At 34.8% G+C, this 57,671-nt stretch carries 42 protein-coding genes and 2 pseudogenes; 20 read left to right on the top strand and 24 right to left on the bottom strand.

Features of this window, described 5'->3' with window-relative positions; translation table 11 throughout:
- Positions 1–217: 217 nt before the first annotated feature.
- The 21 genes and pseudogenes from WQ54_RS10855 to WQ54_RS10770 form a co-directional block, all read right to left on the bottom strand.
- Complete coding sequence (locus tag WQ54_RS10855) at positions 218–1,420, bottom strand: glycoside hydrolase family 88 protein (RefSeq protein ID WP_046516199.1); 1,203 nt, start codon at positions 1,418–1,420, stop codon at positions 218–220.
- Positions 1,421–1,544: 124 nt separating this feature from the next.
- A complete protein-coding gene (locus WQ54_RS10850; protein ID WP_046516196.1) occupies positions 1,545–1,733 on the bottom strand; it encodes an aspartyl-phosphate phosphatase Spo0E family protein in 189 nt (62 codons plus the stop codon).
- 40 nt (positions 1,734–1,773) lie between these two features.
- The gene (locus tag WQ54_RS10845; protein WP_046516194.1) at positions 1,774–3,222 is read right to left on the bottom strand and encodes a glycosyl hydrolase family 28 protein; all 1,449 of its coding nucleotides are present in this window, start codon (positions 3,220–3,222) and stop codon (positions 1,774–1,776) included.
- A 466-nt stretch (positions 3,223–3,688) separates the two neighbouring features.
- The gene (locus WQ54_RS31865) at positions 3,689–9,169 is read right to left on the bottom strand and encodes a LamG-like jellyroll fold domain-containing protein (RefSeq protein ID WP_197089581.1); all 5,481 of its coding nucleotides are present in this window, start codon (positions 9,167–9,169) and stop codon (positions 3,689–3,691) included.
- A gap of 1,137 nt (positions 9,170–10,306) precedes the next feature.
- A pseudogene (locus WQ54_RS10835) lies at positions 10,307–12,734 on the bottom strand (PAS domain S-box protein).
- A 418-nt stretch (positions 12,735–13,152) separates the two neighbouring features.
- The gene (locus WQ54_RS33525; protein ID WP_156177875.1) at positions 13,153–13,293 is read right to left on the bottom strand and encodes a hypothetical protein; all 141 of its coding nucleotides are present in this window, start codon (positions 13,291–13,293) and stop codon (positions 13,153–13,155) included.
- Between the two features lie 821 nt (positions 13,294–14,114).
- A complete protein-coding gene (locus WQ54_RS33520; RefSeq protein WP_156177873.1) occupies positions 14,115–14,285 on the bottom strand; it encodes a hypothetical protein in 171 nt (56 codons plus the stop codon).
- A gap of 541 nt (positions 14,286–14,826) precedes the next feature.
- Positions 14,827–15,366 (bottom strand): CBO0543 family protein, encoded by a 540-nt coding sequence (locus WQ54_RS10830; RefSeq protein ID WP_046516191.1) that lies wholly within the window; start codon positions 15,364–15,366, stop codon positions 14,827–14,829.
- Between the two features lie 470 nt (positions 15,367–15,836).
- The gene (locus WQ54_RS33515; RefSeq protein ID WP_156177871.1) at positions 15,837–16,007 is read right to left on the bottom strand and encodes a hypothetical protein; all 171 of its coding nucleotides are present in this window, start codon (positions 16,005–16,007) and stop codon (positions 15,837–15,839) included.
- A gap of 235 nt (positions 16,008–16,242) precedes the next feature.
- Positions 16,243–16,782, bottom strand: a complete 540-nt coding sequence (locus WQ54_RS10825) for a hypothetical protein (RefSeq protein WP_046516188.1) — start codon at positions 16,780–16,782, stop codon at positions 16,243–16,245.
- A gap of 15 nt (positions 16,783–16,797) precedes the next feature.
- Positions 16,798–17,835 (bottom strand): bifunctional lytic transglycosylase/C40 family peptidase, encoded by a 1,038-nt coding sequence (locus WQ54_RS10820; RefSeq protein WP_052737746.1) that lies wholly within the window; start codon positions 17,833–17,835, stop codon positions 16,798–16,800.
- A gap of 93 nt (positions 17,836–17,928) precedes the next feature.
- A complete protein-coding gene (locus WQ54_RS10815) occupies positions 17,929–19,941 on the bottom strand; it encodes a CD3337/EF1877 family mobilome membrane protein (RefSeq protein ID WP_046516186.1) in 2,013 nt (670 codons plus the stop codon).
- An 11-nt stretch (positions 19,942–19,952) separates the two neighbouring features.
- On the bottom strand, positions 19,953–20,402 hold the full coding sequence (locus WQ54_RS10810; protein ID WP_046516183.1) for a hypothetical protein: 450 nt from the start codon (positions 20,400–20,402) through the stop codon (positions 19,953–19,955).
- The gene (locus WQ54_RS10805; protein WP_046516180.1) at positions 20,402–22,852 is read right to left on the bottom strand and encodes an ATP-binding protein; all 2,451 of its coding nucleotides are present in this window, start codon (positions 22,850–22,852) and stop codon (positions 20,402–20,404) included. Before WQ54_RS10805 ends, WQ54_RS10810 begins: the two co-directional genes overlap by 1 nt.
- 11 nt (positions 22,853–22,863) lie before the next feature.
- On the bottom strand, positions 22,864–23,253 hold the full coding sequence (locus WQ54_RS10800; RefSeq protein ID WP_046516178.1) for a TcpE family conjugal transfer membrane protein: 390 nt from the start codon (positions 23,251–23,253) through the stop codon (positions 22,864–22,866).
- Complete coding sequence (locus WQ54_RS10795) at positions 23,250–23,480, bottom strand: TcpD family membrane protein (protein WP_156177869.1); 231 nt, start codon at positions 23,478–23,480, stop codon at positions 23,250–23,252. The genes WQ54_RS10800 and WQ54_RS10795 overlap by 4 nt, the downstream gene beginning before the upstream one ends.
- Positions 23,481–23,485: 5 nt before the next feature.
- Entirely contained in the window at positions 23,486–24,490 is a 1,005-nt protein-coding gene (locus WQ54_RS10790; RefSeq protein ID WP_046516173.1) for a conjugal transfer protein, read from the bottom strand.
- A complete protein-coding gene (locus tag WQ54_RS10785) occupies positions 24,487–26,466 on the bottom strand; it encodes a type IV secretion system DNA-binding domain-containing protein (RefSeq protein WP_046516171.1) in 1,980 nt (659 codons plus the stop codon). Before WQ54_RS10785 ends, WQ54_RS10790 begins: the two co-directional genes overlap by 4 nt.
- The gene (locus WQ54_RS10780; RefSeq protein WP_046516168.1) at positions 26,423–27,214 is read right to left on the bottom strand and encodes a hypothetical protein; all 792 of its coding nucleotides are present in this window, start codon (positions 27,212–27,214) and stop codon (positions 26,423–26,425) included. The genes WQ54_RS10785 and WQ54_RS10780 overlap by 44 nt, the downstream gene beginning before the upstream one ends.
- 1,082 nt (positions 27,215–28,296) lie before the next feature.
- Complete coding sequence (locus tag WQ54_RS10775; protein WP_084821978.1) at positions 28,297–29,850, bottom strand: primase C-terminal domain-containing protein; 1,554 nt, start codon at positions 29,848–29,850, stop codon at positions 28,297–28,299.
- 33 nt (positions 29,851–29,883) lie between these two features.
- A complete protein-coding gene (locus WQ54_RS10770; RefSeq protein ID WP_046516162.1) occupies positions 29,884–30,330 on the bottom strand; it encodes a hypothetical protein in 447 nt (148 codons plus the stop codon).
- Between the two features lie 805 nt (positions 30,331–31,135).
- On the opposite strand from WQ54_RS10770, the gene WQ54_RS10765 reads away from it, so the two are divergent.
- The 4 genes from WQ54_RS10765 (at position 31,136) to WQ54_RS10750 (ending at position 37,471) form a co-directional block, all read left to right on the top strand.
- Positions 31,136–32,992: a helix-turn-helix domain-containing protein gene (locus tag WQ54_RS10765; protein ID WP_046516159.1), complete on the top strand. Its 1,857-nt coding sequence runs from the start codon at positions 31,136–31,138 to the stop codon at positions 32,990–32,992.
- Between the two features lie 1,020 nt (positions 32,993–34,012).
- On the top strand, positions 34,013–34,435 hold the full coding sequence (locus WQ54_RS10760; protein ID WP_046516156.1) for a hypothetical protein: 423 nt from the start codon (positions 34,013–34,015) through the stop codon (positions 34,433–34,435).
- Entirely contained in the window at positions 34,428–35,879 is a 1,452-nt protein-coding gene (locus WQ54_RS10755; RefSeq protein ID WP_046516153.1) for a cell division protein FtsZ, read from the top strand. The genes WQ54_RS10760 and WQ54_RS10755 overlap by 8 nt, the downstream gene beginning before the upstream one ends.
- Before the next feature lie 896 nt (positions 35,880–36,775).
- Complete coding sequence (locus tag WQ54_RS10750) at positions 36,776–37,471, top strand: hypothetical protein (protein ID WP_046516151.1); 696 nt, start codon at positions 36,776–36,778, stop codon at positions 37,469–37,471.
- A gap of 102 nt (positions 37,472–37,573) precedes the next feature.
- Here WQ54_RS10750 and WQ54_RS10745 read toward each other — a convergent pair whose 3' ends face one another.
- Positions 37,574–38,200 carry a hypothetical protein gene (locus WQ54_RS10745; protein ID WP_231597498.1) on the bottom strand — a complete coding sequence of 209 codons (627 nt, stop codon included), beginning with the start codon at positions 38,198–38,200 and terminating at the stop codon, positions 37,574–37,576.
- Positions 38,201–39,474: 1,274 nt separating this feature from the next.
- Between WQ54_RS10745 and WQ54_RS10740 the strand changes: the two genes are divergently transcribed.
- From WQ54_RS10740 to WQ54_RS10705, 9 genes and pseudogenes are all read left to right on the top strand, one after another.
- Positions 39,475–40,503 carry a TRAP transporter substrate-binding protein gene (locus WQ54_RS10740; RefSeq protein ID WP_046516148.1) on the top strand — a complete coding sequence of 343 codons (1,029 nt, stop codon included), beginning with the start codon at positions 39,475–39,477 and terminating at the stop codon, positions 40,501–40,503.
- Between the two features lie 31 nt (positions 40,504–40,534).
- A complete protein-coding gene (locus tag WQ54_RS10735) occupies positions 40,535–41,110 on the top strand; it encodes a TRAP transporter small permease (protein WP_046516145.1) in 576 nt (191 codons plus the stop codon).
- Positions 41,107–42,384, top strand: coding sequence for a TRAP transporter large permease subunit (locus WQ54_RS10730; RefSeq protein WP_046516143.1), 1,278 nt, complete (start codon positions 41,107–41,109; stop codon positions 42,382–42,384). Before WQ54_RS10735 ends, WQ54_RS10730 begins: the two co-directional genes overlap by 4 nt.
- Before the next feature lie 63 nt (positions 42,385–42,447).
- Positions 42,448–43,497: a TRAP transporter substrate-binding protein gene (locus WQ54_RS10725; RefSeq protein ID WP_046516141.1), complete on the top strand. Its 1,050-nt coding sequence runs from the start codon at positions 42,448–42,450 to the stop codon at positions 43,495–43,497.
- 33 nt (positions 43,498–43,530) lie between these two features.
- A complete protein-coding gene (locus WQ54_RS10720; protein ID WP_046516138.1) occupies positions 43,531–44,781 on the top strand; it encodes a lactate racemase domain-containing protein in 1,251 nt (416 codons plus the stop codon).
- A gap of 377 nt (positions 44,782–45,158) precedes the next feature.
- Positions 45,159–45,926, top strand: coding sequence for an IclR family transcriptional regulator (locus tag WQ54_RS10715; protein WP_046516136.1), 768 nt, complete (start codon positions 45,159–45,161; stop codon positions 45,924–45,926).
- 311 nt (positions 45,927–46,237) lie between these two features.
- Entirely contained in the window at positions 46,238–47,197 is a 960-nt protein-coding gene (locus tag WQ54_RS10710; protein WP_046516133.1) for a C-terminal binding protein, read from the top strand.
- A 43-nt stretch (positions 47,198–47,240) separates the two neighbouring features.
- Positions 47,241–47,411 (top strand): annotated as a pseudogene (locus WQ54_RS35615) (hypothetical protein); the annotation flags it as partial.
- 509 nt (positions 47,412–47,920) lie between these two features.
- Positions 47,921–49,105: a helix-turn-helix domain-containing protein gene (locus WQ54_RS10705; RefSeq protein ID WP_046516131.1), complete on the top strand. Its 1,185-nt coding sequence runs from the start codon at positions 47,921–47,923 to the stop codon at positions 49,103–49,105.
- Positions 49,106–49,229: 124 nt separating this feature from the next.
- On the opposite strand, the gene WQ54_RS10700 is transcribed toward WQ54_RS10705, so the two are convergent.
- A complete protein-coding gene (locus WQ54_RS10700; protein ID WP_046516129.1) occupies positions 49,230–50,150 on the bottom strand; it encodes an RraA family protein in 921 nt (306 codons plus the stop codon).
- 565 nt (positions 50,151–50,715) lie between these two features.
- Here WQ54_RS10700 and WQ54_RS10695 point away from each other — a divergent pair.
- The 6 genes from WQ54_RS10695 (at position 50,716) to WQ54_RS10675 (ending at position 56,156) form a co-directional block, all read left to right on the top strand.
- Complete coding sequence (locus tag WQ54_RS10695) at positions 50,716–51,363, top strand: GntR family transcriptional regulator (protein WP_046516125.1); 648 nt, start codon at positions 50,716–50,718, stop codon at positions 51,361–51,363.
- Between the two features lie 75 nt (positions 51,364–51,438).
- Entirely contained in the window at positions 51,439–51,561 is a 123-nt protein-coding gene (locus WQ54_RS35240; RefSeq protein WP_269431562.1) for a hypothetical protein, read from the top strand.
- Positions 51,562–51,993: 432 nt separating this feature from the next.
- On the top strand, positions 51,994–52,902 hold the full coding sequence (locus tag WQ54_RS10690; RefSeq protein WP_046516218.1) for a carbohydrate ABC transporter permease: 909 nt from the start codon (positions 51,994–51,996) through the stop codon (positions 52,900–52,902).
- Positions 52,899–53,738 carry a carbohydrate ABC transporter permease gene (locus WQ54_RS10685; RefSeq protein ID WP_046516124.1) on the top strand — a complete coding sequence of 280 codons (840 nt, stop codon included), beginning with the start codon at positions 52,899–52,901 and terminating at the stop codon, positions 53,736–53,738. The genes WQ54_RS10690 and WQ54_RS10685 overlap by 4 nt, the downstream gene beginning before the upstream one ends.
- A gap of 40 nt (positions 53,739–53,778) precedes the next feature.
- Positions 53,779–55,071, top strand: coding sequence for a sugar ABC transporter substrate-binding protein (locus WQ54_RS10680; protein WP_046516119.1), 1,293 nt, complete (start codon positions 53,779–53,781; stop codon positions 55,069–55,071).
- An 86-nt stretch (positions 55,072–55,157) separates the two neighbouring features.
- Entirely contained in the window at positions 55,158–56,156 is a 999-nt protein-coding gene (locus WQ54_RS10675; protein WP_046516116.1) for a mannonate dehydratase, read from the top strand.
- Positions 56,157–56,282: 126 nt separating this feature from the next.
- Here WQ54_RS10675 and WQ54_RS31860 read toward each other — a convergent pair whose 3' ends face one another.
- Positions 56,283–56,504 carry a hypothetical protein gene (locus WQ54_RS31860; protein ID WP_052737745.1) on the bottom strand — a complete coding sequence of 74 codons (222 nt, stop codon included), beginning with the start codon at positions 56,502–56,504 and terminating at the stop codon, positions 56,283–56,285.
- A 729-nt stretch (positions 56,505–57,233) separates the two neighbouring features.
- On the opposite strand from WQ54_RS31860, the gene WQ54_RS10665 reads away from it, so the two are divergent.
- Positions 57,234–57,671 (top strand): reverse transcriptase domain-containing protein (locus WQ54_RS10665; protein WP_046516113.1); only part of this gene is annotated, 438 nt, incomplete at its 3' end.

Genomic DNA, 57,671 nt, shown 5'->3' with positions numbered 1-57,671 from the left:
TTCTAAATTCATCTTAATCAAAATTCCATATGAACACTTGTGCACGTTTATGGCGATTTGAATCATTTAATAGGTATCGCATGATCTCTTTATAATTCCTTCTCAAAACATCTTTTCGCAACGGTAAAGGAATTATGTCTTGGGTCGTACTGACTGGTTGCTTCACTGCTGGCAAACACTATTTTATTTGCATTATTATCTTGTTTTCATACTCTAGCTACCAATATAAATTCCATGATTTACTTAAGCGAACGAGTGCTTCGAAGTAATAATAATCTCCCCATAGGTTGCTTTCATCGATTCCTATTGCTCTCGGTTTATTATATACTCCATGACGGAGAAGACCATGTTGTTGATCTGATTCAATTGTTGTATAATTTTCTGATAATGATTTTAATATTATTAGTGCAGCATGTTCATATAACACTTTTTCTTCATCTAATAATGGTAAGTGCTTAATCATTTCCAACAAACCACATACAGAAATTGATGCTGCTGAACTATCACGTTCTTGCCCCGATCCCTCAGTAAAGATCAGGTCCCAATAACATACATGGTCCTTGGGCAATCGATTCAAGAAGTAATTTGCAAGTGTTTTACTCAACTCTAGTAAACTAGTATCCTTCGTATATATATAATTTAATGTAAACCCATAAATTCCCCATGCTTGTCCTCGTGACCAGCATGAATCATCACTGTATCCTTGATGGGTTTTACCTGCAATAGGCTCACCTGTTACAACATCCATAAAATAGGTATGGAAGGTTGAAGCATCATTACGGACTAAATATTTCTTTGCATTTTGAATATGATTTCTCGCTAATGTTGCATAACGTTTATCTCCAGTTTCTTCCGTTGCCCAATAAAGTAAAGGAAGATTTAAGTTACAGTCAATGATCATTCTTCCACTTTCTTCAGGATTATTTAAATCGCCCCACGCTTGGAGGATTCCCGCTTTTTCATGGTATCTCATTATTAGTAAATCTGCAGCTAATAATGCAGCTTCTTTTGCTTCTTGATTCCCTGTTAGTTTATATGCACTTACACATGATAAAGAATATAAAAAGCCTAAATCGTGTGTATTTGTTTTAATTTGTTTTTTAATCCGTTCTTTAAAGCGCTTTACTTGAATATCTGCTATCCTTTTATATTTTTGATCGTTTGTTATTTCAAAGGCTAACCATAGCATTCCTGTCCAAAAACCTTCCGTCCAATCTACATCATCTCCGCTGACCTTTAAATATTTTGAATCCTTTGTAGATGCAGAAGGAAAGTCTTCACCGAAGCGAGTCAAGTTTTGATCTATTTTTTTAAGAACGTGCTCTAATGCCTTCTCAACCCAGTCTTTTTTCGTTATTTCCTCAATATTGAAAAATCTATCGTGATTAATAATACGTTCTTTTTTTATAACGTTAGACATGGTTCAATAAATAGCTCCTTTTTAATTGTCTAGTTAAGTCTATATCGGTAACTTTCTATTTTCCCACTAAAAATTCCCTATTTCTGCTTAATCCAATCAAACTTAAATATCAGAAATAGACTATTTATTCGTCACATAAGAAAGATCTATATTTTTCAATAAAAAAATTACAAATAAATTTATTTTGGATATTTAATAAATTGTCTAGTTCCTGACTTACTTTTAGTGTTTTCTCTGATGAAATCCCATATTTTCTTGCACAATTCTCCATTTCTGTACGTTTCATCTCTATTATAAAGTTAAATAATTGCATTTTTAGCCCACCCCTTTTCCTAAACATCTATTTTGCAAAACTATTTATCTAGGTTTGAATCAAAAGTAATATGATGGGCATACTCATTTATATCAAAATAACTTTTAGCATTTCTTATAATCCGCCCATTAATTCTAAGATTACTAAATGAAACATCTTTAACAGAACGTCCAGAATCATACCCATAGATTCGAGATGGCTTTTCATTTCTGCCATTATACTCAATATTTTTAAATGTTATATTATGAATTCGATTGCCTGGTACAGGATTATATTTTTTATTAAAAACAACTCTAATATCTACTAATTGCCCTAGTTCAAAATCTTCTACGCGTATGTTTTCGAATTTGATGTTTTTAATGACATTCTTATCCCCGGCATTGATTGACATTGCTCCCCAATAATCTTCTTGTGGTTCATGATGTTCAAGGATATCAATATTTTCAAAATGAATATTCTCTATAGTATCTCCATTTCCCCCATGATCGCCGTGTGTCCCCATATTAATAGGGTGTGCAACATCGGCCCATAAAATGGAGTTCTTCACTTGCACGTTTTTCGTGTCACCAAAATAATTTCCGCGACTGCCGTAGACGGCAATACAGTCATCAGAATTTCGCATAAACACATCATTAATATGAATATCTGTACTGGACATCATATCAATCCCATCGGACCAGCCCCGAGTGCTAAACGATTTAAAATTGTTTATCTTAATGTCAGAAGATTGACCAATAAGAATACTGTAATGCGGCGGATCAACCACAACGATACCATCAATCGTAATGCTTTTTGAAAATTCGATCTGTATCCCTCTAAAGTAAGTTGTCTTTTCGATATCCGCCAAATAAATGATACCCCTCCCTCGAATAGTCACATCTTGTACGGAGTTACATACGAATGAACCTACAACAACCGTACCACCTGCTAAATAAATCGTTTTACCCGATGGCACAAGAAGCTGACTGCCAACCAAATAATGATAACCAGGAGCAAAATACACCGTATCAGGAATTTCATTATCAGAATTTGGCTCTGAAGCTAAGCGGACAATATCATCTGGAAGATGAATACCCGGTTCGATTACTACTGTATGTCTATTAGTCGGGTTAAGGTGATCCTTTTCCATTGGATTCGCAAATAAGTGAAAGTTATGAAAGCGCTCTCCATTAATTTCAATTGACAGCTTGCACGGATGATCCAACTTCAAATTAATAACATTTTGATAATGTTCGTATGAAACTTTATATGACAAAGGACGAATCGTAACATCTTTTACATCAACTGTATTGTTACAGGTTATTTCTACTTCGATATTTCCTTCCATATCAAATTGAGCCATTGAAGCCTTCCGAACATTATGCATGTCAACTTTCACTTCATAAACAGATAATGGTATCCATTCACCTCCTTCTTCACGAACTCTCACAAAAAAGTCATCGTTACAAACAGCTTCTTTTGGTGCAGGATATGTTTTTAAAATACTCATGAAATCACCTCATAATCTGTCTTAAAACGTTACTAAATTGCATTTACCTGCAGCTATCATACTTAAGTGACAACGCTAACAATTTATAAAAAAATAAAAATATGCATATCCATTTGACTTATTTTCTTGTCACCAATAAAGATTACACAACTCCTCTCCCTAAGAATAGCAATAGTAATTTCAATTGAAAATGCCACATTATAAACATCTATATCCATGATATTAGTTAAAATAGATTTATTAAAAAAAGTCTACTTAAATGTGGAGACGCAAACATTCAGGGGAATACATCCGATGAGCGCCAATTCTCAGCATAAGCTTCAGGTTAAGTTTAATAGTATGGTTGACGTTTGGATAAAAAAATGGCTAACTATTTGTTGTTAGCCCATCTAAATTACTCATTTTAAGTTTTGATTAAACAGATCCTCTCAAAGATTAACGATAATGGTTAAAAAACGGCCGTTCCTTAACCTTTCAATTGTTTTAATAAATTTATCAATATTTTTATGTTTTCTTCCGAGATTGATTTCCCACTTTGAGCTTTTAATTGATTTTCGAATGCATTTATTTGACCATTCATCGCCTCTTTATTATTCTTTTCTCCCCATACTTTAGCCTTTTGAAGCTTATCGATAAGGGATTGAGCAACTTCTTCCTTGGTTACAAAAGATTCAGTTAAACGACTTAAACTATCAAAATCAACATTGACTGTAAATTGAATTTCTTTCTTCGTTGTATTACCTGCTTTATCAGTCGCTGCAGCAGTTACTTTATTTATTCCTAATTCAAATTCATATGCTGGTCCCTCAACTTTTTGGCATTCCTCTGAAGCAACACCGGACAATTCATCCGTGATATTACAAGTGATCTTAATAATAGAGTCAACCGAATAGGTTTCTTGGTGACCAATAAATTCAATCACAGGTGCAGCGGTATCAAGGGTTATCGTCTGTTGATTTGACTTACTAATATTTCCGGCTTGATCTTTAAATTCAACAAAAACTGTTTTCTCCCCATTACCATGTGGCAGTGTTAATTGTTTTGATGTGTTAAATTCCTCCCAATCTGTCCACTCTTTTGCATTATAAGAATAACGCACCAAGATAACTTCGCTCATATCATCCGTAGCCTCAAGCGATAACGTTACATTTTGCATATTCGTAAACTCGGCACCTTTATTAATCGTAAACTGACCTTCTGGCGATGTTGAATCAACTGGTTTTTTCAAGTTTTTAATTGCTTCATCTAATGCTGCAGATGCATGATCAACAGCCTCTTGCGTCAGATTTCCTTCATAAACCGACTCTGCTTGCTCAATCGCCTGCAGAAGTTGTTCTTTTCTTTCATCCGGATAATCTCCTTGATTTAATGCTTTATTCGCCTCTTTCAATAAGAAATCAAGCAGCGTCGTATCCACATTTTCTATTGGATTGTTGTGATATACTTCCTTAATCTGATCGGCACTCAATGCATAATTGAAAATCGAAAATTCATCTAACATCCCGTTAAACAATGGATCAGGCCACATGCTTTTTCCAATATAGTTTATCGTTGGCTGGATATCGCTCGGTTTGATGGTCATACCGTTAGCAGATTTAACTTCCTTACCATTAACGTATAATTTCGCAGTGTTATTTCCAAGTGTGACTGCCACATGCACCCACTCATTTACTGGTAATGGTGATGTTTCAACAATTTGTTCCCCGCCGTCATTTTTGATTGCAAACCGAAGTGTGTTACTTCCTGATTTAGGTGTTAAAAATAAATACTCGCTTGTATTATTGCCAAAATCAAATATTCGCTGCCAATTACTACCGCCATTCCATTTTACCCAAGTGGCTACTGTTATTTCATCATAGTCTAAAAGAGGATGATTCTCAGGTAGTGTGATATAGCGATCATGTCCATTCAATTCAATGGCTTGACCGATTATCCCTTCCTTGTACACAGGTGTTCCAGATACGGTACCATTTGATAAACCGTTAGAACTTTCTGCATTTCCTTCGAAAGGATAAATGGTCCATACATTTTGAACGAGTAATGACTTTGCATCATAAAGTATTCTTGCAAGTTCTGTCTTAGAGTATTCCGGACGATCCAATTTATCCTTCACTAATTGGACTTGGTTCATGAACTGGTAATAACTTAATCTTGTATAATTTTCTTTGTGTAGATTTTCTGCTTCTTCTAATGCAACATCAAGGGAATCAATTACAATTACCTCTGAGTCATCAGTGGTATTTTTAACAGTTGGACCATTATCAGCCATAATAGTAAATTCAAGTTCTCCAACTGTATATTTTTCCTTATCCACTGTATATTCAGCTGACCATGTTCTGTTGTTTTCAGAAGTTACAATAAGCTCTTCATCACCAAAAAACACACGAGCATTTTTAAGTTCATATTCTGTTGTAAATGTTAAGGTTACTGTATCTCCTGGTAATGCAATGGATGAATCACTTGAATTATCGGATCTAATCGATACATTTTCTATTGGTACAAAATCCTTTGTAAATGATTCGCCGTGGAATCTTACTTCTGACATGTTGCCATACCAGTTGTTCGAATTATAAATGCGGATATAACGGAATTTTTCTGTGCTGTTGATTGTCAGAGTTTGCCACTCTTTTGTAGCAATAGCTGCATTCGATATAGTTGACCATGTTGTACCATCCTTAGAACCTTGGATCACCGCTCCCCCGATTCGACCAAAGTTTCCATCTTGCCTTGCAAGCAGTTCTACCTTCTTCAGCTGTGCATAACCGCCTTCTTTAAAATCGAAGCTAACCCATCCTCCGTATCCGCTTCCGTTGACGCGATAATCCGTAATCGATCCCGGGTTTCCATCAAATAATACACTCGCCGTCTTCGCAGCATCCTCCGGCGATCTTCCACTCGAATCGGTGATGTCGGTAGATTCTATGATATACCTTATCAGATCACTTTCATCGACAAGGTACAAGGAAGAGTTGTCAGTGGTAAACAATGTTTCCGCTGCTTCGACACCGTCTTTTGTTTTGTAATGAATACTAAATTTCACCGTTCCCTCAGGTGTATCAGGACCCATCACTGCTTCTGCTACCCAGTTAATGCCGTCATCCGACTTAACCTTAGCAGGATGACCTTGAATCATTGCATCGACATCCTTGATTATTTCAGTCGATGTGAATGATAATTTCACCGTATCGCCTATAGAAATCCGGTTTTGTTTGCTTTGGTCCGAGCTGATGGTAACCGACGAAAGTTTGTTGACCACTTCATGCCGTTCACCGAAAATTCTGAATTCTGACAGTTCGAACATTGGATTTCCCACCGGCGGCTCAATCATTTGTACTTTTAAAAAGCGGAACTGCTTATTCTTCAAATCATCCGAAACTGCAAGAGACTGCATATCCTCTGTAACGGTTGTCGTATCCGGTGTTAATCGCGTCCAGTTCTCTTTATCATTTGAACCGAAGATGGCAACACCGCCGATCCGTTCAGGGAAACTTGCTCTAACTTGCATTTGGAAGGAATCAGCAGAAACTCTATAGTTGGGACCTAAATCCATGTAATACGTTAAATTCTCGGCTAGATAATAACCTGCAAACGTATAATTGTCCCGATCTAAAAGATTAACTATTTGATTGCCAAATGTCGAAGAAACAAACATATGGCTGTAATCCATGCTTCCATCCTCTAATAAAGGAGTCAATTCCTTAAGATTCTGAACCGCTTTATTCAAGTCTTCTAGCTTCTGATAGAAAACGTTGTCTGATACACTTGAAATAATGTTCATAACATCTTCATACACCTGTTTGTACTGATTCAAAGTCTCCTCAATATACTTTGTATTTGCGTCATACGACGCAACGACGGCGCTTACAGCAGAGTGCCTGTCATCTGTCACTACAATTTGTACTTCCCTTGCCGTTACAGTGTTTCCGTCTGATGCGCTTACCACAATGGAATATGTTCCGGATTCAGTAGGTTTCCATGAAAATGCGCCAGTGCTTTCGTCGAAAACGGCCCCTTCTGGTTTATGGTCCATTTGATAAGTAACAACTTCTGATGCATCGTCATCTGTTGCAGAAAAGTCAAATTGAATAGCAGCTTCTGACCCTGCATAGCCAAACAAGTTTATTGAGTTATCCCCGGCATTAAACTTGGGAGGTGTCAACTGATTGCCCGCCCTGATGTTGACGTGGTCAATGTCGACGGAAGTTGCGGCATTTCCTTTTATCGTGAGATAAACGAGGTCACCGAAGCCCTGGAAATTGTTCATCGTGTAGGTTACGTATTTCCATTGCCCATCTGTATCCGGCAGCGTCAGTGTTCCGATACTATCCATTTTGGCTGTGCCATTGGTTCGAATTCGGAGACCGATCGTTTTTGAGTCGGTACCGGAACCAACAATCGCAATCTTACTGCCCTGTTCCGTTGCGTTGATCCTAACAAATGATGTATTCCCTTCTTGCAAGGTCTTGGAATTATCATCTAAACTTGTATACCGATTTTCTATTTCAATCAAATCTGGATTCGCAGATACTTTCGGAAGATATTCTTCGCCCTCAGCCTCTGCCTCTTTTGGAATATAAAGCCAATAATCGGCTCCACCGTCTACCCAATCCCACCAAAAAGGATGTCTCTTCTTAAACATCTCGGTAAAGTATGGAGCTTCTTTCTCCATATCCAAACCTTCTGAGTATTTATAGTAATAGTAAAGGCCGTATACATTTCCGCCAATTCTTCCTCTGTAAGCGCCTGACAACTCTTTATAAATGATAGTCGGACTTCCGTCAGCATCCGTATGAGCCGCCAGTGGTGTCCATGGCGTATCGTAACCTAACATATACCTGGCAAAATAATCTGCACCTTCCAGAATTCTTTTGTTCAGAAAATCGTACGTATTAACGGCATTATCAGCCGTAGATACCGTTCCCGTTACAGGATCAACTTTTGTTCCCTGAGCGAGCAACATCCGCGATAAATAGTCCACATTGATGACATCACCAGTAGAATGTGCCTGATCCCTGCCCATTTCTGCAATTTGAACCCTAGGGGTATCCAATTTTTCTCCTGTCAATATATTGGTGTCAACCAGTCTAAATAATTGCTTTATCGAGCCGTTTTGTCCCTGATCTACTGCTGTCTTGTTAACCGTAAACCATTCTACTCCCTCATTATAACGCTCACTGTTGTCAGTGAAGATATAACCCGACATAGCTCCTATCAATGGATACAAATGCTGATTCATGAAATAGTTATTGTCATATTGTAATGTGTTGATTACTGGATTAATCAGGTTATTTGTAAAGTCTTCTGTATCTTTGTCCGTCCACTCAAGTTTTGGATTTTGAGTGCTTGTATATCTCAAGATTTCCGCCGCTGAAACCATACGAAAAAGTGGAATGCCAGAATGAATATGTGCATCGGTATAATACGCGTATTTCTCAGGATCCATTTGCGACCAGATACGGATGATATGCATCGCATTGGTCCGGTATGTCTCGTCCCCGGTTATATTATACAAGATGGCCTGAGTATAGGCTTTTAATGCATCCGCGATAAATTGGGACTGAACACCCTTGCTATTAAAGGCGACTGTTCCCGGTTTCGTTGGATCCACACTGCTTTGATTGCTAGACGAAACTGTCTTGGAAGCAGCAGATGAATTCAGCATTTCATTGAAATAGGTAATCCATGGCTCTTTTTGAGCCCTCACCTGCTCTCTAATATTTTCAAGATGTTCTTTAGTAAGTCCGACACCGGGATGTTTGAAACCACTTGAACTAATAACCTCATTTATAGTCGGTTGATAATCTGTCATAAGTGATTGATTTGTTTCTTCCGCTTTAGATACTTTTGGTGATAAAGGTAAGATAGTTGCTATTAAACAAAAAGAAACAATTACACGGAAAACACAATTAAAAATATTTTGTAAGCAAAATTTTTTTCCAAACCTCATCAAATCCCTTCCCTCTCTTTTCATTCTGAAGAAAATCCTCTTCTATTTCTTAATTCTGTTCCTTGTATTTAATGACTGTGTTCCTAACCAAAGAATTGATGAGTAGTTTTTAATACCTCTTTACAATTTTCGCATCACCCCCCTTAAGATTTACAGTTAATATCTTGATTTTGAGATCCGTTTAAGGAATTAAAATATGAAAGCTTATTTAATAAGAGAGAAAACATCTAATAAATGATATCAAAGCTCATCTTTGATTTTTGCACTATGTTGATTAGAAAGGATATGTGAGACTCCTGCTTAGAAAACGGGTCACAAAGCGATCACCTTTTTGCTGCAATCAAACAAGCAAGTTTAACACAGTCATCTTAAAATAATAGATATCCTAATTACTTTCCCTACAAATCTTTAACCTTATCTACCAATTAAATTGTAAGGGGTTACATTTTTTGGTGTTCGCCTTTTACTTTTAACTCATAAATTAAGTAATTAAAGGATTAAAGTGTATCAAATATTATCTTTTAAACACTTTTTACATATGAATACCCAAGAATTATAATTGAACTTTCTTAATTATCTGATATTATTATATCAATCTAAATAATTCGAACCTATGTTAAGGTATTAACTTTTATATACCCATCTACAACTTTGTGGAATTGTTTAAAAGGGAGTAAAGAAATTAATAGACACACTGCAATAGTTCCCCACAATAAATGTGCAATTTTCATTTCTAAAGAGCTTTGGAGGATTGTCCCAAGAAAAAAAGCTTCAATCCCCATCTATCAAGGAATTGAAACTTCTAATTCAGATGATCCAAGAGGAATTCGCCCTTAATTGTTTGCTTTATGATAAACACTAAATAAAAGGGTATCAATAGCCGAAAATTGACTTATGGGACATTCCCTTTTGTAACCTAAAAAAACCCTCTATTCATAAAAAATATGTAATAGAAGGCTACTCTTTTTTCGGTTCTCCATATCATTCAAACTTTATTAAAATGCCTGTTTGTAACTATTTCACAAAACACATAACATAAACATTAAGATTAATAGGTTTAACTTGAACCCGATCCCTACTATTATTATACGAAAACACATTTCTACTCCCTACCATCTAAGAAAATGAACGAATTTCTTAATGAGGAAGAAGATTGATAGGAAGAATAATATCAACCGTTGTTCCTTTATCTACTTCACTTTCAATCGCTATGTTTCCTTGATGCGCTTCAATAATTTTATAACAGATCATTAACCCTAAGCCGATCCCTTTTTCTTTGATACTATAAAAAGGTTCTCCGAGATATGGGATACGTTCCTTCGGAATCCCACACCCTTGATCGATAAAGCGAATACGTATTTGATGATCATCAAGTTTATTGACTTGAATTAGAACTGCCCCCCCCCAGTGGCATTGCTTCAATTGCATTTTTTAAGATATTGATAAACACTTGTTTTAATTGGTTCCCTTCACAGGGGATCAAAGGTATACCAGATTCAAATTTCGTTCTAATTTGGACGTTATTCATCGTCGCTTGAGGTTGGAGTATGAGTGTAACCTGTTCTACTAACATATGTAGATCATTAGGATGGACCTGTACCGCTTGTGGCTTGGCCACCGCTATAAATTCATTGGTAATTCCCTCTATTCGATCCATCTCTGTTATCACAACATCTATATAACGCTGATTGTTCTTATTTTCCGTTGATTTTAGTAATTGCATAAATCCTTTCATAGTGGTTAAAGGATTGTTAACTTCATGGGCGATTGCTGTAGCTAATTGCCCTACAACAGCAAGTTTCTCCGATTTCCGTAATAATTCTTCCATTTTCAACCGTTCGGTGACATCTCGAGAAATAACCAGTAAAACTTCCTTTCCACTAAAATTAAAAACACAGACACTATACTCAAGATGCATTTTCCTTCCTGTTTCAAAAACATATTCGTCTTGTAAAGTAAACGAATTTTTTCCTTCTTTCATTTTATTCATAAACCTTTTGAACAGTGTAGAACTTTGATCAACAATTTCGGCACATGGTCTCAAGAGAAGTTCTTCCCTACTATATCCAAACCTTTTACACCCAACTGCGTTTACTTCAAGAAATCTAATTGGTAATCTATCCTCATTCAATTCTAATAAGTAAACCGCATCAGTTGCATGTTCGAATAACGTACGATATTTCATCTCACTTTCCCTTAATTGTTGATGCAATTGATGGAGTTCTCTCTCGGCCTGTTTTCTTTTAGAAATGTCTCTAATGATTGCTGAAAAGGCCAGCACATTTCCCTTCGAATCTCGAATAGATGATAAAGTCAAGCTTATCTCAATAACGCTTCCATCTTTTCGTTTTCTAACGGTTTCAAATCCAGTAATTGATTCTCCAGATATGACTTTTTGACAAAGTTTTTGAGCTTCATTCATCAGGCTATTAGGGATCGTAGGTAATTTCCCCCCTATGATTTCCTGTTCTGACCAACCAAATATCTCTTCAAAAGCTTTATTAACCTGTAATACACGTCCTTCTAAATCGATAATGGATATAGCAGCCGAGGTATGATTGATGAATGATTCCAGTCGTTCTTTGGTGGTCCATAATTCCTCTTCCATCTTTTTCAGCTCAGTTATATCTACAGCAGAGCCAACAACTTCAACGACTTTCCCTTTTCGTTTAATTGGTCTAAGAACGATAAAAATAAAGGTTTTATCATTTGGCCATGGTAGTTCAAATGTGACCTCTTGACCTTCCCAAGCACGTTGATAAATTTCCAATAGTCGGGGAACTAAATGCGAATCAACTAAATGTAAAGGAACCAGAGCTTTTAAATCTTTACCTACCACTTGTTCAGGGTCAATCTCATTTTGATAATATAATTGTCCATCGCACATAGTATGGATAAAACTTTCATTCACCTTTTTAAACTTAAAGATAGCCCCTTGTTGTTCACACACTGTATCTTTTAATTCTTGTTTTGATTCGGTTAATTTTTGATTCAAATGTGATAAGCTTTTCATCAAACGATATAGTTTATTATGAGCTTCGATGAGTAATAAACCGAGTAAAAGACCAACAAAAACAAAAAAGAAATATCTAATATGGAATGACATATGATCACTTACATCTGAAAAAACTTCTAGTATTAAACTATAAACAACAAAATGAATAGCTAGATAGAGAAAGGCTCTTTTTATCAAAGGGAGCTTTTTCATATAGTTTTTAAATAGGGTATATAGAAAAATCGTTCCTCCTAACATAACTACACCGACAATCCAGTGATCACTTATATAAATACGAGCAATGCAAATACTGATTGCTGTCATCCATCCAGCTCTATAACCAAAATAGACAAATGAAAGAATAAGAGGGACATATCGAAGATCATAAATAAAATCATTATATTTAACGGGGAAAGACATCAACAAAACTGCAACAATGCTAGCATAACATCCGCCAAATAGATAATTAGTTTTTAAGTTTCTATCTGCTATAAAAACTTGAAAGACTATGGCCGCACTTACAAAAAATGAAAAAATACAAAGATTAATGAAGAAATCATTGATAATCATTTAATAAATCCCTCTCTAGATGTTGTTTTCCACTTATTCTACTGATTGCTCTAACGTTTAGCAAAGGTTACAACTATTATTATTAATAGACTTAAGTATTAAATAAATTACAAATTACCTTTAAAATTTGTGATATCCTCCTTTTTTTTATAATAATGTAAACGATTACAATTGAGCAACAATCAATTATTGGAATCATGGTAAACGTTCATTCAGACAAGAGTTTACTATTTCTAATTAGAATAACTTTCCAGGAAGGTGTTTCTGCTCGTTCGGTTAGACGTTATACTGTAAAAAGCCGAAATTCTCGTTTACAACACCGAGAAATTCGGCTTAACTATTAGCGAGCGTCTAAATCTATCCATGATGATTATCAAATCAGAACAATAGAAGAATAAAAAAAGCAGGAACTCCGCCGTTAGGCTAGAGTTTCTACTTTTTTCTTTGGTTTTTTAAGTGGCAGTTGATTCAAGCCGAGTTCTCTCGCTTCTTTTTTTAAAATATAAACTCCCATCTTTGAAAGATTCGCAGATGACTTTACTTCAATTGGAAAACACATATGTACCCCCATCCTTGATGTGAAAAACCATATTGGGATGCTATTTCTGTCTTTAAGAAACAAATAGCAAACGATGATCAAGATACTACAAAAATGAGTTTAATTTCCTTTCTTCCTCCAGAATACAGATGATATACATCGTTTACACGATTCATTTACACACTTTTTACATTTTTACAATTACACTCATGATAAAATAAGTATAAAGTTTTACATTAAGGGGTTGGAAAAATGTCGAATGAAGTGGTTATATATCGAGAGAATGAGTATATAGTTTTACATAGATACGATTCGGGATATTGTGAGATAAGAAAAATAAATGATAAGAATTACTATAATGTTCAATTAGTCCATAATTCAGAACTGAAGACAAAAACGATACCTTATAGTGTAGCTTGATATGCTTTAATAACCTTCGTTTTTCAGCATAAAAATCATGTTTTTTTCTAGTTTTCTATAATACAATAAGGGGTATAGAGTAACCTTGAAAAATTATCCATAATGAATAGTTCTATACAAATCCAATTAACATAATGTCAATTTTAAAATGTTAGCCAAAGAGCCAGACATAGTATTATCAAGGGTTTGGCTATTTTTTATTTTTTAGGATTTTATACATCGTTGATTTATCAAAGTTTTTGGTTTCTAAAGAAGTCTGGTGTCTACATAAAAAAGTGGGGTTTTATGCAATAAACAATCTTCTTTTGAACTGCTCTTCACAGATCAGGACTCGCAATTGTAACACTTGTAAGTCCCTCCATTTTAGAGTACATAAAGAGGCAATCACAATAGTTTTTCCTTTTGGGATTGCCTCTAATTTATTATTTACTCTCCTTGATTTTCTTTAAATCATTAGGAGAAAGATTATATATCTTGATAAGCTGTTCTTCAGGAAAGCCTTCGTCAATGAGTACTTTAATTGCTTTCAGATAACCTTTTTCCTCTGCTTTTTCTACCACTTCTTTTTTAAATTCTTCAAACACAGCACCCAATCTTAACATCTCCCAAAGCTAATTTAATGTGTGTTCATTCATTTCTTTAACATGAAAGGCTAATAGGGATCCCAATACCCTAATACGATCGTCCATAGCAACATACTTCTCTAATTCTGTTACTGTAGTAAATGAGACTTTTGCTATTGTATTACATTGCTATCAATCAAAGAATTACTGTATAGATTATGAAATATTCGATACATGCCCTTATCATCATAAGCAACTACAACAGTGACTATAGTCTGAATGTTGCTTTTAATTGTTTCAAGGTATCTTTTTCTAGTCCGCCTTATAATCTCCACAAGCTTTCCTCCTGACCATAAATTAAATAAATACCCTGTCCTATAGGTTTATAAACAGGAATAATATGAAAATTTTTGGAGTGATAAATGAATATTCTGTATATTTTTAGTCAACATAAAATCTCTTATCGGCAATCAAAAAAGCCTTGGATTTAAAGAACCCAAGGCTTTTTTACTTTTTGTAAGGTATAATATGAAAAAATTTGTTAGTTTTAGCAAAAATGAAAAACATCTGTTTAAAGATGGTTAAGTTGCTTCGTTTTAATGAAATCCATGATGATCTTTACAAGAACTCCTATCACAAACAAAACAAGCAATGAGTAAAAGTAAGTCCAATTATGTAATTTATAGATGTCAAGATAAACAAAGATCGGCTGAACAATAAAAGAAATGAAAAGAGAAACAATAAAATCGACAATCAAAAAAAATTTCCATCTACTAAACATTTGATACATTAAAGCCATAATACTAGGAACAATAATAAATTCTACTGTAGCTACTGATGCAACAAACTGAACCAACTGATGGGGATGACTCCATAATTGAAAATATTCTCCTATATCATCAAAAATAGTATTGATTACATAACTGATCATAAATGCAAGTGTGATTAGTAAAATCCTTTGCCGATCTATTAATAAAAAAAATAATATGAGGAAGATAGCATTCATTATGAGGATAGCCCACCACTGGAAACTGAATAAATCATGGTTAATCCAATAGTCCATTTCCATTTGATGTAATGTACTGGTCATTCTTTCTATTTCTTTATCCATATAATACCTCCTATGCGGAAAGTATCTCCTGAAGCAATAGTATTAATACGCTCGTTTTTATCTGTAATCGTTGAACAATATCCAGTTTCGGATGAATACTCTATACAAATCTCCCTCTATAAATTGAGTAATATCAACGGTTTATAGGGGGAAATTGAAATACAAAAACGACCTAGGAATCTCCGCATACAGTTTCCTTGCTTCATTGAGAGGAGCTAATGGATTATTTTCGGTAGATAGACTTGCAGAATTATTCAACCCACGTATACCTTTCATTGTTGGTACAGTGTTCATACATTTTTCAGTAGCATTTATTTCGATCAATTAAAAAGAATGTAAATCATATTGTTTATGTAGAATCAGACCATTTAAATATATAAAAGGATCTACCAAATGGTACTGTTGAAATTACTCTTACCATGTAACTTGAAAGAGGCTATAGTTTTTTCTTTTGGGATAACCTTTAATTTTTATTTACTCTCTTTTACTTTTTTAAAATCATTAGGAGAAAGGTTATATATCTTGATAAGCTGTTCTTCAGAAAAGCCTTTGTTAATGAGTACTTTAATTGCTTTCAGATAACCTTTTTCCTCAGCTTTTTCTACTACTTCTTTTTTGAATTCTTCAAACGATGCATCCACACTTAACCCCTCACAAAGATTGTTTTATGTATTTTCTTTCAATTCATTAATTAAAAGGCATATAGTTCCGAATTGTATAAAACGTTCTTAACACTATCTCAATTGTTTAAGACATTTGGTTATTAATACACTCTTTTTAATCAATAGATTATATAAACAATGCTGATATTCCTAAGAACCCACTCTCGTACTCAATTGAGTAATCTAATTGTTTTTATAACAATGCTCCAAAAGGTTAACTTTCTGTTCTTCCAGTTAAATTCCCTACAAACTCAACATCATCAACTTTCCAGTCTATATCTTTAATATAAATGAGTGATGTTTTGACAATAACAGTCTCTGTATTAGCCACTCCGTTAAACTCCGTAGTAAGTTTAAACTCATTAAAGAATTCTGCTTCTGTCTTTGACGAAAGAAATTCGAAAGGTTTTAACCCTACAATTGATGATTTAACTGATTGCTCAGAATTTGGAAGCTCTGTTCCTGAAGGATGAGTCGCCTTATATCCTTGATCAGTCATAAAAGGCTTGATATTTTCATAGCGTTCAGAAGTCGTTTGATAGGTGAAAAATCTTTCAAGGAACTCTCGGTTAACTTTTAATGCGTCCGTATTCTGGATTGAAGATAAAGATTCAATTTTTTCTTCATAGTTTCTTTGATTAGCCCTAACCTCTTGTAACTGTGTCCGTAAGCTAAACACATACATGAGGATCAGAACAACTCCGACGAATCCAACCATTAACAAAATGTAGTTCTTCTTTTGATTTGGTTCCAAGACTGCTCACCTCCATTACTGAATCCTTCTGAAACCTAAAAATGGATAAAAGTCTTTCCATTCTTCAACAGATGAATAGGACGTACCATTACTGCTATTAGCATTAATAAACTTTCCTTCTCCTACATACATCCCCACGTGCGACGGCCCAGACTTATATGTGGAAAAGAACACTAAATCACCTGGCTTTATTTGATCTTCCGGAATAGGAACTGTTTTGTTGTATTGGGATTGAGCTGTACCATACATATCAATTCCAACTTGCGCAAACGCATATTCTAACAAACCAGAACAATCAAATCCTCCTAATGCTGGAGTCCTTCCTCCCCATACATAGGGAAGCCCGAGAAACTTTTTCATAATGTTATGTACTTCTTTCACATTAAAAATTTGGGTGCTATAACCTGTATCAACTACACTGTTGTTTCCATCGTTATAATAGCGAAGAACATTTTTAGTATAATCGACGTCTCCATATCGGGACCACCCCATTTTATCAGCCATCATATGACTAAACTGGATCGCTACCTCCTTGGAATAACCACCACGTTCTAATGCATATTCAACAAAACCATTTCCGAAATTATACGCTTGTAATGCTAAGTAAATATCCCCTTTTGCTTGTTTCATCACTTCCGAGAAGTATTTCACACCTACTTGAATAGAATATTCAGGATCAGTTATTGCGCCAGGTGGTAGTCCAATTGACTCCGATGATTGCATAACGTCTAAGTGTCTTCCCGCAGATTCTTGTTGAATAATAGCCAAAATGAGGCGAACATAATCTCCTACACCATATTCAATTGCATATTTTTGTACAAGGGGTTCATATCGTAATACTTCACTCGTTAATTGTGCAGTTCCCCCTGTTCCTTTTGTGGACATTTCCGCTTCAAATTGATCTTGGCCGCCCAAGCTAATGGAAATAAACAAAGCTATTCCAAAAATAGATGTAAGAATAAAAAGGATACCTGCAATAATCCAAGTTAGGGGGTTTTTAAGAACTGCAACTGTACACGCTGCTTTTGCACTTTTCTTCAAAACGCCTTGCATTTATTCTCCTTTCTGAAGGTAATCCGGCACAGTAACGTTGAGAAACGTTTTCTTAAACTAAATTAGTATTGCACCAGAATTCTTCTCCCTACATCATTTTCTTTTTTTGGATTCTTTCAACTTTGGTTTTCTACTTTCAGACCTTTTGGCAGTTTCAGTAGTTTGATTAGTCTTTTTCTCATTAAGTTTTTGTTGTACTTCCCACTGCGTTAAATGTTTACCTTGTTCTCTTGAAGCTGCTACCTCGTTTCGACTTTCCATTCTTTTCATTGGCTTACGATGAGGGGAAGATTGAAATTTAGATGCATCATTTGTTTGTTGACTGGAATTCTTAACTCCTTTATTTCTTCTATCCTCTGAATTTTTTGTTGAACTAGGTTTACGTGCTTGTGAATCAGTAAGAATAGAAGATTGCGTTAATTGACTAGTAGAGCTACTTTTCCCCGTACTTTCACCTTTTCCACTTTTATAATCATCAAGACTAACAATAGCAGCACCAGCATTTCTAGAAGCTGAGCTCGTAGTTTCTCCTGTTGGATTTGCTGTAGCCGTATTATGGGCTCCTTTTCGAGTTGTTTGTTGTTCTTGATTGGATCCTTGGTATGGATTTTCTCCAACAGCTTTCCTATGTTCAGAACGTTTACCCGAAACTGCTGCACCATTCTTATAGGATTTTCGGTTTTCTCCTTCACTATTTGACAGAAACTCATCTTGACGTTTTTTCTGTTGATAGTCCCTATAGGCTTTACCCACCATTCTTTTAGCCCCTTTGAAGCCTTTTTCACCAGCATCACTCATTTTGTCAAATGAGTTTGAGGTAACCCTCTCAACCACCTGCTGACCTTGAACCATGCCAGCTGAAGCTACTTCAAATATTTCCATTCGATATTTGAACAACCCCCAAATGGTAATACAGATCAAAAAGACTACAAACGTATATCCTTCAACTCCATTGGTGACCTTAACTGATTCATAAAGTAAGGTAACTATTCCAGTAATTACCCCGATTAAAAGAACCAATCCTGCTTTCATAAGCAGCACGCCTACTAGTTTTTTCCCGTGATTCAATGCACTCTCGCTGTAAGAAGGAATTAACGAAAGTACAAGTGGTATAGCTGTAAAGATCACTAATGCTAAGAACCATACTTGTAGCAAAAACTTAAAAATTCCCAATAATAAAACAGGTATCGAAAGTGCAATGGTAGAAATGATGGTAATAATAAGGTAACCAAACCTTTCTCCACTAAATTCTGGAGACATTTGCTTATTATCAAAGTTAGAAACCTCATCACTAACAATTATTTTTCTTTGCTCTTTTCCTTCTTTAGAATAAGGTTTTATTACTATAAGTTTTTCTACTCGATTTGGATCCTCACTTACTATCTCCGATTCTTTTGTTGATCCATAATTCAAGAGTAGATACGGGCGTTTAATCATAAGATTAAAAAGTTGATTTTCCAATACTGCAATTCCTTCTTTAGGATTATACTCTGCGTTGCTGTCAAATTCATCAGAACTAATTAGTACATTTGCTGAGCTAGCAATCCCTTCAAGTTCCGCTCCTCTATCATTCAGCCATTTTATATTTCCTGTTGCATCAGAATAAAACCAAAAAGTGAGAACCAAAATAGCCAAAGCACCCGTGATTGCTTTAACCGCATAACCAACCTGTTGGTTCACAAAGTAACGCCATGCTGCACTTCCACCTACCAGAATGATAAACAAAGACAAAAAGGTTCCAGACATAATCTCATAAATACGTTCACTCATAATCCCAGCTTCATTTACAATGCTACTTATTAAATCAAATGACATTAACTGATTAATCGAATAAAGAGTAAAACTAGCAATAGTTTTATTAAATCCCCAGATTCCTTGGTTTATAGTATGTAAGGCATTATCTGCAGCATCTTTGATTCCATCTCCAATATCTGCTTCCATCCTGTAATGATCGAGGGGATATTCCTTACTTTCTAAGGTAACACGTCCAACAGTTTCTTCTTTTCTCTCAACAGTAGTGGCTGCATCTTCTGCTAATGATTTTGTTGGCAAAAGAACAATTAGCATCATGATAAAAAGGAGCGCACACTGTTTTAGGAATTTCATCGAATCCCTCCTTATTCACAGTTAATACATGCTGCTCTTTCAAATTTACCTGAAACTTCTTCACGTTTAATATCCGAACTCTTACTTGTATCGACTTTCCATTCTTCACCTTTTTTTCGAAAAAGGATATTATCCTCAACTAAATTTTCACCATTTGGATTTTCAAAATCAGCTAAAACGTAGTACTGTTCTAATTCTTTGTCATGGTAAATTTCAAAACGAATGTCTTTATACTGTAAACCTGAATCAATTTTCTTTGTAGTTTTGTGAATTTCATAAGAACCTGCCTCATATAGGAACTCCTGCTCTTTTTCATAATCACGATCAAAGTTTGCTTTTTCCCACTCATAAGCTAGTTTCGCAATATCCTCTGGAGAATCTCCTTGCCCTCGGGAAGCACTTTGATTACACCCAGTTAAAATTACAATCAAAACTACTAAAGAGATTAATAACTTTTTCATTAAATAAACGCCTCCTCGTTTTCTGCTCTTCCTCGATCATTTTCTTTTGTGTTGAAGGCACTTATCCACTCATCAAATAAGACGTCTGTTTGAATTTTGGCCGTTCGACCATACATGTCTTCTACGATGCACTGACCTTCTGTCAGGTTTTTCAGCATATCCCGATTGGCTTTGTTATCTTCCATGCCGAGAAACTCAATAATATTACCTGCTTCTTCTGTTGTCTTAGCCTTAAAAGCAAACTTCGTTCCTATATTTTCTTTAATCTGTGGTTTGTTATATTCGTAAGTAGACTGTGTGATGATATAAACCGCAGATCGTAAAGAACGTCCAGTACGTAAAAGCTCATTAATTAGGCGATCCCCGGCCCCAGTATTCATCAGCATCCAGGCTTCCTCAAAAATCGTTAATTTCACTACGGAGTCATCACGGGCAAACTTGGTTGCAAATTTAGCTAACGGCTGCATCAAAGCAACCGCAATGTGTTCATCGCGCGTAGACGCCTTTTCTCCTTCATCTGGGAGATTCAAATTTTGGATTTGAAGAATATTCACTTGTTCATTAAGGCTTATGCCCTCGACGTCACCTTCTGAAAACATTAATTTCGCGACGCCATTAGTACCAATTTCATATAGAAGATCCCCAACATTTCGGACGTCTTGATCTTCAGATTCTTGGAGATAACGAACAACCTTTAATAAACCTGGCGTCTTTTCATGTTTGATTACATGGCGGACGCCTTTATAAATAGCTGTTTTGACGTTTCTCTCATTAGATTGAAGCTCTGATAAATATTCAAGAACACCAACTGCAGCTTCCTGTGCTTCTTCCCCTTCAAGAAATGAAAGAGGATCAAGCTTACCTGCATCTTTTTTCTCACTTGATAAGGTGATATAGTTAAAACTCTCAATCAATTCTTTAAAAAACGGTGCTGTATATTCCATTTCTGGGGTAATCGCTTGTTTAAATTTCTTTTCGCATTCATTTTTGGGATCCGTCATCAGAACCTTGGCTCCAAAAAACACTGAATTCAGTAAAATATCCTTTAATAGAAACGATTTCCCCATTCCAGTAGGTCCTGAGATGGTAACATGTGGTGAAGAGTACTTAGAACCTTTTAATCCTAGATGAGCTAAGAATGGATGATAAAAAACAAGAGATTGAGAGCTTTCTAGGCTTTCACCCAGATGAGAAATGTTTTTTCCTAGATAAAACCCGACAGTATTTCCTATCTTTCGTGTAAGAGAGAAAAGGGATTCAGCAAATGATTCTGGTGTAAGGATCTGCTCCCAATCGTCTGCGACGATTTTGGCTGCTGGTAACGATTGATGAAATAAAAGGAGTTGATCTGCTAACGGTTGTACAAGTTCGATTTGCTGGTCTCTGAAATCGATTTTTAGTCTTCTAGCCCTCTTACGGACTTCCTCTCTTGTTTTACCGTAAACAACAAAATTGATGTGAGTTCTGAGGAGTGGTTTACCTTGATTTTTTATTTGATTTTCTAATTCATGTAACAACTCACGTCCCGTATTAATTAAGCTGTCATCATCTTCGTTTGCTTCAACGAGTTGAGCATCTTGGTCACGAAAACGTTTTTTAATGGTATTGGTTTGGTTTTCATCGTCCTTTTTGTCCTTATAGATTGTGCGCATATTGACTTCGATAGGGAAATGATAAGATTGGAAGAAATACATCCACTCTTTATAGCTAAGATCAATAGGAAATTCTGAAACTGGTAAAAAAGTACACCAAGATTCATCATCTAATTGTTTAATATTCAAGTAACCTGCTTTTCCTGGATCAAGGATACCCTCAGTTAAGCTATATACACTTCCTTCACCATCAGGTTGAATCTGCCCTCTAACAAATTGATGGCGAATGATATAACGCAATTCTTTCTCTTTTACTCTATATGCCCTTACAAAATGATTCAAAGTGGTAAAAGCATCTTCTTCTGATTCTACAAACATACTTTCTGTTAATTCATCAACGTCGTGACTATTAAAACCAGCCAGTTTTTGTAGATAACGATTCATACTCTTAAAAGAAGAAGAAAACGTATTAATGATATTCTCATTCAATTCTCTTCGCCTCAATTTGACGCCAATAAAAAACTTATATTCTACTACATTTTCAGCCTCTTCACGCAAAATTTCTTTTGCACGTTCAGTATAATATCTTCCTATCTCAGCATATTTCCCTTCATACTGTTCTTGGAGGCTATCCATACGCTTATCAATATCAACAGGAATAGGGACAATCTTATAATCAATTTCCTCAAAAGTAGATAACTGCCAAGCAAGTCTCTGTAAACTATTCACAAGATTATTTTCAGCTTCTTGTTCATTGACGCCCACTGTGTTTTCCTGTAACCGGTAATAAGACCAAGCTTCATGATCATGTGTATATATCACATTTTCTTTAAAAGATTGAATAGGAAACTGTATCATGTATCCACCGCCTAACTAAATCGCTCGTATGACTGTGCTTTCTTTATTTGTGGCTGGTAAACAGGTTTATGGTTGCTATAGGTAAATCGCTTGTTATAGAGAAAGCGAAAATATCCTATAAAGAAACGATCAAGACGTTTACCATCCAACTTGCTTCTGCAAATCGCTCCAGCAATCATCCAAGGTAATACTGCGAAAAAAGCTAGTTGCAAAGTTGTGGGTAGAATTTGATTAATCCCTTCTCTAAAAAGAAACAATAACCCAAAAATTAAAAAGGAAACAATGATTTGTCTAATTTCAATTCCTTTAGAAAAAGCGAGAGATTTTTCACCTTTTCCAATTTTCCAAATTTTTAATGGATACTTAAAGAACTTTCGATAGTTATAGGCTGCTGACCTCAATGAAGCCCACCACTTTTAACTTGATTCCAAAGAGCTGTTGCAAGATTCTCAAATTCTCCCGGATTAGAAACAATGACATAACAGACAACTGCAAAGATAAAGCTAGAAAAGAATTGTCCCCAGCGTTGAGAGATAAACGCTCTAACAATCATGACAATCATGATAATAAACAAAACAGCTGCAACTTGAGCAGAAACATAATCTGTAAGACCTGTAATATCTGGCATTTCAATCATCCTCCTAAAGTGTGTTTAAATTCTTGAACATAAAATTTATTGTTCTCTTTGCTCACAACAAGGGTAAATGGATGTTTCGTTTGTAAGCCTGTATTAGCCTCTTGTAAAAGCACAAGCGTCTTCACAATGTATTGTCCTTCTTTTTCTCCGTTATAAACCACAAAATCTTCTAATCCCTTATACTCATAAAGATCTTTAATCGATTCTGGATGTTCCATTAAATAAGACATTTCCTGGGTAGTATTTGTGGTATAGGAAGTAAAAAACTGTGTGGCAAACTGTTTCAATTCATCTTGAGCTTGCACATTCTTTTTAGATTGATCGGTTTGATCTTGCACAGCTGACAATCGTGTTTCGCTCGGAAGTGCCTGGTAATATGGTTGTTCAATGACGTTAAAAGAATTTCCGTCAGTACCTAGACGCACCACAATCATTTGCTCTTTCTGCCCCAATACTTGTTCTTTCTTCTCTACCACATTAGAAATCTCATATTCGATACGAAATACATAACTTGCTGAATCTTCATGAACATCCTTCACATCATATAAACTAGCACTCTTTAAAACTCGTTTTCCTTGAAACTCAGAAAGATTCTCCATCTGTCCTACCTGTAACCCTTCAGCAAGATAGCTTTGAAGTGTCTTAGCACGTAATTCACGCTGTTTTTCGTCAATCGGTATGTTGATATAGGTTTCAATAAACCTGCTTGCATACGATTCACCTGCAGGCGAGTTAGCAAAACCAGTTTCATTCAAACTTGCAATTTGTGCTGTTGCTTCATCTTGATACACGTTCACCTTTTCATTCAAAAATCCAGTTCGTGCCCATGATTGGAATGTTAAAAAAATAACCCCAAAAACCAACAACCAAAATATGAATGAAAATGCCATTCGTCCATTAAAACGCGAGGTCTTCAAACGCCTGTCATCCTTCATAACCTTTTTTCTGCCTTGAACTACGTTCTTTTTCAGACCCTCATTCAAAGCACCGAAGAAACTCATTTAATCCCTCCTAGGTCTAACGCATTTCGAACATATACACGACGGAAATAGGTGTCACTATCTTTTTCCTCCACCATCTTTCGATTAATGAAGATTTCACCAATTTGAAGATTTTTAATTTCACTAGGATTTGCATTGAATCGCTCAACTTCTCGAACAGTCCCCATTTTTGATTCATAACGTGTTTGAAGAGTTTTCTTTTCAACTTGCTGCGTAATTTCCTGATCTGAATACGTACCAAAAACCTTGGCAATCCTCTCTGCATCCTTCGATGAATTCACTCGACCAGTAGCGATAATGTTACAGTTAGAGATAATTTGCTCTGTCATAATGGGATCAACTGTATCAATATCAGATAACGTTTGAGTAGAGATGATACATTCAAAGCCTGCTGAACGAGATTTATTAACAATGTCAACAATTCGACGATCCCCATAAGCAGAAAATTCATCATATACTCCAAAGATTGATTTCCTCCCTTTTGCCTGGCGATAAGCGACCAAACTATTGACGTCTAAAATAATCATTTTGCCAATCTTTTTAATATAATCAGCATATCGACTTCCAGAAATACTAAAAATAACGACGTCATTGTTATCGGTAATTTTCTGAAGATCAATGCCCGTCTCGCTTTCAACAAACAAATGACCCAAATCGGACTCTAACAGCTCACCAAGCTGCATCCTTAAACGAGTTAAGCAACCTTCCACCATTTGTTCTGGAAATTCTTCATCTAATATCTTCTTAATAACCTGCATTCCTTCTTGAAGCTTGGTGACAGTCCTTTTTCTTTTTTCGATCACTGTTTTTTTGATCTTTTCTGGCTTTGGTTCTGCTGAAACAATAAAGTCACTTAAATCATCATCCTGGGACACAGCTGCATTCCCAACCAAAGCATCCTCCTCTACTTCCACTTCAACATTTACTTCAATTTCTACCTCGATGCTATGCTCTCTAAAGAACGCATTCAGATACTTATAGTTAGTTAATTTTGCGATCGTTCGAATATCTCTCGAGACGTCAGCTTCATCAATCAATTTGATCACTAGTTGTAAATAACGAGATGCTATATCCGTGTAGTAAGCCCCGTCCCCTTCAGTAGAAAAACTAAAAAGTGACATCAACTTATCTCTTGTTTCAGTCGGTGTCCCATTCTTTATTGGGTTATAGGTTAAATCGTCCATTTCAGAAAACAAATAAACCTTTCGACCATATGCTTCACACAAGGCCTTAAACTCAAGCATAGACTTTCTTTCGCCTTTTCCGTCCATGAATATAATGGGCTTTTCTTGTTGTAAAGCAGCTTCAACTAACGAAGCAATTAACGTCGTCTTTCCAGTACCTGTTCCACCAGTGGCAAGCATATGATAGTTTAACTCTTTTGGCTGAAGTGTGACGCGCTCTTTAAAATCCGAATACCCAATAAACACTTCATTTGTAAGCTTCCCTCTATACAACAATTGCTTCTTATTCAAAAACGAGACCCTATTTTTTCGAAAAGATTTATACTTATGTTCCGCCTTCTGTTTTTGAACTTCACCAGATTTTGTAGTGACTTTCTTTTTCCAAAAAAATTTCGTTAAAATAAAAAAAATGAACGTAAAAATCAATGCTATTCCAATTAAAACCACATAGGATTCTACTGTAACCGCAATCAAATTACCTTCATTTATTATTTGTTCGACACCTGACGATAAATAGGGGATATTCATTTCTGATATTAACCCAAAATAAGTAAAGAAATTCCCCTGCTGAAATTCTAATATCAAAACAAGTAAACCGGCTCCAAGCGCGACATAATAAACAGATTCTCGCTTGAACATATGTACTATGGCAAAAATCAACATGCCCAACAATGCCGGAAGAAAAAATAATATCCCAACCATTCCTAGTAAAGCATAAATGACAATCTCACCAATCATTCGATCTAGTTCAGTTTGTTGTGGTTCCCTCTGTTTGCTCAGGTATGGATCCACCTGGTATCACCTCTTCCCAACGGTCTTCCAAAATAACAGAAGGAATTTTCCTCACTGAAATTTTATTTGCATTGATTAATCGCTGCCTTGCCTCATTAACAACATTGTGAATTCCTACATCTTCTGCAAAATAAATAACCTGATCATATGAATAAGGTTGATTCTCTAACCTTTCATTTGAAAGCAAAGAATCAAATAACTGAAACTTTTCATCATACCGCTTACGTTCTTTCTTATTCAACTCAAGCTCCACCCAGGTAGTTGTAACCGTTCCTTCAGGAGACTTAAAAAAGAACACAGCATCAGGTATCCGATCTCGGTTCTCATTATAAGCTTTTAACTTACTTTGATTATCCCCCTTACCAATCATCGAATGACGAATTTCCCTTTCCGTACGATACTTAAATTCTACACCCTGTTTCTCCGCCTGAAATTCATAGTAAAGAATCAAATCCGTTAATAAAAGATCATGCTGCATCGTATAAACAGTAGCTTTTGTTGGAACTGTTGCATTAATATTCGTAAATTTACGGGCTTCAATGGTCCCCATAAAAACACCCAGTTTATGAGCAAGCCTTTCGTATTTCACATACTTCTTAGATTCTAATTTCTTCAGTCTTCGATAAACACGTTGGATATTTGGCTCTTGAAATTTCAACATAACTTGCTTTGCAGTGACAACACCATTCCTCAAAATAAACGTAAGATACTCCACATCTTTTTCTTTTAACGAAGTATACTTAAGCATTGAAAACATCATCCTTTTCTAGCAAATATAGGATACAACCACTCTCCTTTGAGTTTACCAGAATCATAGGTTATCACGCCAAACAAATGTGCGTATCTTCTGCAATTTCATATTAACAATCCAAAAAGAACGATATCCTTATACTCACTAACATCCTTAACTATATACTTATATCCTCTTGACGCCTTCGAATGATTTTTCATTATCTTGAATTTTTATGCAGAATCTATTACTAAACAATCTTCATCTGAGTAACCCAAATATTCTTATCTAACTATCCTTCTTAAGAACTTTTTATCTTAGAACTTGAAACTGGATCTTGAACTTAAAAAATCAACTTAAACTTTTAATCTCACTTTAAACCAGAGTTTTAAACTTAAATGTTGTTTAACAATTAATCACTTAACCTACTTATCTATCATCCTCCTAACTCCATATACTAATAACCATCCCCCACTTAATATAAGAATTGGCTACGCCTTTATACGAGTTGCATAAGACCTCGGCTATGTGTACGTAGTATAGGCGAGGTCTTATGTTGGTCACAAGAATAAACAGGAGCCATTCCGCCCTTAAATGAGTGGGGGATCAAACCAGTTATTACCGTAATAAAAGAGTAAATAAATTACGGCCATATTTCGGTATAAATACTCTAAAAGTACAATAAGTATTAACCTATTTTAAGGCTACTATACGTACAAGTGTTTGGCAATATAACGGGTGGAAAATGGACCCAAATACCCCGATTTATGTAAAAACCACCCATGATTTATCTACTATATAAAAAGTCATAACTAAATCTAAGTCCTACGATTTTAATATAAATTTATTAATAATCCATTATAAGTTTAAAAAGCTTGCTTATACTCATTTGAAAAATCTCACAAAACTCAGACTAAAGATAATCTCTATTAGTACCTTAAAAAAAGAAAATTAAATCATGAATAAAATGTGTATAAAACTAGCTATAAGAATAAACCATCAAAAAGTAGAAATATTAAATAACAGCTTAATCTAAATTTATAGTTCTAATAACCGCAAAGGAGAATATAGATATGTATTGGCAGACTGGCTTATTAATTTTAACTAGATCTACTTCTTGGTGGAGATGATCCCGAAGTGTATAGTACTAGCTCATAAGTATATAATTGTGTTTCTAAAGTTGGAAAATAAGGCTTCCGTGTTTTTAATTTATGTAATTGATTAATAAATGTCACTTGGGTATGTTGTCTATTATGTTTCTTTCGCAATAATAGCAATCTTTTAAATAATATAGATCGACTAGAAAGTTGGGTAATAGCACCTCGTCCTCTTCCTATTGTGTGTTTAACCAACCTGTTAGATCGCTTGATCACTTCTTTAAGAGAAGATACAGCCATTCCCATGGTATTAGCTATAGAATTCATCGATCCCTCAATATATGGGATTTCAGAGGTTGTATGTGTATTTAAATATGCCAGGATATCTTCTTCCCATTCTTTATAATGTGAACGCATTCGCTTTTCACGTGGCTTTTTAAACTTATACCACCCTTCATTTCCTTGAAATTTAACCTGTCCATCTGTCCAAAGCTCCATTAATCCCTCTGCATATGAACGCTTAACTCCTTTATATTTGCCCGAATACGCACTTTTTAAGGTCCGTTCAAATTCATTTTTATTTAAAGGATTAGCTAGATTACTATTAAACTGATCTAATTCATCATATGCCACTTCATATGGACGTTCACTCACATAATTGGCAAGAGCAAGTGTCATAAGCGCATTATTGCGGCTGGCACTATGAAATCCCTTTTCTATATTCGTAGAGCTTATTAATGCACGATACCATTCTGAAGAAGTTAAACTATTTTTTGAGTCTTTCTTTGAGAAAATAACACGTAAAAATGACTTTTTTTCTTGTTCTTCAAACTTTTTAGACCAAGTTAATAATTGTTTTGTATTAGCAGGTGTATTATAGAAGTCTAGTACATTATCTTCTCTTGGGATTCGATAAAACCCGAATGGAACACAGTTTGTATCTAGAGGTACATATTTGCTTAAAGCATTTCGAATGTTATCTGACAGTCGTTCTGCAACCCTCAAAGATTTGTAATCATTCTTTTTATGGATATAGAATGGCGTGTCCAATACGAAGAAACACTGATAGCCTCTTGGTGTTTCTAATAATAAATTTGGTCTTGGTAACCCCAATTCTTCACAACCTATATAAAGGGCATAAAGATCGACATTTTTTGTATCTATATCGAATCCAATCACGTTGATCTGTTTAAGGTTTTCCCGTTCGTGCCCTTTTATAACCCGATTTTTAAAGTCATAATATGAACCACCACGAAATGTATTAGGGGTCCAATGTGTGAGATTTTGATGTTTCTCCTGTAGTGTCTGGTAAGAAGTGACAACATACCCTTTTCCTTCGCTCAGATCATTTTTTGACTGAGAGACAAAGACTACTCCTTTTTTATACAAATTCTGATTTTCAAGCTTCTCATAAGCTGAAAATCTATTAATTGGCGCACGAGTACCTTTCTTCTTATACAAAAGTAAGCTATCATGAGTCATGAATTGCATAATTTCAACTACAGACATTACATTGCCTATTTTATTTTCGCTGCTTTTAGCAATTTTCATACTCATGCACCTTCCTTCTAGGCATTTTTTTGCACCAATTTACCAAGATTTTGTACTTGTTTCTTTAGTAGAAATAAGTATAACGAAATCGTATTTTGTAAAATGACGCTCTCTAAGGAAAATGCACCAAAAAAAATAACCCCTTGAAGCCATGAGCCTCAAGGGGTTAAAAATAATTAGTAAATTTTTTTCTATGCAGGTTTCGCTTTGATTTTGCACCAAATTTGCAGATAATGAACCATTTGGTTTTATCTTATTCCTTGAAAAAAGCTTAACAAGCCCTGTTATATCAAGTACTTTGCTGATTTTGTTAAAGAAAATGATAAACAGGTTGCGCTCACTTTTGTAACATGCTGGTGCATCTTTGATATACAAGTTACGCTCTACTTCTTGAGATTGTGTCATAAAAAATGATAAATCTACAAAAATTTCATTAAAAAAAAGACCTAAAACTCTAATAAATTCAATATAATGAGCATTCAGCACAGGTTACGCTCAAAATGATCCAATTTTATCTTAAGTGGTGCATTTTGAAGGAATAAAAGTATACAAGTTACGCTCAAAAACACTGAAAGTGGTGCATTTTATAGTATATGTAATCCTCATCATAAAAATAATTGGAGAAATTACATAGTTGAAGCTGTTGATAATATATTTATTCCAACTACTAAATAAAAATGCCAATAGTTACTTTAGTACTTGGAAATATATTATGTATACCCCTTCTATTTCAGCTATTGGAACATTTTAATGATTTTTTGCCAATTACAGCGGAACCTGTATAGTATTTGGTGCATTTTATTGACTGATTTATAGGAGATTTACCATTTTTAATCGCTTTAATTTCCCAATATACTTATTATTTTCGATTTTTATTAGGCCTGGTGCATTTTAGATAATGTAACTTTTATGTAGCGAAACTTGTATAGTATTTGGTGCATTTTGTTCTAATCACAAGGAAATTGCTAATGTTTATGTCTTATTTTTATTTGAGCGGAACTTGTATAGTATTTGGTGCATTTTAATCTCTAAAGATAAAGGATTTAGTCATTGAAAATTCTTTATAAATAAAGATTCTATATTTATTGGTGCATTTTTTAGAGTTTTTAATAAAAAACCCTCTATTATTTTATTTATTTAACGTAACCTGTGTAGTATGTGGTGCATTTTTTCTTTCCTAAAGATCAATCCTTGATATAATAATAGACATGTGGTGCATTTTTTTATATCCATGATGAGTTTTTGATTAAATGTTTATGGATATGGTGCAAAAGAAAGGAATGTTGTGACGATGAAGTATGATAACATTCATGATCGCCTAATATTAAACTATGAATTTTTAAAAGTTGCCTTATTTGAAGAAACTAAGTATTTATTTGAGGATCGACCTTATATTATAGACAAATGGAAACATGATGCCTATCAAATGACAGAAGAAGAATTAAAACATCAATCTCCTGAGCATATTGGCAGCTCGAGTTTTCGTGCTTTATTTTCTTTATTTACTCAAACTTTATTTTTTGAGCAAGCTATAACAAAGGAAATGATTAAAAAAGCTGTTGCACAATATCACAGCACTATAAAAGTCATATTAGCTGGGCACTTTATACAAGAGTTTCCCAATGATGAGATAAAACGAAGTATAAACGAGGAAAAAATAAATGAAGCTTTGGAACGTGATTACATATACTCCAGTATGGATATTGATTTTCACTTAATGAGAGATATCGTTACTAAGAAAAAAGATTTTAAAGAAAGAGAAACCGGCCTCTTGTCAACCGAAATTATTGACAACCGAGGTAAAGTAAGAGGTTTTGCAGAACTAAGACCTCATGAATCCCAATCAGTTGAGTTAACCTCTGATCAACAGGAAATGTGGCTTGAACTTATTGAATCAACAATAAATTCTTTAGATGAAATGACAGCAGATCTTTTTGATTTAATTACATATTTATGGATGGTATCACCAAAAAGCAATGATGGGTATATAGAGTTTCATAGTAACGATGCCCTACAACTTAGAAATCTAAAGAAAAGAACAGCTAACGGACGTGAATTGGATTATCGAGAAGAAGATCGCTTTAATATTATGAAACGTGTTGCTGCATTGTCTAGCATTTGGGTATCACTTGGTGATCAGCAAGTAAAAGTAGTGAATACACAAGATATTCAGGATCATGATTTATATGAATTTAAAGATTTTCAAAGAATGTTTGAGATTGGCAGAATACGTGTTGCATACGATAAAAAAACGGGTGAACCTAAAGGAATATATGCTGTTCAGGTAAAACCCTCCTCTATTCTTACACCTTACTTAGAGGGACCTAATCGATCACTGGGGTTGTTAGATCTTAAAGTATTTCAATACAGCCACTATACACAACGAGAACATAAGAGACTAACAAGATATTTAAACTTACAATGGAAAATCAGAACAATAAAGCGAACATTACAACAACCTTTTAAGGTTTCTACTCTTTTAAATGTAATGGACATTTCCTCTAGATATAATGGTGTACAAATAAGAGATAAGTTCGAAAATGTCTTAGATGAATTACAAAAGGATTCTGTTATAAGAAGTTGGAGATATAATGAAGAGATAGATGAAAACCGTGTTGGAAAAAAAGGTTGGTTCAATAATTACTGGTCAAAATTAAATGTGGTTATATTACCAACAGAAATTGTTGTAAAAGAAAATCAGAAAAAATTAAACATAGATTCAACTAATTCAGTTACAGCAGAAATTATTGAACGTATGAATCATTTAAGTCATGATAATAGTTCCTTTTCTGAAGATAACAACTTGTTCAAACAAACAGAGTTCTTTCAAAAAGAAATTGCTACAACTATAGAGTTAGATATTGAGACTTCTAAAGAAAAAACCACCACAAAGCAAACTCCTAAAAAGGAGTTTGCCGAACAGCAAGCTTTTAATTTTGTACAAGATGTTGAAGTGTCTGTTTCACCAGATAGTATGAAAGAAATGATTGACTCTTTAAGCATGAGTATCCGACAAGCAGCTGAAGAAATCGGGATTGCACATACTACCCTTTCTAGATATATAAGGAGAGAAAATAAACGTCAAAATAATAAAAATGATGAAAAAATGCTTAATTGGTTAAAAGAAAAGAAAAAAGTTCTTATTTAATCTAATCTCCCCTACTTTGACAAAGTATTATATAAATTTAGAAGATCTGAAAATACCTCATTAAATAATATTACAACTATTTCCCATCACAATTGTGGTGGGTTTTTAATTCCTCATACAAATTATTTTGTTACTACATATAAAGAATTATTAAATATCAATAAACTATTTAAAGAATAATTAGTGACCTATTCATCGGATAGTGATTAATCATTCTATTTTATAATGACCTTTAAACTACCAGTGATTCATCATTCTCATAACAAATCACCTTTTAAATGAGTGAAATTTTTTAATATTATTCTCATCGAATGCTCTACTCAATCACCTATTTATTAGGTATTAATAACATATTTCACTTTTTAATAATGGGTTTAATCATTAATGAATAATTTGTTTCATAAGTTAGTATTATGAGGCACAAATGATCAATAATATAGTAAGAAGTGTTTAATAATGAGTGATCACTAGTGATCGATGATTAACATGTGATCACCTAAATAAACCGCAAGAAGGTGCTAAAAATAAAAAAAATTATATTATAAACTAAATTCTTTTAACTTAGCGAAGTTAACATTTTGAAAATTCAAATATATTATAGTGTCTGATTTTAGAGTGTTTTTATAGAGTCTATAAACAGATACTATATCTTGAAATATTATTAGGTAAAGCTGAATAAAGCTAATAAATAGCGAAATCCAAATAGTGTCTATTATAAGACACTATTTGGATTTCGAAACATAAAACGAACAAAAAATTTCTTGTTAATTTGTTGTTTTTTTATCATTTCATTAAATATTTTCACAAATAACATCCATATTAATTAGATTTTTTAAAAAACATTATTATAAATCCAATAAAGTCTCTTAATATAGACACTATGTTAAATCCCTTTAAGTATAATGTTTAATGAACATTTCAATATCATATTTTACTCTAGTTTCTAAATAGAGATTCTTGATACAGACACTATGATGAGGTAATATATAGTAAACTATGAAAATATAGGAGGTGTACTAATTGGATTCAACGCTTCATAACATACATAAAAATGTTGTATTTCCTAAAGATGTGATTCACTTATTCACTGATATCATCATCAATGATCCTGTATCTTGGAAAGTGTTTATATATATTGGTCGAAGCCTAAAAGAGCAACAAAAAACAGTGAATCACATTAGAGGAATAACAGTAAATGATATAGTTGAAAATGTTAAAATTGAACGAAAAGAAAGAGTACATAAAGGAAAAACATTCGTTTATCAAAAAACAATTACCAATATTGATAGGAAAGCAGCTGAGAGGATAGTTGACAAACTTTTAGATATGTCCCTCCTTTATTACACCCCTGTAAAACCCTATAAATTTCTCTATATGTCAAATAGAGGTTGGCAAATTACTGAAGAGATCATTAATAGAAAGAAGGAGAATAAAAATGGCTAAAACTTTTACAAAAAATACACCAGCAATTAACATGACTTTAGTTGGGTTTGGACAAGCAGGAACTCGTATGGTTGACGAGTTTGCTGCCCTTAAAGATGGTAGTGGTAAATCTGTTTACAACTGTTTAGCTTTAAATAGTAATGATGGTGATTTAAAAGGATTAAGGTATATCAGCGAGTCCAATAGAGTATCCCTAAACCTTGGTGGACTCGGAAAGAATCCTCAAAAGGCTATTACAATATTAGAGGAAAACCAAGATGTTAAACATCGATTAAAAACCTTTATTCAAGATCGTGTAAGACCAACAGATGACCTAGTGCTATTTTTTGCAGGATTAGGTGGAGGAACTGGTACATCTACCATTGTAAAAGCAATAGAGGAATTCTATGAGTTTAATAATAAACCAGTTATAAAACAGGAATTAATAAAACTTCAAAGTGAAGTATCACCAAAAGAATTTAAAGAGAACATCAAAAAATATATGCGTTTAGCCGTACAAAGAGCAGAAAATGACTTTATAAAAGTTGGTGTAGTGGTTACTCTTCCCCTTCGTGCAGATGGGCCTGATGCATTAAGACAGGTCAATGATTTTGCACAACGAATTTGGAAAATTGCACAGGATAAAACCAAAGGAATTGCATTTGTTACATTTGCTGATAATCAATATTTCTATGATGAATTTAAAAAACTCCCAGAAAATGAGCGAGGAGATATCGAAAACTATAGAGATTTTGCAAATAAGCGAATTTGTGAAGTTCTTCATGAATTAAATACAGCTACAACTGGTGGAGGAACAAGTGTTACCTTTGATTCAGAAGATTTCAGACGCGTAATACTTGAAAACACTGGTACATTAGTTATAAATAAACTAAGTAAGCCAATGCAGGATATTACTAATGGACATGATATTAAAGAAATGTTCATAAAAGCAATGGATGGCAGCTGCTTACACCAACCTATCCAATTGATGAATAAGTTAGTAACTGGAGAAACTGTGGCTTCTAAAGTTCACCATATTGGTTTATTAGCTATTTTAGATGAGAAAAAGTCTATAGGCTCAGCATTTATTGATGATGCCCGAGTAGATATCATTGAGAATAATACTTTTTCAATAAGTGGAACTGTTTTTACTGGTTACCTTGAAGAAAAAAACGACCACTCCTCTACTGTTTACACTTTTTATAAAACAGATGGTCTTCCAAATAGACTAGCCAAAGGATTAGTTAGAGAATATGAAGAGTTCCAAGAAAGACAAAAAGCTATTGTTTACCAATCATCTTCCATTGAAACAATTAGTGATGATATAGATGATGATGACTTTGATTTCGACCTTGCTGAATTTGGCTTTGATGAGGTAGCTTCAACAAAAGAAGAAAAAACTAATGAAACCGAAGACTTTGAAGTAGATCTAGATAGTTTAGATTTTGATAAATTAGATGATTAACAGTCACTGATGATAAGTACTTAGGCTGTCGACAAAGTCGGCAGCCATTTTCTTCACCTTGATAAAGTTTAATATACAGTATGATTATTTCGAATTGTTATCAATATATGTGAATTTCAGAAGCAAAAACCCCTCTTTCTTCTTGCATTTCCGGATAATGAAGTTATCTTCACTCTTTAATCATTTCTTTTATTAATTTACCTCCTCTTCCATTTAAATGTACTACTAATGCTGCAATAGCATTATAGAGTATAAGATTATATGTTAATAGAATAAGCCATAACTTTAAATCTAAAAAGATTTAATTTTGCAAACCTATCAATACAACACAACCTTAACCCCTGTTTTGTTAAGCACCGGTGACGTGTTAGTCACTAGTGACGTTTGAGCTGTGATTAACCGATGACAGATTAGTCACCGGTAAATAACCAATGATTAACTAAAGGTGATTTATTAATCACAAGTGATTTATATGTTATCAATCATTATAACTAAAAATTACTCACTGATTTCAACTCACCGACAAGTGATTCATCATTAATTTAAGATGCATCACTTGTTAGATAAAAGTGATTAACTACTAATTGGGTGTTAATTACATATAATCTAGCAGTGATTAATCATTATTAGGGTTTGTATCTTTAGTGATTAACTAATTGTAATGATTGAACGATTAGTTTTTAACTTGTGATTAACCACCAATTACATCATAAGTAATAGTGATTAACAACTTGTGCATTAGTGTTTACAAGTCTTTTGAAAAAAATATATATAATTCTTGAAGGAATAGTAGAAAGAAATGTATTATTAATATAATAGAATATGTGAATCATCATATGATCTTAACTAGTGAATACTTCATCATCTGTGATTCATCATTTGGGAGGGAATCCGATTTGAATGAGCCAGTAAATAATACATATTGGCAAATCACTGAATTTGCAGAAAAGGTAACTGAACAAATAGACGGGTCAGTTCATTATAATACAGTTGCAAAATGGTTTAATAAACTTGAGACGATGGGGGTACATTATGTAAACCGTGCAGCTGGAGAAAAAATATATGACGAATTAGACCTTGAAATTGGAATTTTTATATATCAGAAAAGATCAGAAAAATGGCGCTTAGACGTTATTTTTGAAAATTTATCAAAATATATAGAAACTAGACCTTTCCCTGAAGATTGGGAAGGGGAGAATACACTTTCTGTTAACTATTCAGAAATTGAAGATGCTATTATCAGAAAGATCTCAACTCGAATCCAAGAGCAATTAATAAATTCACAAAAAGAGCTTGCTAGTACAATGGAACAAATTGCTACTGCTAAGATATCGTCATTATTACCTCAGCCTAAGTCGGATGAAGAGATCCGAGCTGAAAAATTAAATTCAGCATTATTGCAAATGAAATTAAATAATAAATTAGAAGAGGAAGCTCTAGAACAGTGGAATAAACAACCTGATCACATTAGAATCCGGAAAGTTGGTTTATTCAGAAAAGAAGAAAACTATAACGAGAAAGAGAAATTCATTAGAAAATATAAAACTGATAATATGATAAGAATCCTTAAGGAAGAGTTAGATATTGATTAAAGATATCTTTCATAATGAATCTATTACAAGATACTCTAAAATAAAGTATTTAACACCGCCTCATTTTTAGGTTGGTGTTAAATCAACTTTAAAAGGGCTTTTCTATTTCTGTTTTTCTATCCAATCAATAATCGACTGGTTAACATTTTTTCCATTTCCTTTTAATTCATGATAAAGATAAGAAATCAGTCCCATCCAAGTTATTTTTTCTTCATAAGGATTATTATCGTTAATAAATTTTAAAATTTGTTGAAGTTCTCTCATTCTTTTTTCATCAAGATGTGTACTAAGACTTTCTTTGACATACCTATTAAGGAAGTTGGTATTTCTTACTGATGCATCTAATAATAAAAATGTAGCTTTGGATACTGTGACGTCAAGGGCGTACGCTAAGGAATTAATCTGTTCATAAGTTGTTTGAGTAAATCTAATGGTTATCCTTTCTTTACCACCTACTATGTTTGACTTTTGCAATGAAGGTCTGCTTAAATCACCCAAATAGAATGTATTCTCTCTCCGATAATCCCTTCTAAATTTATCTGATAACAATTCAATAACCTTTTTTGATTGAAGACCAAATTCACATAGTGCTTCTGCAACATCCTTTACAGGTTTATCAGTGATATAAGATAAACGATAGATACATTCCCGAAGTTGGATTGGAATAGTGGGTTTGACATCTCTTTTTTTATCTGAGCGTTGCTGCCTCATCTTCTGTTCTACAGCCACTTTTTCATCCTCCTATGTCTCTTTAACATTAGGACACTGTCTTTCTGTCCTTTTATTTATTTCATCTATATTAGGGAAGTAGGGGAGATATGTATATTTTTTTAAATAATGGGACATTCTATAGAAGAAAGAATGTGGAAGGAGATAATTCAAATGGGTCTTACTAAAAAAGATGCAGAAGCGCTAGCTAAAAAGATAATATGTCATTCCAAGGAGACAGGGATTCCTCTAAAGAAAAAGAAGAAGAGGAAAAATTAAGAAGAAGCTTAATAGTGTCCTAGGTGTGTCCTAAGGAAAAACTATAACATTTACATCAATATTTGATTTGTAAATAAAGAATTGTAATTATTTTTTATCTGACGTCTAGAAGTACCACTAAAAAGAAATTCTGATTTCGATCCAAATCTTATTTTTAAAAGAAAAACTTTTAGGTTATATTAACTTCTGAACTTACAGTTGATTCCATCGTACTAAAAAAATAAGCTTTATTAATTGCGATACTTTAAAACAGTATGTATTAAGTGGATTTTTCTCATATTATCCCTTTTTAAGATAATTAAACCATACAATAAATTCACATAAATCTTAAGTCGACTTATAAGTAGTTGGCTTTTTTGATTTTGCAAATAAAATAACATATACGTTTCATTGTTTTTATATGAATAACATACTGGTTCAGAGAATAGATTCTTTTGCTTAATGAGTAAAACGTTGAAAATATATCCATCATTGACTAATTAAAAAAAGTCCTTCCGAAAGGAGGGGCTTTAATGTAAATAATAATATGACTTGCCACAGGAGGACCTCATACAAATATATAGTTGGTACCTTTCTGAGATTGTACAGATATTAATTTTAATCAAAATACAAATTTCCAAGTCTACAAAATCCATATTAAGGGAAGAGTAGGAAGTTTAAGATTATTTATCAGGACTTTTTACTAAGATCGTTACTTACAAGATTAATTCTTTTGATCCATATTTTACGACCACTAAAAAACAAATTGACAACGATAAAAAATGAATCATATAATCAACTTAAGATATTTCAAAAACATAGTTCTACATTATAAAACAAACTTCTTCTACATTAAAGTGCTTCTATGGAAAATATCAGTCATAAATGTTTTAATAGAAATTGTTTTTTTATCATATAAAAACGCAGTTTTATATTATAAAACAATGATGTTATTCCATAAAAGAGCGGTAGAAGAAGTTTTTTTATTCCACCTAATGAATACGCTTTCAAAACACATGGGATTGGGAGGGACTTAAATGAAAAAAAGAAGGATGTTTGGATTTGCTGCAAGTGTAACTTTAGCGGGGGCAATACTTCTGGCGGGTTGTAGTAGTGAGGGGACAAAAACTAACGGAGCTGGAGTTGAAAAGAAAACCATAAAGGTTGCGCATTATTTTGCCGATAATCATCCTCAAAACATTGCCTTAAAGGAAAAATTTAAAAAAATAGTTGAGGAAGAAAGCAATGGTGAATTAGAGGTACAGATTTATGCGAACAGTACATTAGGAGCAGAAAAAGAATTTTACGATGGTGTTAGAAATGGAACCATCGAAATGGGAATTCCAGGACTAATCATGCAGGCAGACATACCCAAAATGGGAGTTCCAGAATGGCCATTCTTATTTAAAGATTTTGAACATGTTAAGAAGGTTTTAAATGGTCCGATTGGTGAAGAAATAACAGCAGATTTGGATCCCAAACATGGGGTAACACCTCTTGCTTGGAGTGCTAATGGATTTAGAATGTTTTCAAGTAATCGAACAATAGAGAGTATGAAAGACTTTGATGGATTACGACTTAGAATGCCAAACATTCCAAACTACATAAAACTAGGAGAAGCTCTTGGAGCAAATGTAAGTCCTTTGCCTATTTCAGAAATATTTACTGCACTTGAACAAAAAGTTGTTGATGCACAGGATAACCCAATAGCAACATTAAGAAATTCCGGCTATTACGAAGTCCAAAGTGACGTATTAGAATCAAAACATATGTTTAGTCCAAATATTTATATTATTAATAGCAAATTCTATAAAAGTTTAACAGAGGAACAACAAAAAATTATTGAAAAAGCTGCTAAAGAGGCAGCTGCCTACGAATTTGATTTATTGGAAAAAAGCTATGAAGAGGACAAAAAGTACCTTAAGGACAATGGAATAAAATTTACAACTCCTGATGAAAGTTTTGTTAAAGACATGTTAAAAGCAAGTCAACCTGTATACGATGAAATATTTGCGGAAAATGAATGGGCGGAAGAACTTGTTGAAAAAATTAAAGCAGAAAAATAAATGGGCTTTCGTTAGAAAGGGGAGATGAAAGATGGATAGAATATCAAGATTTTTAGAAAATACGTTGAACATTATCATGGCTATAGCCTTAGGAATCATGGTAATACTCGTTTTTGGAAATGTAGTTCTTCGTTATTTCTTTAACTCAGGGATTACTTGGTCAGAAGAAATGTCACGCTACCTCTTTATTTGGTTAACTTTCCTAGGTGCTATTGGAGCTTTTAATAATAAAGAACACTTAGGTGTTGACATGGTTATTAAACGTCTACCGATTAAGGCGAAAAAGGTAGTTCTTATATTAGGTGATTTACTGATGTTATTTGTACTTGTACTCATCCTAGATGGCAGCTGGAAAATGACTTTGATTAACATTGATAGTACTGCACCTGCTACGGGTATGCCCTTAGCATTTGTATACGGTACAGGTATTCTTGTAAGTGTTTCAATGGGTTTAATTATAATCAATAATTTGTACCGGATCATCTTTAACAAAATAACGAATCAAGAACTAGACATGATTAATGAATCTGAAGAGCTAATCTCCCTACATGGTGATGTTTTTATCTCAGAAGATCATATTGTTAAGAAGGAGGAGAAACACGGATGATTGGAGTTTTTGTCGGATCTTTACTCGGAGCTATGGGACTTGGAATTCCTATTGCCTTTGCCCTACTCGTGAGTAGTGTCGTGTTAATGTATTTTCTTGGAATATTTGATAGTCAGATCATTGCACAAAACTTAATCAGCGGAGCTGATAATTTCCCACTAATGGCGATTCCATTCTTTATGTTGGCAGGAGAGGCAATGAATCGCGGGGGGTTGTCAAGACGTATCGTCGAAATGGCTATGACAATGGTTGGTCATATCAAGGGTGGACTCGGTTATGTTGCAATCATTGCCAGCGTACTTTTTGCGAGTTTATCTGGCTCAGCAGTTGCTGATACAGCAGCTCTTGGTGCGATATTAATCCCAATGATGGTGAAATCTGGATATAACAAAAATCGATCAAGTGGGTTAATTGCCTCTGGAGGAATCATTGCTCCAATCATCCCACCAAGTATTGGCTTTATTATTTTCGGGGTAGCCAGTGGAGTTTCAATTACAAAACTTTTTATGGCAGGAATCGTACCAGGTCTATTACTAGCTGTTGGTTTGACGATTACTTGGGCAATAATTGCACGTAAAGATAATGTAGCTGTACAGCCTCGTGCTTCTGCAAAAGAAATTTTCAGATCGCTTCGTCAAGGGATTTGGGCTCTTTTTCTTCCTATCATTATTATTGGAGGATTGAAATTTGGATTGTTTACTCCTACTGAAGCTGCAGTAGTTGCTGCGGTATATGCTTTATTCGTAGGTCTAGTAATCTATAGGGAAATGAAAGTGAAAGAATTGTTCGATGTATTCGTTCATGCTGGAAAAATGACTAGTGTTGTTATGTTTTTAGTTGCAGCTGCACTTGTTTCATCTTGGCTGATTACAGTAGCTAATTTACCTCAAGCAGTAATCACCTTGCTTGATCCGTTTCTAGATAATCCTTTCCTTCTATTAATAATGATTAATTTACTGGTTATTGTAATAGGAACAGCAATGGATATGACACCTACTATTTTAATATTGACACCTGTTTTAATGCCGCTTGTCGAGGCAGCTGGAATTGATCCAGTCTACTTTGGTGTACTGTTTATCTTAAATAACGCGATTGGTTTGCTTACACCACCTGTTGGTACCGTTTTAAATGTAATGTGTGGTATTAGTAAAATTAGTATGGAAGATATAATGAAAGGTGTATGGCCATTCTTACTTGTTGAAGTAATCATACTAATCTTGTTAATCTTGTTCCCTTCATTAGTATTAGTTCCACTTGATTGGTTTACCTCTTAGAGGAGTTGATCATTTTTAGTAGACTCTATTATGTTAGATTAATAACTTATTGGAGGAATTATAATGAATAAATGGATTAAAAGTTTTGCTGCTGGAGTGGTTCTACCAGGTATTTTACTATTAGGTGCTTGCAGTAGTGCAACTCAAAATAAAAGCGCAGCTACTACATCGGAAGGTATTCAAGAAAGAACGATAAAAGCAGGGATTGGTAATAGTGAAACACATCCACAAGGGCAAGGTATGGCTAAATTTAAAGAACTTCTTGAGGAAAAAAGTGGCGGAAAAATGAAAGTACAAAACTTTTTTGATGCCACTCTTGGAGATGATCTAAAAATGACAGAAGCTCTTCAAGCTGGCTTACAAGAAGTAACGGTTCCATCAACTTCACCACTTGTTGGAATGATAAAGGAATTTGGTATTTATGACTTCCCGTTTGTCTTTAATTCTGAAAAAGAAGCTTACACTGTTTTAGACGGAACTGTAGGAAAAAAATTATTAGATAAATTACCCGAGCATGATTTAGTAGGTCTTGGATACTGGGAAAATGGTTTCCGAAACCTAACTAACAGTAAACATCCTATTGAAACCGTAAAAGATTTCAAGGGACTTAAAATACGAACAATGCAAAATGAAGTGCACTTAGACGCATTTTCAAAATTAGGAGCCAATCCATCTCCTATGGCTTTTTCTGAAGTATTTACTGCCTTAGAATCAGGAACTGTTGATGGACAAGAAAACCCTTTAGCAACAATAAAAACACAAAAATACAATGAAGTACAAGATTACTTAAGTCTTACAAAACATGTATATACACCATTTGTATTTCTTGTCAGTAAAAAATTCTGGGATAGTCTATCAGAAGAGGAACAAAAAATTATGAGTGAAGCTGCACAAGAAGCAGGGGAATATCAACGTACACTTAATCAAGAAGAGGATGAAAAAGCTCTTAAAATTCTAGAAGAAGAAGGAATGAAAATTAACGAAGTTACACCTGAGGAAGCAGCAAAAATGAAAGAAAGCATTCAGCCAGTAATAGACGACTTTGCTAAAAAGTTCGGTGAAGATCTTGTAGAAGAAATGATGACAGAAGTAGAAAAAGTACGAGAAAATTAATCCTGCAAGAATTGTAGTTTAGGAGGAGTAAAATTGGATATTATTTCGGAACTTTTACGAGGAATCCAATATCCCAAAATGGTTAAAGTCCAGCAAAAATTTCATGCACCTCAGCTCGTAGATGTAGCGAGCGAGGTGCAAAAAGCAATAAATAAAGCAGGGGTTTTATCAAAAATATCAGTTAATGACCAAGTGGCGATTGCAGTGGGAAGCAGAGGAGTAGCAGACCTGCCAATACTTGTAAGAGAAACAGTTGCGGCTGTACAAGAAGCGGGCGGCAAACCATTTATTGTTCCTGCAATGGGCAGCCATGGCGGTGCCACAGCAGAAGGGCAAATCGATGTTCTTCATCAACTGGAAGTTACTGAGGCAGCAGTAGGGGCACCAATAAAGTCATCGATGGAAGTTGTAAAAATAGGTGAATTATCGAATGGTCTTCCTGTATATATGGATAAATTCGCCTACGAATCGGATAAAATTATCGTTATAAATCGAATAAAGCCGCACACTGCATTTCGCGGTCCAGTTGAAAGTGGTCTCATGAAAATGATCACAATTGGTTTAGGCAAGCAAAAGGGTGCCGAAGCTGCGCATGCCTACAGCTTTAAATACATGGCAGAACATGTCCAAGAGATGGCAAAAATCTCTCTTTCGAAAGCTCCAATCATTTTTGGTCTTGCTACCATAGAGAATGCCTATGATAGGCCTGCTAAAATAGTCGCTGTACATGCGGAGAATTTGGAAAAGGTTGAGCCAAGACTTTTGATTGAAGCAAAATCATTAATGCCGAAAATTCATTTCGATCAGATCGATGTTCTTATAGTAAATGAGATTGGAAAAGACATTTCAGGAGATGGAATGGATCCAAATATTACAGGCAATTTCGCAACACCTTATGCATCAGGAGGGCCAAATGTTAAACGCACGGTTGTCCTGGGTCTAACTGAAAAAACACATGGAAATGCCAACGGAATTGGTATGGCAGATATGACAACAAAAGCCGTTATGAATGAAATTGAGTGGGAAAAGGGGTATGCAAATGCATTAACAAGTACAGTGACCGATGTTATAAAACTCCCAATGTGCTTAGACACACAAGAATTAGCTGTTAAAGCTGCAATTAAAACATGTAATGCTTTTGATTTAAATCAAGTAAGAATCGTACGGATCAAAAATACACTTGAAATTGATGAAATTTGGATTTCTGAAAGTATGGTCGAGGAGGCTGAAAAAAATAGTAATTTAGTTATTGTATCAGATCTTGAAGATCTTGTTTTAGTTTAATAGACAGACTTAGAAATTTAATACAATAGTAGAAAATAGTTGTAGCCGAAATAAAAATGTAATTTGGATACATAGTAATCAAGCGGATCTACCTAACTAACTTAAGCATATCATTGCTGGACTGCACTATGGATTGGTTTAATTTTAGTTTGAGTGATTTTGCAATCGTATTCAATATTGCATCTGTACAGGCATACTCATGAAGCTAACAGTGTTGTCCTTTGTTCTATGTCCTATCTGCTATTTCTGAAAATACGATACATGATTATGAAAAGGAGGGTTTGTTACTACATATATATATAATAGTAATAAAGTAATGAATGCTCGTTATCTTTCCGATATAATAAACAAAAAGAATGATAGAGGAGTGAGGAACAATGCCTATCATCCAATCAGTGGAACGAGCATTGAAAATACTGGATTTATTTGACGAGCGTGATAGAGAGTTAACCATAACAGATATTAGCAAACGCTTAAACTTGCATAAAAGCACTGTACATTCATTATTAAAAACTCTGCAACAGAAGCACTATATTTCACAAGATGAAGAAAATGGGAAATACTCTCTCGGCTTAAAATTATTAGAACGAGGGAGCATGGTGGTAAGCCATCGTGACTTACGAAATATTGGTAGAAAACATTTAGAATGGCTTTCAGAATCAACAAACTTAACTATTCACCTTGTAATTTTAGACGGGCAAGAAGGTGTCTATGTTGATAAAGTTGAAGGTAAAGGGGTTACTGTTTTGTATTCTCGTATCGGCAGACGTGTTCCGATTCATACAAGTGCAGTAGGAAAGTCACTTGTTGCTACAAAATCAGACTTAGAACTCAATTTACTATTAGAAGGTTATCAGTTTACAAGACCTACAGAAAAATCGATAAGTTCTAAAGAGGAATTTTTATTGGAAATTGAAAAAGTACGACAGGCAGGTTATTCAGTTGATAATGAAGAAAACGAACCAGGCATTTATTGTTTAGCTGTTCCCATTAAGAATTATTCTCGTGAAGTAATTGCAGCTATAAGCATATCGATGCCTTCATCTAAAATTAATGAAGAAACCATTGGACATTATATTGAAATTTTAAAAGAATGCAGCAATAGAATTTCATATGAGCTTGGATATGAATATCAAAAAATATAATGTGTGACAACATGTCAGATAGGAGAATTATAATTAAGAATTATTCGGTATTTAAAAAGCAATGAAATCAACTTGCTATAGTAATAAATGATAACCAAGTTAGACAGCCTTTCTCGTAATTTTATGTTGTTGATTGAAACGGCACGTCAGAATAATAAAACAGCATTTGATATTATTAAACAATTGTCGATGAGAAAGAAAGACAACTATAAAAGTGATTAAAAAACTCTCACAAAAAATCAGAAGTCCAATAGAAATAGAGGGTTTCTATACTTTCGGTACATCTTGATATATGTAAGGAGTGGAGACAAGTGACCTTAAAAGTATTATTAACTGATTATGAGTTTGAGCATTTACAATATGAGGAAAAGATTTTTCTTGAAAGCGGATTGGACATTGAATTTATTAAAGCTCAATGCAGAACAGAAGAAGAGGTAATAGACCAAGCAAAAGATGTGGATGCAATTTTAAACCAGTACGCTCCTCTTTCAAGAAGAGTAATTGAATCACTTGAAAACACAAAAATCATTTCCCGTTACGGTGTAGGCGTCAATACGATCAATCTAGATGCTGCAAAAGAAAAAGGGATTACAGTAGCCAACGTACCAGATTATGGAATGGAGGAAGTATCAAATCATGCATTAGCACTATTGCTTTCATGGGCACGCAAAGTGACACTATTAAACAATGAAGTAAAAAAAGGGAAATGGGACTTTAAGGCGTGTATGCCAATTCATCGCTTTAACGAGCAAACGGTTGGTGTTCTCGGCTTTGGTCGTATTCCGCGTCGTTTCATAGAAAAAGTGAAACCGCTCGGATTTAAAACAGTAGCATATGACCCTTTCGTATCTGCAGAAGAAATGGTTGCTGTCGGAGTTCAAAAAATGGAGCTCGATGATTTGATTCGTAAAGCAGATTTTTTGTCAATACATGTACCTCTTATTCCTGATACATTCCATTTAATTAATGAAGAGCGCCTACTTCAAATGAAGAGAAATGCGGTCATCATAAACACTGCACGAGGTCCAATCATTGATGAAAATGCACTTGCAGTTGCACTTAAAAAAGGCATCATAGCAGGAGCTGCACTAGATGTGACAGAAGAGGAACCGGTAAGCATCGAGAGCCCGCTTCTTCAAATGGACAATGTCATCATTACACCGCATAGCGCATGGTATTCTGAGGAAGCAATGATTGAACTTCGTCAAAAGGCTGCAAAAAATATCGTTTACGTCTTAAATGGCAAAAAAACACCATATGCATTAACTTAACAGACGAAATCACCATCAGTTTAAGATACTTTAGGAAACGAAAGCCATCCCTTATTTTACAATGTGCAACCGCACACCAGGGGAAATGCTTGTTTGGATTAGAAAACACGATAATATCCCCCCTAAGTTGGGGCTCTGCAAATGTCATAATAAAATAAAATTTAAAGGTATCGATATTATTCACTTGAATGCATGGCAACTTATTAACGCTTAGTGATTTGGTATCGTATATTAGGCAACTCCCTGAGGAAATATTCAAAATAAAAATATGCATATCTTTTAACAATGGCCATCCAATATGGATGGTTTCTTTATTTTTTTATAAAAATATCACTTTATTAAATCAACTTAACTGGGATTTTTAGATGCCATTAACAAAAAGGAGAAGGAAGTTAAATATGCACTTTGGGAGATAAATTGCACTTACTAAATGTGCAGTTGCTTATACAACTTTAAATCCAAGCTATATTCATATGAGAAATTAACTGTGTTTGTTCATTATTTTTTCAAATTGGAAGATATAAAAAAATATAGTAAATGTAGATTTTTATATGTTATAATTTCCTTATCGATTATCGATTATCGATAATTAAAACAAGGTTACTTTCTCACCTTTTATTTCGTTCTTGTATAAAGATACATATTTTCGTAAGTAAGCAGCACTTAGATTTTTGCATTTGAAATAATTTTCTATGTCTAATTTTTATTAAAGGGGAAATGGAAATGGACATGCAAATTCATAATCAAGGGATTTTTGGGAAGGATAACGTCATTCTAAAGTTGATGAGGAATTATTATCTAATGGACCTAGTATCAAATGATGGTGAGAGACAACATAATTTAAAACAAGAATTATCCTATTTGAAATTAAATCCTTCTTTTACATTTCCAGTTTTAGCAGTAGTGGATTCTACAAGTACATTTTTGAATGAGCGTGAGAAAAGAAAGTATATGGAGGGAATCATAGATTTCTTGCAGCATCAAGCAGGTGACAACATAATCGTATTTATGGATGTGGAAAGTCATATTGGATTATTGTTCTCATGGGTATCTAAGGATTTTATAGAATTTATTCATGACAAGTTAAACGAACATTTCAAATATCCGGTTAATATTGGTGTAGGTAAACCATGCAACAGATTAGAGAATGTGCACCAATCTTATCATCAGGCCCTGTTAGCTTTACAAGATAAGTTTTATAAAGGACTTGGCCAAATTGTTTATTATAGTGAATTGAGTAATTATCAAGAATTAAGCAACTATCCGCTTACTAAGGAAAAAGAGTTATATGAATTCATTCGATCTGCAGAAGATTGCATTGAAATTGAATTTGCTGTAGAGGATTTTTATCAATATTTTTTGCAAAATGGTTTGATTGATAAAACATATATTTACGAATTAACGATAAGGCTTCTGGTTGGAATTGAAAAAAGAGTCCAAGCTGAACTTGGGGAAGTAAGCGCTTGCAAGAATGTAGAAATTATGTCAATTGTAAGGATGGAAACCTTTCAGGAAATTAAGGATTATGTAAGTGAACATTTAACTGCATTGCATGAGGTCATTACTAAAAACGGAAATCATAGCAGCATTATCAAAAAGACCATTCAATACATGGAACAAGATTGCGAGAATGTTTCATTAGATAGTGTAGCCCAAAAGGTGTATGTTACACCGACGTATTTGAGTTCGTTATTTAAACTAAATACGGGAAGAACGTTTATTGAACACTTGACTGATATCCGAATTCAAAAAGCGAAGGAATTATTGAAAAATACACATTTAAAAAACTATGAGGTGGCCGAAAGAGTTGGATATAAGGACTCCAGATATTTTAGCCAGATCTTTAAAAAGAAAGTCGGAGTTACACCAAGTGAGTATAGAGATAAGGTAGAAGAGATAGCAGGATAATACTTTTATCCTTTTCAGTAATATAGACTAAAAAGGATTTTTTTAAAAAAAAGGGTCAAGTCCCCTAATAAACACCAATTGGTTTGGGGGACTTGACCCTTTAGCTTTCTAAGGTAGGTATATATTATAAACGAACGTCGTTAGCGGGACCTTCTTCTTCTAATTTATGTGCTGCTTCAATCTCTTTATCCCATGTTAGATGCTGGTATTCAGCTGCTTCTTCAGCTTGATTAAACCAGTTTGTAAAGTCTTGCCATAGCGAAACTGTCCAAGAAGCATCAATTTGTGCAGTACTATAAACACCTTCTTTTAAACGTATAAAGCCAAAAATATCACGCACTTGGGATTTTTCCGCTTGCACAACTGTCTCCTCAGCTAAGTGTGCTGGAATAAAAATAACACCGCTTGGTGTCCCAAGTACAACGTCACCGGGAAGACAAATTGCCTTGCCTATACGAGCGGGAACATTCATACCAACCATAGTGACATCATTAATTGCTGTAGGGTCACTACCACGATAGTAAACATTGATGTTATCAATTTCTTCAATTTGCTGAATGTCGCGAATACCTCCCCAAATAACTGCTCCGCCTCTTTTTGTTCGTGTAGAGATAGCGGTTGAAAGGTTTCCTCCAACATATGTTCCTTGAAAAATTTTATCGAACATATCAACAACCACAACATCATCTTCTACAAGAGAATCGATCACCCATTGATTAAAAAAGCCTTTTCTTCCTTCATGCTCATGTCCATAGTTAAGCAGCGCCTCGTGTAGGTCAGGTCGTTTTGGTACCATCACAGCAGTGACTGCACGACCTACTATAGTTTTTTCAGGATGGATGATTTTAAAATCTCCTTCAAATTGGTACGTATACCCCCTGTGCCAAAGCGGACCCCATGCTTCCTCTAAATTTATTTTGCGGATCCTGCGAAGAATATCGTCTGAAACCTTAGGACGACCGTTTTCAAAACGTTCGCCTTTCCATAGTGGTGTTAATTGAATAATGTCTTCGCGATTGTCAAACCTATTTTTTACTAAATCCATGCAAAAGCACCTCTTCCTCTTGTTTTATCTTTTTCCGCACCCAATTGCTTATAGCATGATGCGGTGACATTTTTGCTACTGCCATGTCTTATGTCTAATTTTTAAGGAGATTCACCTTTTTGTCGATGCGAGTATTTTAAGAAGTTATTTTATAATTCATAATTTTTTCACACTAGTTTTTTTCAATCAATATTTATATTTAAAAAACAAACCATTCAATAATAAATTCATCTAGCAATTCGTTCGCGTTTTTTGTATGATTTGGAGAAAAAAGCTGCGAGAAGTAGTGAGGTATAATATGAGCATGAAAAACAAGTAAGCCAAAGCATTGTAAAACGCTTGTGTCTAGGGAAAAAAGTAGAAATGTCCGTCCTGCTATACCTCTCGTACTAGAAATCTAATAAATATTGTTGAGATTATCTAAGATTGATCCTTTGAAGAGGAAAAAGAAACAACATCACCAAGGATAAGACTAGGTAAATGGTGTACAAATAAAAAAAAGATAACTACAATAGATATAAGTGCGTATTAACGATAATCGATAATAATTGGAGATGTGAGAATAATGTCTAACAACCAACAACCGATTCATTACAATTCGATAAGTGAACTAATTTATATGACGATAAAAAAGGAGATTCTTGAAATTCAGCTTCCTCCAGGAACCCGGCTTCCTGTTTTAGAAATTGCAAAAAGGTTTCAAGTCAGTCAAGCTCCTGTAAGAGAGGCGTTAGAACGTCTAAAACAGGAAGGGCTAATTATCGGAAAACAAAACAAAGGATCTGTTGTCTCAAATATTACCTCCAAGGAAGTAAAAGATATTTTTGTTTTACGTGAAATGATTGAGGGATTTGCTGTCAGAGAATCAATGCCACATCTGAAAGAATGCGATTTTGATCATTTAAAGGACATTATTCAACTCATGGACCAGGCTATTCAACGAAATGACGTGTTTAAAATGGTAGAGCACGATATGGAATTTCACGGTTATTTTTATGAACGCTGCAATAACCATGCAGTATTAGAATTATGGAATAATATGAAAACTAAAGTAATGAGGTTTATGGCTATATCCAATAAGCACCGCTCTACTGATAAACTGGTAGAGGGGCATCTTGCTTTAATAGACGTATTAAAAACAGGGGATACGGAAAAAGCCGAAAAAACATTCATTGATCATATGAAGTCATACAAGTTGATTCATTTAGAATAGATTTTTCATGCAAGAAATAACCAATCTGAAGAGTAAAGGCTATCGACTGGGAGAGTTCCTGGAGAATCTCAGGGGATGGGCAGTATTAAAGGAGTGAAACATATGACGTGCGTCATTGTCTTATCAGTGATGCCAATTCAATCTGTTGGCCATATGACTAATTCAGCAGCTACGTTAGGATGCATAATGTATTCTTAATAACTTGGGCACTTGGAAACTGCTAGCTTTTTTTCCTTCTAAGCGAAAGCTTTTTAGTAATATTGAAAAAAAGTTTAATTCTTGTTTAGAAAAGCAAATACATAAACAAGTCATTTACTAGTTTAATCTACTTTTAGTAGAGTCAAAAATTCTTTTTAGAATCTTTGGCTCTTTTCTTTTTTTATTGAGTCTTAAAAATTATTTAAACATTCTAAAAAAACAAACAATTTCTTAATATTTTCACATGTGCTATTGTAAGCGCTTTTATTATGATTTTCTATGAGGAGAAATTAAAAACTGAAAGGAGATGGAGCAAGCTGGATGAAGAAACTTAATACAAAAGCCTCGGTGCAAATGTCAAACGTTTCTTTACAAAATGGAGAGGCTAACTTAGAGATAAACACAAGCAAGCCGACACTGTGGTCAAGGGTAATGCAAAGGACAAAAAGAAGAACGAATGAAACAAATTTAGCAGGCTATATTTTTATATCACCATGGTTGATCGGTTTTTTACTCCTTACGTTATGGCCGATGGCACAATCAATTTATTTATCCTTTACGGAATACTCATTGCTTGATGATCCAGTCTGGGTAGGGGGACAAAACTACTCAAATATTTTCTTTAACGATGATTTGTTTTATAAATCTCTTACAGTTACTTTTGCCTTCGTTATCATTTCAGTACCTTTGAAACTGTTTTTCTCCTTAATGGTAGCGATGCTGCTTAATAAGAATTTGAAGGGGATGAGCTTGTACCGAACAGCCATCTATTTTCCATCCTTGATTGGTACAAGTGTTGCCGTTGCCGTCTTATGGAGAAATATGTTTGGCGCCGATGGGTATGTGAATCATGTTTTAAGTTGGTTCGGTATCGAGGGAGTTGGTTGGATTGCAAACCCTGAAACATCATTAGGGACTCTGATTCTTTTGACCACATGGCAATTCGGATCTACGATGGTCATTTTCTTGGCTGGTTTGAAACAGATCCCTCAGGATTTGTACGAATCCGCATCTGTTGACGGCGCAGGGAACATTAAGAAATTTTTTCATATTACGCTGCCAATGCTGTCTCCTGTCATGTTTTTCAACCTTGTGCTAGGTGTGATCGGTTCATTCCAAATGTTCACACAGGCGTTCATTATTACGAAAGGCGGTCCTGTTAACTCTACCTATACGTATGCGCTTTTCCTATTTGAACAGGCTTTTAAACATTATCAGATGGGATATGCATCTGCACTTGCATGGATTTTACTTGTTATTGTTGCTGTTCTGACTGCAATTAACTTTCTTGTATCCCGCTATTGGGTATTTTACGAATCAGATGGGAGAGATACCAGATGAACACTTCCCACTTAAAAGTTTCTAAAATAATTAACCATGCAGTATTAATCTTAATGTCATTGATTATGATGTATCCGGTCTTTTGGTGGGTAGGGGCTTCTTTAAAGAAAACGGAAGAATTGAGCTTGGCTACCATCTGGCCAAAAGTCCCAATGTGGGAAAATTACACAAAAGGCTGGATGGCCACTAGCGAATACTCCTTTACCCACTTCTTTACCAATACACTGTTAATGGAGTTATGGAGTGTGCTTGGTTCCGTATTTACCAGTGCAATCGTTGCATATGGCTTTGCACGTTTAAATTTTAAACTGCGTGGATTTTGGTTCTCGATTCTACTTTTAACCATGATGTTACCTTCACAAGTAACCGTCATTCCACAATATATTATGTACAATACGTTTGGTTTAGTGAATAGCTATATTCCATTGATCCTGCCTCATTTCTTCGGCGGGGGTGCATTTTTTGTCTTTCTGCTCGTTCAATTTATTAGAGGTATTCCAAGGGAACTGGATGAGGCCGCAAAGATGGATGGAGCCTCTGTGTATGGAATTTTCTTTAAAATTATCTTTCCATTGCTGAAACCGTCATTGGTTACGGTGGCAATCTTTACTTTTATCTGGAGCTGGGACGATTTCTTTGGTCAGATTCTCTATTTAAGCTCGATCGACAAATATACCGTTGGATTGGCATTAAAGATGTTTGTTGACCAATTTGAAGTTCAATGGGGTCAGCTTCTAGCGATGTCCTTGCTTTCTATCCTGCCTTCAGCTTTGTTGTTTTTCTTTGCACAAAAGCATTTTATTGAGGGAATTACAACCACTGGTTTGAAAGGTTAGTAGATTAAAAATATCTAAGTTAGAAAGGGGATTTTAGAGAATGAAAAGTCATCGTTTTTGGTACAAAAGCTTGACTGTATTTATGGTTGTTTTGTTGTTGTTATTATCCGCCTGTTCTGGAAATAAAAAGGAGACGTCCGGCAGTGGGGCAGACGGGACTCTTAGCATCATGTGGTGGGGACCACAAGAACGCCATGATGCAACTTTGAAAGCATTGGACATATACACCGAGCAGAACCCGGACGTTAAATTTAAACCTGAGTACTTAGCTTGGGATGGATATTGGAGCAAATTGCCGACTTTGGCGGCATCGAAATCGATGACTGATATTTTGCAAATGGACTCCGCTTACATGGATGAATATGTTAGCAGAGGTACTTTGGAGGACTTATCTGATATTGACCTAAGTGGAATTGTTGATCCAAAAATCATTGAAAATTTAAAAATAGATGGAAAACTATATGGCATCCCACTCAGTCATAATGGACAAGGTCTTGCGTTTAATAAAGCTGAATTGGAAGCAGCAGGAATTCCGCTTCCGCAGAAAGACTGGACGTGGGAGGATTACTTTGACTTTGGTATAAATGCCCGGTCGAAATTACCAGAGGGAAAATACCCAGTTAATGATTATTCATCTGGTTGGGATTGGTATCAATACTATCAAACCTCAATGGGAAAAGGACCAGTACTTGAGGGCGATAAGTTTAACCTAGATAAAGACCTTTGGTTTGAATTCCAAAAGATTCATGAGGAATTTCGGAAGGAAGGCATTGTTCCACCGCCTGATGTACAGACTGCTTTCTTAGAGAACGATCCAAAAGGAGATCCTATGGCTTCAGGTACGGTTATGACAAGAAATGCAACGGTTGGATCTGTCAGCGTACTTGAATCACTAATGCCTGGTAAAGTCGAGGTTGTTAATATTCCTACAGGACCTGCAGGAGGCGGATGGGCACAACCAACTATTTTCTTAAGTATAAGTGCCACTTCAAAGAAGAAAGAGAAGGCGAAGGAATTTGTCAAATGGTTTATTTCTGATATGGAAGCTGGAAAAGTACTTGGTTTGACTCGCGGTATTCCACTCAGTGAAGAAATCTATAAGGAATTAGAGCCGACCTTGGAACCGAAGGATGTCTTAAGTAAAAAGTTGATGGAGACGGCCATTGATAAAGCACTCCCATTTTATCCACCTCCTGCTGGATGGTCTGAATGGGTACAAGCGTATGAAAAAGAAATGCAAGCAGTCATGTATGGACAACAATCTTTAGAAGAAGCGTTTGAAAAAATTAATGAACTAGGAACATCGACTGCAGCTAAGCTTAGCGGAAAGTAATTGATAACTATGTAGTTTGGGAGCTAATACACAAGTTCTCGTTAACTCTATTACTTTATTAATTTAAATGAATGAGGTGTAGGATTATGCAATTAGCTGAGTTTTTTTCATCACGACCAAATCAATTATGGCATCTAGCGAAACAAATGGGCATCGGTCATGCGGTAGGACCGCTCCCACAGAAAGAGAATGGGAACAAACCATGGGAATATGTTAATCTCATGCATATGAAAAATAGGTTTGAAGATTTTGGGTTAAAGCTAGAGGTTATTGAATCCGCCCCGCCAATGAACAAAATTAAACTGGGGCTACCAGGGCGGAATGAAGAAATAGAAATAATGAAGGAATTTATAACAAATATGGGGGCCTTAGGAATCCCAGTATTATGCTACAATTTCATGGCGCAATTTAATTGGTTTCGTACTTCGACGACGATCCGTACAAGAGGTGGTGCACTTGTATCTGGTTATGATCATTCCCAAATGAAAAATGCACAGTTAACTGAAGCAGGTATAGTTACAGAAGAACAGTTGTGGGGAAATCTGGAGTATTTCCTTCAACAAATTGTGCCTATATCTGAAAAAGCGAAAGTTAAACTTGCATTACATCCCGATGACCCTCCGATTTCACCAATAAGAGGGGTATCAAGAATATTGCGAAATGCCGATGCCTTGCAGCGTGCAATTGATTTAGTTCCAAGCGAATACAGTGGAATTACATTATGTCAAGGCACATTGGCAACAGCCGGCGAGGATATACCTTCTGTTATTCGCCGTTTTGCCGAGCAAGATAAAATCTTTTTTGTCCATTTCCGTGATGTGCGAGGAACAGCAGAAAAGTTTGAAGAGACCTTCCATGATGATGGAAAAACGGATATGCTTGAAGCCATGAAAACGTACTATGAAGTAGGTTTCAAAGGACCAGCTAGACCTGATCATGTGCCAACAATGGAAGGAGAGGATAATTCTAACCCAGGATATGAGCTATTAGGGCGTTTATACGGTGTTGGATATATTAAAGGATTAATGGAAGCAGCAGGTAAACATGCTGGAGTAGGGAATAAACAAATTGTGAAACAAGGCTAGAACAGAGAATTAAACTAATACACACGGAACAATGAAATTGCTAAAAAGCAGCTTGTACCTAAAATAACGAGATCTTCAATCGAAGATCTCGTTTTGGCTTTTTAAACTAAGGCTCCAGTTATTTAATTATTCTATATTAATAATAATTTCAAGACCCGTTGGCTTTTCTCTAAAGGGGTCGCTATATTCTTTAAAAACTAAGTCCATCTTTGAAATATCGTCAGGTAATGGTGGGGAAACAATGAAGTTGCATGTATAATATCCTGTTGATCCTCCTGCCCGTTCCAGCCGACAATCATATTGTTCACCTACAAACAATTCAAAAGTAATATGATGATGTAGGTCCATAGGTAAATCTTCTGCTTCATCCCAATCGGTATGAAGTTGTATAACACTAGCATTCTCATACTGGCGAATTACAGTAACCGATTATACATGTCGTCTTTTTCAATCGATTTTAAAACAGATAAATGTTTTCTAAATCCAGTAGGTTCATTACGAGGTTTATAGAAGTCGTCAATTCTCATTGATCCGAACAAAAGTTTAAGAGTGGGTTGCTGCGGCAACCTTTTTCTTAGTGTGCCAGGCATGGCAACTATCTAGGTGGTGAAAGTCCACTGTGGGGGTACACATCGACCAACCACTAAGGAAGCGCAAGGTACTTATCGTGAGGTAAGGGCTGGAGGAAGCGTGGAATAAAATCTTGACTCGACGAACAGAAATCTGATACTAAGGCTCTACAAAGGGATTAGACTCCTAAGCAAGTTAAAGTCCAAAAGATGTGCGTAACTTTGTAGAGTAAATCAGGCGAGTAAAAGAGGAAAGATAGTTGTCTTACCCTGGGAGATCTTGCGGATGTACAGAAGTACAGTCGAAAAAAGGTTTGTCGCAAGAAGTCAGCAGAAGCCATAGTAATGAAATAAATTCATGAAGGGCTGAACAATTTATAGTGTTTCAACACCACGAATGCGTGAGTGACGAACTCCGAATGTGTTAATGGTAAAAGTATGAGCGTATCTCAAAGGATATCCAAAAGGGAGCTATCACTTACTACGTGAGAGGGAAGGAGAAACGAGTGTGGAACTTTTAGAACAGATTCTAAGTAATCTAAATATGAATGAAGCTTACTTACGTGTCTATAAAAATAAAGGTACAAGTGGGGTCGATGGAGCAACAGTCGACGAACTAAAGCAATATCTGAAAGAGAATAAGGATGATCTGCGTCAGCGCATCAGAACAAGAAAATACCAACCACAAGCTGCCTTAAGAGTGGAGATCCCAAAAGGAAATGGAAAGATGCGCAAGTTGGGAATACCAACAGTAGTGGATAGAGTAGTTCAACAAGCCATTCATCAAGTTCTCAGCCCGATATTTGAAGAACAGTTCAGCGAATTCAGTTACGGTTTCAGACCAAAAAGAAGTTGTGAGATGGCGATTATGAAAAGCCTGGAAATTCTGAATGATGGTCATGACTGGGTAGTCGACATTGATCTTGAAAGATTCTTTGATACAGTC

Source organism: Bacillus sp. SA1-12 (genome assembly GCF_000981385.1).
Lineage (GTDB): Bacteria > Bacillota > Bacilli > Bacillales > Bacillaceae > Metabacillus.
The sequence above is the reverse complement of the archived record's forward strand: the minus strand, read 5'-3'. Positions and strand labels throughout refer to the sequence as shown.

Excerpts from the sequence above, each read along its gene's own strand:
- WQ54_RS10790 (WP_046516173.1), bottom strand. The coding sequence starts at position 24,490 with ATGAGTTTCTTCGGTGCTTTGAATGAGGGTCTGAAAAAGAACGTAGTT.
- WQ54_RS10850 (WP_046516196.1), bottom strand. The coding sequence starts at position 1,733 with ATGCAATTATTTAACTTTATAATAGAGATGAAACGTACAGAAATGGAG.
- WQ54_RS10700 (WP_046516129.1), bottom strand. The coding sequence starts at position 50,150 with ATGGATTTAGTAAAAAATAGGTTTGACAATCGCGAAGACATTATTCAA.
- WQ54_RS10810 (WP_046516183.1), bottom strand. The coding sequence starts at position 20,402 with ATGAAAAAGTTATTAATCTCTTTAGTAGTTTTGATTGTAATTTTAACT.
- WQ54_RS10715 (WP_046516136.1), top strand. The coding sequence starts at position 45,159 with ATGCCTATCATCCAATCAGTGGAACGAGCATTGAAAATACTGGATTTA.
- WQ54_RS10780 (WP_046516168.1), bottom strand. The coding sequence starts at position 27,214 with ATGCTTAAGTATACTTCGTTAAAAGAAAAAGATGTGGAGTATCTTACG.
- WQ54_RS10775 (WP_084821978.1), bottom strand. The coding sequence starts at position 29,850 with ATGAGTATGAAAATTGCTAAAAGCAGCGAAAATAAAATAGGCAATGTA.
- WQ54_RS10740 (WP_046516148.1), top strand. The coding sequence starts at position 39,475 with ATGAAAAAAAGAAGGATGTTTGGATTTGCTGCAAGTGTAACTTTAGCG.
- WQ54_RS10680 (WP_046516119.1), top strand. The coding sequence starts at position 53,779 with ATGAAAAGTCATCGTTTTTGGTACAAAAGCTTGACTGTATTTATGGTT.
- WQ54_RS10690 (WP_046516218.1), top strand. The coding sequence starts at position 51,994 with ATGCAAAGGACAAAAAGAAGAACGAATGAAACAAATTTAGCAGGCTAT.
- WQ54_RS10805 (WP_046516180.1), bottom strand. The coding sequence starts at position 22,852 with ATGATACAGTTTCCTATTCAATCTTTTAAAGAAAATGTGATATATACA.
- WQ54_RS31860 (WP_052737745.1), bottom strand. The coding sequence starts at position 56,504 with ATGGACCTACATCATCATATTACTTTTGAATTGTTTGTAGGTGAACAA.
- WQ54_RS10815 (WP_046516186.1), bottom strand. The coding sequence starts at position 19,941 with ATGAAATTCCTAAAACAGTGTGCGCTCCTTTTTATCATGATGCTAATT.
- WQ54_RS31865 (WP_197089581.1), bottom strand. The coding sequence starts at position 9,169 with ATGAGGTTTGGAAAAAAATTTTGCTTACAAAATATTTTTAATTGTGTT.
- WQ54_RS10845 (WP_046516194.1), bottom strand. The coding sequence starts at position 3,222 with ATGAGTATTTTAAAAACATATCCTGCACCAAAAGAAGCTGTTTGTAAC.
- WQ54_RS10685 (WP_046516124.1), top strand. The coding sequence starts at position 52,899 with ATGAACACTTCCCACTTAAAAGTTTCTAAAATAATTAACCATGCAGTA.
- WQ54_RS10730 (WP_046516143.1), top strand. The coding sequence starts at position 41,107 with ATGATTGGAGTTTTTGTCGGATCTTTACTCGGAGCTATGGGACTTGGA.
- WQ54_RS10820 (WP_052737746.1), bottom strand. The coding sequence starts at position 17,835 with ATGCAAGGCGTTTTGAAGAAAAGTGCAAAAGCAGCGTGTACAGTTGCA.
- WQ54_RS10735 (WP_046516145.1), top strand. The coding sequence starts at position 40,535 with ATGGATAGAATATCAAGATTTTTAGAAAATACGTTGAACATTATCATG.
- WQ54_RS10830 (WP_046516191.1), bottom strand. The coding sequence starts at position 15,366 with ATGGATAAAGAAATAGAAAGAATGACCAGTACATTACATCAAATGGAA.
- WQ54_RS10855 (WP_046516199.1), bottom strand. The coding sequence starts at position 1,420 with ATGTCTAACGTTATAAAAAAAGAACGTATTATTAATCACGATAGATTT.
- WQ54_RS10705 (WP_046516131.1), top strand. The coding sequence starts at position 47,921 with ATGGACATGCAAATTCATAATCAAGGGATTTTTGGGAAGGATAACGTC.
- WQ54_RS10695 (WP_046516125.1), top strand. The coding sequence starts at position 50,716 with ATGTCTAACAACCAACAACCGATTCATTACAATTCGATAAGTGAACTA.
- WQ54_RS10725 (WP_046516141.1), top strand. The coding sequence starts at position 42,448 with ATGAATAAATGGATTAAAAGTTTTGCTGCTGGAGTGGTTCTACCAGGT.
- WQ54_RS10675 (WP_046516116.1), top strand. The coding sequence starts at position 55,158 with ATGCAATTAGCTGAGTTTTTTTCATCACGACCAAATCAATTATGGCAT.
- WQ54_RS10755 (WP_046516153.1), top strand. The coding sequence starts at position 34,428 with ATGGCTAAAACTTTTACAAAAAATACACCAGCAATTAACATGACTTTA.
- WQ54_RS10765 (WP_046516159.1), top strand. The coding sequence starts at position 31,136 with ATGAAGTATGATAACATTCATGATCGCCTAATATTAAACTATGAATTT.
- WQ54_RS10795 (WP_156177869.1), bottom strand. The coding sequence starts at position 23,480 with ATGCCAGATATTACAGGTCTTACAGATTATGTTTCTGCTCAAGTTGCA.
- WQ54_RS33525 (WP_156177875.1), bottom strand. The coding sequence starts at position 13,293 with ATGTGTTTTCCAATTGAAGTAAAGTCATCTGCGAATCTTTCAAAGATG.
- WQ54_RS35240 (WP_269431562.1), top strand. The coding sequence starts at position 51,439 with ATGGGCAGTATTAAAGGAGTGAAACATATGACGTGCGTCATTGTCTTA.